Source organism: Lysinibacillus odysseyi 34hs-1 = NBRC 100172, assembly GCF_001591965.1.
Taxonomy (GTDB): domain Bacteria; phylum Bacillota; class Bacilli; order Bacillales_A; family Planococcaceae; genus Lysinibacillus_B; species Lysinibacillus_B odysseyi.
Genome location: NZ_BCVX01000013.1, coordinates 53247 through 110917, shown reverse-complemented (window position 1 = coordinate 110917; position 57671 = coordinate 53247). Strand labels below are relative to the sequence as shown.

Genomic DNA, 57671 nt, shown 5'->3' with positions numbered 1-57671 from the left:
CAGAAGAACATGCAGCATCATTATTAAAAATAAACGAAGCGGACTTTCATGACCCTTTTAAAATGCACGGCATGGAGCAGGCGGTCGAGCGGATTAACCGGGCGCTTGAGAAAGGCGAGAAAATACTAGTTTACGGCGATTATGACAGCGACGGTATTACAAGTACGACCGTTATGCTACATGTCCTGCTGGATTTAGGTGCGGATGTCGATTTCATGATTCCTAACCGCTTTACGCATGGCTATGGACCACATGAGGAGTTGTTTAGGCAGGCCTATGAAAGTGGGGTACAGCTTATTATAACGGTCGATAATGGCATAAGCGGAGTAGAGCCGATCCGAGTTGCAAAGGAGCTGGGAATGGATGTCATTGTGACAGATCACCATGAAGCAGGAGAAACATTGCCAAATGCCGATGTGATCCTTCATCCGCGTGTTCCGGAAGGCCACTATCCGTTCGGTGAGCTAGCAGGTGTCGGCGTTGCATTCAAGCTTGCACATGCGCTATATGGTGAAGTACCTGATCACCTATTCGAGTACGTGGCAATCGGCACTATTGCCGACCTAGTACCCTTAAAGGGGGAAAACCGTTATTTAGTAAAGCAGGGCATTAAAGCATTAAAAACATCTACAAGCCCATGGGTAAAGGCTCTTTGTGAGGCGGCGGGAACCAAGCAGAGGGAGATTAATGAGGAAACAATCGGTTTTTATTTTGGACCAAGGTTAAATGCTATCGGTCGTCTTGGTTCAGCGATGCCGGGTGTAGACTTTTTAATGAGTGAATCCAAGCAGCAGGCTGATCAATTGGCGGATGTACTGAATGAAAAAAATACTGAACGCAAGGACATTGTTAATACCATTACAGAAGAAGCAATTGCTATGATTGAATCGGATGAAACAATCAAAAACAGCCTTGTGCTTGTCGTTGCAAAAGAAGGATGGAATCCAGGAGTAGTCGGAATTGTTGCTTCACGTCTTGTAGGGGAATACTACAAACCAACCATTGTTTTATCGTTGGATCCGAAGAAGGAGACAGCAAAAGGTTCTGCCCGGAGTATTGAAGGCTTCCACCTTTATGACGAGCTTGCGAAAAACCGGGATATTATTCCGCATTTCGGCGGGCATCCAATGGCGGCGGGTATGACATTTTCGTTGGAATATGTGGATGAATTGCGAAGCCGTCTGCATCAGCAGGCGACACAAGTGCTCACAGAAGAGCAATTAGTACCAAAGCTGTATATTGATGTTCCAGTAGATTTAAGTGAAGTATCTGTAGAAGCGATTGAAGAAATCCGTAAGCTGGGTCCTTTTGGAACAGACTTTGCAAAACCCGTATTTGCACTCGAAAAGATGACCGTCTCCTCCATGCGCCGAATTGGCACTCAGGAGAATCACTTGAAAATGGAGCTGGAAGATACCTACGGGAAGATTGATGCTATTGGATTTGGAAAGGGATACTTATTTAATGAAATTTCTTACGGCATTGAGGTTTCTTTTGCAGGTGATCTGCAGATCAATGAATGGCAGGGGAAGAAGAAAGCCCAGTTTATGATTGAAGATGTGCAGGCCGAGGAATGGCAGCTATTCGATTACCGGGGAAAAAGCCAGACAGCCAACTGGTTATCAAAGCTGCCAATGGAGGAAACTGATTTTGCAGCTTTTCAGGGCAGGACGGTGGAGCAGTATTCAAAAATCATTGGACAGCCTATTAAGCTGATCGGTAATCGGGAAGATTATGAAAATCTGAAGACATTTGTCGTTCTGTTGGATATGCCGACGAATGTAATGCTGTTGGAAGAGATGCTGCAGAAGAAGCAATTCAAGCGTATTTATGCCCATTTTTATACACCGGACTCCCAATATTTCAATGGTATGCCAACACGCCAGCACTTCAGCTGGTATTACGCTTTCCTAAAGAAACGTCCGACATTTAACTTAAAAATGCATATTTCACAATTATCGCAACATATTGGACTAAATATTGACGTAATTAAGTTTATGACTAAGGTGTTTTTTGAGCTCGGATTTGTTAAAATAGAGAATGGTTTGACGACTGTTGTTGAAAATGCACCAAAACGTGCGTTAGAAGAGGCACCGTCATATAAAATGCGTGTAGCACAAATTGAATTAGAACAAAAACTCTTATATGCAACTTATACAGAACTCAAACAATGGTTTAATGAACGAATGAAGGGCTCTAGCTCTTAAGGAGGAAAACACATTGGATTTAAAGCAATACGTAACAACGGTGGAGAACTGGCCTAAAGAAGGCATCAGTTTCAAAGACATTACCACTATTATGGACAACGGTCCGGCCTACAAATATGCAACTGACCAAATCGTTGAATATGCAAAAGAAGTAGGAGCAGAAATCATCGTAGGTCCTGAAGCGCGCGGATTCATCATTGGTTGTCCAGTGGCTTATGCCCTTGAAATCGGTTTTGCTCCTGTACGTAAGCCTGGAAAGCTTCCACGTGAAGTGATCAGTGCAAATTATGGCCTGGAATACGGTCAAGATACACTGACAATGCATAATGATGCTGTGAAGCCTGGCCAAAAAGTGCTGATCTGTGATGACTTACTTGCTACCGGCGGTACAGTGGATGCAACAATCCGTCTGATCGAAAAGCTTGGAGGACAAGTAGTAGGCTGTGCGTTCCTGATTGAACTGACAGAATTAAAAGGCCGTGAAAAAATTGGAAATTACCCGGTCAAAACGTTAATCACATATTAATACATTTGATTGATCATTTAATTGAAACAACCGTGGATGAATGCAAACACTTGCTTTTGTCCGCGGTTTTTTTTCACAAAGTATTCAAATTTACCTATTGTATCCTACTAAAAACGAGTGTGTCTTTACAATGTATAGGAATTTTTTATACAATTAAGGTTATTACCATTCGAAGAGAAAATATTGATTACAAGGTGGACTAATTTTATGGCGAAAGAACAAATTTTAGCGCCCGAAGACGTCTTCGAGCTCGTTAAATCATATATGAATGATGAACATGTCGCTTTTGTCGTGAAAGCATACGAAGTGGCAAAGGAGGCACATAAAGAACAATTCCGCAGTTCTGGAGAGCCTTATATTATACATCCTGTGCAAGTAGCAGGCATTTTGGCAGATTTACAGATGGATCCGGAAACGGTTGCTGCCGGATTTCTGCATGATGTTGTAGAGGATACAGAGGTTTCCCGTGAGGATTTAGTACGGGAATTTAATGAAGAGGTTGCTATGCTTGTTGATGGCGTAACAAAGCTCGGAAAAATAAAATATCTGTCCAAAGAAGAACAGCAGGCGGAAAATCACCGCAAAATGTTCGTAGCGATGGCCCAGGATATACGTGTCATTTTAATTAAGCTTGCAGATCGTCTGCACAATATGCGTACATTGAAGCATTTACCTGCTGAAAAGCAACGCCGTATTTCAAAAGAAACGCTAGAAATTTTTGCACCACTCGCTCATCGTTTAGGAATTAACACCGTGAAATGGGAGCTAGAGGATACAGCACTGCGCTATTTAAACCCACAGCAATATTACCGGATTGTTAGTTTAATGAAGAAAAAGCGTGATGAGCGTGAACTGTATCTGGACAATGTCATAACAGAAATCCGGTCACAGCTGAAGGAGATGGAGATTGATGCTGACATATACGGTCGTCCGAAGCATATTTACTCCATCTACCGCAAAATGGCTATGCAAAAAAAGCAGTTTAATGAAATATATGATTTATTAGCGGTTCGTATTCTTGTTGATAGCATTAAGGATTGCTATGCTGTCATTGGAATTGTGCACACGCTATGGAAGCCGATGCCTGGCCGCTTTAAAGATTATATTGCCATGCCGAAGCAAAATCTATATCAGTCTCTTCATACGACTGTTATCGGTCCTTTCGGTGATCCGCTTGAAGTGCAAATCCGCACAAAGGAAATGCACAAAATTGCAGAGTACGGGATTGCTGCACACTGGGCTTATAAAGAAGGGAAAAACGTTGACAATAAACGAGAAAGCATCGATCAGAAATTAACATGGTTTAGAGAAATTTTAGAGTTCCAAAATGAATCATCGAACGCTGAGGAATTCATGGAGTCACTAAAATTTGACCTATTTTCTGATATGGTCTATGTTTTTACGCCAAAAGGAGATGTCGTGGAGCTCCCAGCAGGCTCCGTACCGATTGATTTTGCTTACCGTGTCCACTCGGAAGTCGGCAATAAAACAATCGGTGCTAAAGTGAACGGCAAAATGGTGCCGCTCGATACCCCGCTGAAAACCGGAGATATTATCGAGGTACTGACTTCTAAGCAATCATTTGGGCCAAGCCGTGATTGGATTAAAATTGCTCAAAGCTCGCAGGCAAAAAATAAAATAAAACAGTTCTTCAAGAAAAATCTGCGTGAAGAAAACATCGAAAAAGGCCGTGATATGGTCGAAAAAGAAATTAAAGCTCAGGAGTTTGATCTTAAAGAAGTATTAACATCTGAAAATATTAAGCGCGTCATTGAAAAATTCAATTATACACACGAGGAAGATCTCTATGCTGCTGTAGGAGTTGGCGGGATTACAGCGCAGCAGATTGTGAACCGCCTAGCCGAAAAAATGAGAAAAGAGCGTGAGCATGAGGAAGCTCTTGAAAAAATTGCGCGCGAAATGGCCAAGCCGGTAAATACGAAGCGTACAGAAACAGGCGTAGTAGTAAAGGGAATCGATAATTTGCTGATTCGTTTGTCCAGATGCTGTACCCCAGTGCCAGGAGATGAAATCGTAGGGTTCATTACAAAAGGCCGGGGAGTTTCTGTCCACCGTGCAGATTGTCCGAATATACAGGATGGGGAAACGTCAGAACGCCTTATTGAAGTAGAGTGGGAAAATGCTCCATCTCACCGTAAAGAGTACCCTGTGGATATTGAAATCTCTGCATTTGACCGTCCAGGAGTGTTAAATGATGTCATGATGGCTGTGAGTGAAACGAAAACAAATATTATGGCAGTGTCAGGGCGAGCAGACAGGGATAAAATTGCAACAATCCACCTGACTATTGCTATTACGAATATTTCAGGGCTCCATAAGGTAGTCGACCGGATTAAGCAACTGCCGGACATATACTCTGTGCAACGCGTTATTAATTAAAGAATAGAAGGTAGAGAAACATGAAGGTAGTGATTCAACGTTCAAAGCAAGCGTCCGTGACCGTAAATGGAGAAGTAACGGGTGCGATCGATAAAGGGTATGTATTATTGGTAGGAATTACACATACAGACACGGATGAGGATATTGCCTATTGTGCAAAAAAAGTTGCCGAACTTCGTCTTTGGGAAGATGCAGAAGGAAAAATGAACCACTCCATTCTAGAGGCAGGCGGCGATATTTTATCTGTATCACAATTTACTCTTTACGGGGAGACAAAGAAAGGAAGACGTCCCAGCTTTACAGGCGCTGCACGTCCTGAACAGGCAAAGCCACTATGGGAAGCGTTTAATGAAGCCCTGCGTGCGTATGGTCTGCGTGTAGAAACAGGTGTATTTGGAGCAATGATGGATGTCGCTCTTATAAATGATGGTCCGGTAACAATCATTATCGATTCTGCCAAGTAAACTTTTTTAATTCCACTTCATACAATAGGAGCGAGCGTGTACCTTGAAGGGGTGGAAAGTATGTCTATGCAAATATCGAATCCGTATTTATTTGAGACAGTAAAAGGCTTGGTCGGTCAGCAAATTGTCGTGCAAACCGGGAAAAATATTCAACAAGGGATTTTAACTTCTGTACTGCCTGATCACATTGTTCTGGAGATTTGTCAAACACCTTTCTTTATTCGAATGGATGAAATTGTTTGGATTACCCTAGCTAGAGTGTAGCTTTTTACAGGTAACACTGTCTCCTATTGGAGAAAGCGGGAGAAAACCTGATTGGATACATTTATTTATACGAGGAGACGGTTCGGACAAAGCTAATGTGATTCGCACTCTAGCTCATGTCTATCGATGACTATCTATGTCTTACAAATGAGGAAACAAAATCATATACGCCAAAGCGTAATAAAAAAGGATACGTAATAAGCATCTCTGTTATGTCATATGTTACAAAAGACAAAACGGAGGTGTTTTTATGTTTCAACGTGTCAATCGTCTGGCGATCGAGCTGCCCAATGTCGAATATGGCGATGCCAATGCGGCAAGTGCTGTACAGGAACTGCTGGGCGGGAAATTTGGCGAAATGTCGACACTGAATAATTATATGTATCAATCATTCAACTTCCGTGGGAAAAAAAAGCTAAAGCCATTCTATGACCTTGTTGCAAGTATTACAGCAGAGGAATTCGGCCATGTAGAGCTTGTTGCAACAACGATTAATCTTTTAAACAAAGGAAATTCTTTTACAGCACCACCTGATTTAAGCCCGCTGCAAAATGCCAAGAACTTGCGAAACACACAAAGCTTCATCGCAGCCGCTCAAGCTTCGATGCCTGTTGATTCAATGGGAAAACCGTGGAATGGAGAATTTGTAACATCAAGCGGCAATCTAGTGTTCGATCTTCTTCATAATTTTTTCTTGGAGTGCGGGGCAAGAACGCACAAAATGCGTGTGTATGAAATGACAGACCATCCGACAGCACGGGAAATGATCGGCTATTTACTAGTACGGGGCGGTACACATATCTTGGCCTATGCAAAGGCACTTGAAATGGTAACAGGCGTGGATGTAACAAGGATGCTGCCGATTCCCAATCTGGATAACCGGGTATTTGATACTGCCCGAAAATATGAGGACCGCGGGGATGGGCATGTTTTATTCACGTGGAATTATGTAGGGGACTATGAGGGCATCAAACAAATATGGAAAGGCCCGCATCCAACGACAAATGAGCCGCTTGTTGTAATAGAAGGGATGCCAAAGGGAGGCAAAGTACCGGAATTGGATGAGCTTCCGGAGGAATTTGCCCCTGGGATTGGCCCGGATGAATTCCAAATGATTGCGAAAAGGCTGATGGCAAATATGTAAAGGGCATGCTGACTTAGCATGCCCTTCAGAGTGGGGACAAAGTCTTTTTGCGACTTTGTCTTCATATGTTTTTAGATAATATGGCAAAAAGAAGATGTACCCAGCCTGTCCTTTTTTGTTTACAGCTGGGAATCGAAATAGTCGAGAATTCCCTCATAAATACCGAGTGTTGCCTGTTCACGGTAATAGTCTGTTGTGATGGACCGCTCTTCACTAGGGTTACTTAAAAAACCTAATTCTATTAAAATGGCTTTTTGGCGGTTTTCACGTAATACAAGATAATTCCCAGGCTGGACACCACGGTCACGAAGGGATACTTTCTTAGCGAGTTTCGCATGGACGTACTTTGCCAGCTCCTGCTGGTTACTATTTAAATAGTAAGTTGTAACCCCGGAAACTGCGCTATTTTCTGTGGCATCATAGTGAAGGCTGATAAAAGCATCTGCCTCTACTTGGTGAGAGATGGCAACCCGCTTCCGGAGATCCACATATACGTCAGATTCCCGTGTCATAATAACGTCAGCACCTGCTGCACGAAGTTTAGATTTCAGCATCTCAGCTGTTTTTAGTGTAATTCCTTTTTCATCTGTCCCTCTGCTGCCGGTCGTTCCATGGTCATTTCCACCGTGTCCCGCATCAATGACGATGGTTACGCCCTTGAGTGTACCGTTTTTTCTTTCGGCCGCTGTTCTTTTTACTGCTGGAGATTGCTGTTTAGTATCTGTTCCTGAAACAACCCAATTAGCAACATAAGCCGTTTTATTGCCGTTTACGGAAACTTTATACCAGTCACCCTGTTCTTCAAGTATGCGGTATGTTTCACCGGCATTTGCACGGTAAACAATAGCGGAGGATGTAGAAGCCTCCTGGCGAAGGTTTGTCCCTTCGTAAATAATCGTGACACTTTCGTCAGATGGCGAGGCTTTTGATGTGGATGATGGTGCTTGTTCGCCGAAAGAACCATAGAATTTGTAAATCCAGCCCTCAGTATTATTTTTGTATTGAATATGAACCCAGTTATTCGACTGTTCTAATACTTTGAACTGCTCCCCGCGGTAGGCTGAACCAACACGCTTGGATGTTAAATCTGCTTTCTTTCGTACATTCACCGCATCTACTGTTACAGTAAACATATTGCCTTCACTTGGTGCCTCAGCTATTTCCTCTGCGGCAGCTTTGGAAAGCTCCTTTACCGTCACATATTGGCTTGATACCCACCCTGTCGTTGTTCCATAATGAATTTGAATCCAGTCATTTTGTGACTTTATGTATGTGGCTTCATTACCTGAGGGTAACTGGGTCAGCACGGTTGAGGAAAGAGAAGGTTCTGCTCGTACATTTAAATGATCGACTTGAGAAATGATAACTTTTTGCGTCTGCTTACTTTCTGTCTGTACGTTTGCTTTCGTCATCCAACCAGCAATCCAGCCTTCTGTATTTCCGGCTTTGACATGGATCCAATCTCCCTCGTATTCAATTGTCGACACTGTATCCCCTTCTTTTAGCTTTAAGAGGATAGGGTAGGATAACCCTGGCCCTTCACGAAGGTTTAAAACTTCTGCAGCAACGACTAAATCGTCCCCTGCAGCATTGGAAGTGGTCGGCAATGCTATGGAAAAGATCAGCATACATACAATGATAATGTGGAATGCTTGTCTCATTATGCAGGCCTCCTTTCAACATAAATAAAGTATGTGTGTGTCGAAATAGGGTTACTACTACCATTGTAAAAGCAAGTATGTATTAAAATCTACAGTTATTTTAGCCAAAAAGAAATAATAGGAGATATTGTCTAAAGTAAAAGGAACCCGAATGCTCGATTTATGCCAAATGAGGTATTTATAATCAAAAAATAGTTGACAAGACAGGTATGCCACATTAAGATTATGTATAATCTAAAATGAAATGCTGATGATCAAGCAAGTAGTAAATACCAATGCTGATAAGAGAGGGAAAATCAAGGGCTGAAAGTTTTCCTGCAGTATGTATGATGCGAATAACACTTGGGAGGCTTTTTCCTGAAAAAACAAACGTTTAGTAGGGAAAGACGGAATCGGCCGTTATCCGATTACGAGGTGGATGCCATTGTGCATCAACTAGGGTGGAACCGCGGAAGTTACAGCTTTCGTCCCTTGCAATTAGCAGGGGGCGGGGGCTTTTTTTTATTTTTGCGATAGGAAAAAGCCTTGTCGGCAGGCACGACAACTGCCGGCAGTGTTACTTATCTAACAGCGCTCTCGTAACGAAACGCCATCTAAAACAAGAGAGGAAGTGTGATTCATGAGTTTTAAAGTACCTCGTGGAACGCAGGATATTTTACCTGATCAATCAGAGAAATGGCAGCAAGTAGAAAAGGTGCTGCGCGATCTTAGCCATGTGTATCGCTATAAGGAAATTCGTACGCCGATTTTTGAATCGACAGAATTATTTCAGCGCGGCGTAGGGGATACAACAGATATCGTTCAAAAGGAAATGTACACATTTACTGACCGTGGAGGCCGCTCGCTTACGTTGCGCCCAGAAGGCACAGCTGCAGCTGTACGTGCCTATGTAGAGCACAAAATGTTCGGCCAGCCAGATCAGCCTGTCAAGCTCTCCTATATCGGGCCGATGTTCCGTTACGAGCGGCAGCAGGCAGGACGCTACCGCCAATTCGTACAATTCGGTGTAGAAGCAATTGGTTCAGCAGACCCTGCCATTGATGCAGAGGTTATTTCATTTGCAATGGATATTTATAAAAAGGTCGGCTTGAAGGATTTAAAATTAGTAATTAATTCCTTAGGGGATAAAGAGACACGAGATGCTCACCGTACAGCGCTTATTAACCACTTTGAGCCGTCCATTGGTGAATTCTGTTCGGACTGCCAAAAACGTCTGGAGAAAAATCCGTTACGGATTTTAGACTGCAAGGTAGACCGTGAACATCCATTAATGGCAAACGCTCCTGCTTTAACGGACTATTTAACGGAGTATTCTGCTGAATACTTTACAAAGGTAAAGGATTATTTAGATCGTTTAGGTATCCCTTACGAAGTCGATCCAAACCTTGTACGCGGGCTTGATTATTACAACCATACAGCTTTTGAAATTATGTCTACCGCTTCCGGATTCGGTGCAATCACAACGCTTTGCGGCGGAGGCCGCTACAATGGTCTTGTGGAAGATATCGGCGGGCCGGATGCACCCGGGATTGGTTTTGCCCTTTCTATTGAGCGTCTTCTATTGGCTCTGGAGGCTGAAGGTGTTGCGCTGCAGGAAGATGATCAACTTGATATGTATGTCGTTGTCATGGGAGAAGCAGCAAAAGCAAAAGCAGTTGAACTAGTTAGCACATTCCGTGCAAACGGTATTTCTGCGGATATGGATTATGCGGATCGTAAAATGAAAGCTCAAATGAAAACGGCCGACCGTCAAGGAGCTAAATATGTCATCGTTCTAGGAGAGACAGAGCTTGAGGAGCAGGCGGTCAATGTGAAGGAAATGGAAACAGGTACACAGGAGAAGGTAGCCTTTGCTGAACTCGTGAATTTCGTATTACAAAAATAGATAGAATGAAGTTGGAGGAATTACAAGATGGCACAACGTACACATGCCTGTGGTGAGGTAACAGCTGCTCATCAGGGCGAGCAAGTCGTATTAAAAGGTTGGGTGCAAAAACGCCGTGATTTAGGTGGATTAATTTTCGTTGATATGCGCGACCGTACAGGAATTATTCAGGTGGTCTTCGGTGATCAGGCGAAAGATGCCCTGGAAGTAGCTGAAAAAATCCGTAGTGAATATGTTATCGAAGTAACAGGGAAAGTAGTCTTACGCGATGCTTCGCAAATCAACAACAATATTAAAACGGGTGAAATTGAAGTTTTAGCCGAAACTTTAACAATTATTAATGAAGCGAAAACTCCTCCATTTGCCATTGAGGATAAAGTGGAAGTATCAGAAGATTTACGTTTAAAATACCGCTATTTAGACCTGCGACGTCCTGTAATGTTCGATACATTTAAAATGCGCTCAGATGTAACGGTAACAATTCGAAACTTCCTGCAACAAGAAGGCTTCCTGGAAGTAGAGACACCAATTTTAACTAAGTCAACGCCAGAAGGAGCGCGTGATTATTTAGTACCATCCCGCGTACATGAAGGTGAATTTTATGCATTACCGCAGTCTCCGCAGTTATTCAAACAGCTGCTGATGGTATCTGGGTTTGAAAAATACTTCCAAATTGCACGCTGCTTCCGTGATGAAGACTTACGTGCAGACCGTCAGCCTGAATTTACACAGGTTGATATTGAGACATCTTTCATGTCGATGGATGAAATTATTGAAATGAACGAACGTCTGATCCAAGCCGTGATGAAAGAAGTAAAAGGCATTGAAGTGCAAGCACCATTCCAACGAATGAGCTACGAGGAAGCGATGGCCCGCTATGGATCGGATAAACCGGATGTGCGCTTCGGGTTAGAGCTTATCCAGCTTTCCGATATCGTCAAAGATTCAAGCTTCAAAGTATTCTCAGGTGCTATCGAGAACGGCGGGGAAGTAAAGGCAATCAACGTAAAAGGTGCTGCTTATAACTACTCTCGTAAAGACATTGATGCACTTGGTGAATTTGCAGCGATCTACAAGGCAAAAGGACTTGCATGGCTGAAAGTAACAGAAGAAGGATTGAACGGCCCGATTGCCAAATTCTTTGAAGGAGAAATGGCTGACAAGCTAATTGAGCGCACAGGTGCTGAAGCAGGCGACTTATTATTATTCGGTGCAGACCAATCAACTATCGTAGCAGATGCACTTGGTGCACTTCGTCTGAAGCTTGGAAAAGAACTGGGTTTAATCGATGAATCCAAGTTTGCATTCCTTTGGATTGTAGATTGGCCATTATTCGAATATGACGAAGAAGAAGGACGTTATTACGCAGCGCACCATCCATTTACTCGTCCATTTGATGAAGACATTGAGCTAATGGATACAAATCCTGCGGCAGTTCGTGCACAGGCTTATGATATTGTGTTAAATGGCTATGAGCTAGGCGGCGGATCATTGCGTATTTACGAGCCGGAATTACAAAACAAAATGTTTAAGCTGTTAGGCTTCACGGAAGAGGAAGCACATGAGCAATTCGGCTTCTTATTGGAGGCATTTGAATATGGTGTTCCTCCACATGGTGGTTTAGCGTTTGGTCTTGACCGTTTTGTTATGCTGCTGGCAGGACGTACAAACTTACGTGATACAATCGCCTTCCCGAAAACGGCAACAGCAAGCTGTCTGTTAACTTCGGCTCCATCAACAGTTGCAGATGCACAATTAGAGGAATTGAATTTAGCAGTTACAGCAGTGAAAAAAGATTAATTAGAAAAGTCGGGGGTTTTTATGCCCCTGATTTTTTTGTTTATCCTCTATATAAACGGGTAAACAATAAGTACTTCCCCAGTGGGGAATACTTCTATTTTTATGACAAGGGATTGCAGAGCATCATAGTGGAAGAATATCATTTCCATTAAAATTTAGTATTTTAATGGAATATGATTTGAAAATTCTGATTAATGGTGTTATGATAACTGTAATACGAATCCTGAAGTGTTCGTTAAAAAGTGTTATTTAACAGTTTTGACCGAACATTAAATCGTTGGGAGCCCGATATTTTTTCTGCGGCAAACATGCCCCATTGGAGCGGGACGTTTAATGCAGAAGTGAGGGCACCCCCCTGCTAGAGTGCGGGTTCAAAACGATGTGTAACATGACGGCACATTCGGGATTCGTCTTATTCCTTGTCTAATTCCCTTCTACAATCGGTAGAGGGGTTTTATTTTTGTTGCAGATGGAAATGTTAGTGTGTATAATTCCGGGTAGAATAATAATGATTGAGAGGTTGCTATATGTTACACCAATTTTCCCGAAACGAATTAGCGATCGGTAAAGAAGGGCTAGAAAAACTTCAAAATACAACAGTAGCTATTTTAGGTGTAGGCGGGGTAGGTTCGTTTGCGGCTGAAGCTTGTGCACGCAGCGGGGTAGGCCGTATTGTTTTAGTAGATAAAGATAACGTGGACATCACCAATATAAACCGCCAGCTTGTCGCTTATTTATCTACTGTCGGTAAATCCAAGTCAGCGGTAATGAAAGAGCGGATTGCCGATATTAATCCGGCATGCGAAGTGATTGATATGCATATGTTCTACACGGAAGAAACATATGAAGATTTCTTTGCACAGGGAATTGATTATGTAATTGATGCATCAGATACAGTGATGTATAAAATTCATATTATGAAGGAGTGCCTGAAAAGAGGTATTCCTATTATTTCTAGTATGGGTGCAGCAAATAAAATGGATCCAACCCGGTTTAAAATTGCGGATATTTCAAAAACACATACAGATCCATTAGCGAAAATCATTCGTACAAAGCTGAAAAAAGAAGGCATTAAGAAAGGTGTTACCGTTGTCTTCTCGGATGAATCACCTATTGTTGTTCGTCCAGACGTTGTGGAGACGGTTGGTAATCCGAATGCGGAAATACGCAAGGCGAAAATGCCGCCATCCTCGAATGCATTTGTACCATCAGTAGCGGGCTTAATTGCTGCAAGCTGGGTCATTAATCAAATAGTAAAAGATGTAAAAATTACACGCGTCCAAGACTAAGAAAATAAACATAAGCCCTGTAACAACCGGCAGCAATGCTGACTGTTACAGGGCTTTTATTAGTTCCCCTTGATATTTAATGCATTTTGGTAGGTTTCCTCGATATTGATAGTAATAAGCTGCTGTTCGGCATTCACCTTTTCCAGTACAGCGCCAAGCTGGTCGACTGCCTGTGAGCTCTCCTCAATAATAGCAGCAAATTCATTTGTACTCATCAGAATGGATTTGCTGTTATTTTCAATGGAATTTGTTGCCTTGGAGAATGCCGCTAAATCATTTTGCAGTTTTTTCAATGCTTCAAACAGCTCATGAAATGTATTGTTTGCCCGAACAGTAGCGGAAACTTGCATAGTAATATGGGCTACCCCATTTTGCAGCTTTTCTAATGCATCTTTATTATAGCCATTTACATTTTTTAAGTTCGTATCGATTTTTACTAAGGTCTGGTCTGTAATCTGAGCGAGCTTTCGTATTTCCTCTGCTACAACCGCAAATCCTTTTCCATGTTCGCCAGCTCGTGCTGCCTCAATGGAAGCGTTAAGCGCGAGAAGATTTGTCTGCTCTGTAATTTTTTTTATATCCGTAGCAAAATGGTTTGTTTCATCAATTTTCCCGGATAAGGCCATGAAAGTCGCATGTAATTCATCAAAGAAAGTTGTAAATACATCAATTTCCTGCTTCATATCATTCATTGCTCTCGCACCGTCAGAAGCACTCATGCTTGCTGACTCTGCCTCTGTTACAATTTGTTCCAGCTGCTGGACCATGTGGGCGATTTCATTTGTTGTTGCTTCAGTGCTTAGGACAATTTCATGGACATGATCTGCCTGGCGATGTGCTCCAACCCGTACTTCTTCTACAGAGTTCAACATATTTTGCTGGGCAACTGCTGCTATGTTTGTACTTTCTGTAATCTGTTCTAGCTTTGATGTAATATTTTGAACAGAAGTTTCAAGGTGGGAGTACAGCCTTTCTTCCCGTAATGCTTTTTCATGTGCATCCATCATCAATTCTTCGATGTTCGAAAGCATAAGTTTATTTTGCCGTACATGGAGCCCGATGGCTAGTGTCATTAAAATATGCACAACAAAAACATTTGCCGGATCTACGGCAAATCCTGTCGTATCTAACATGAAATTAAACAGTAATCCAAGTACGGAGCCGATAAAGCCTGCAGCAAGCACGATATATTTGCCGTGGATTGTACTCATAATTAGTATAAAGAAACTAAGAATGATCGTAGCCAACGTTACTTTATAAGAAACAATCGCTCCATATATTGTCACTGTACCTGCAAGAGAAACGATAAAGGGAAAATAAGGACGTACCCATTCGACCTTGCGCTGTAAAAGGTAAACTCCCAATGTGATAAGTGCAGGTATAAATAGAGACATGGCAAGTCCTATCGGCCGCCCAATAATGAATTGTGCCAATCCGCCTAGATTAGCAGCCAACCCATAGACAAGCATGAGAATCGAATTTTTTTGGAGTAGATCCTTCTTTTTTAAAAGCTGTATGTGCATCTTTTTCTCCTCCTACTTGTTACGTTATAATAATTTGGCAGAAAAATAAGTGGCTCGTATTTTCTCATTTATACACGAAATTGCTAACATTGTCATTAAAAATTCTCCGTCAAATTTCGGGAATTTGGTAAAAATGTTATAATGAAAAAGTAATTTTCTGAAAGGATTAGGGGAGAGAAAAATGCAGTTAAGTGAGATGGAATATAAGGGCTTAAATTTGATGGATGAAATAAGTACAGTAGAAATAGCGTTAGATGAGGAAAAGTCCATTATCCATATTTTTGATACGAACTATGTAATAGAGCCTATTTTTGATTTTGTGAGTAGGGAATATGTTTTAAGTGAAGGCTTTTATCAGTTCGCAGAAGTATTGAAATCAAAGTATTTTTTTGTAGAAAAAAGGCAAATGCCGATACACGACTGGATTGGAAGTTTTACATGGCAGTTTTATGGATCCAACCAGACAGTCAAGAGCTACCGGGACGGAAAGTTCTTTCTTACCCCATTGACTCTCTTAGCCGGTGAAACGGAAAAATCCTTACTTCTAAAAGAGTTGTATCCTAAATATGTAGATAAGTTAAATTGAAAATTATAAATCATTCTTTAAAGGTAGAATAGTTAATATTCAGAATAAAGACGTAGTTTTTCTGTGATTCGCGTCAGTTTTCACATAATTATCACATTTTTTTCGTCAATTATACGATTGCCATTTTCCTCATATAATTTTTGTTACACTAAGAGTACATGCTAAGGGATTTAAAGGAGGATGGAACAACTGATGACTAGTCAAGCAAAAACGAATGTTTTGAATTTGGAAGAATTACAAGAACAGCTAAATCATGTAGTGTTCGACCATATTGACACAGCCCTGAATTGGGAAAGGGCACAAAGTAAATTACAACCATTATACAGCCAGGCAGTTGCATATTTTAAAGAAACTGTTGAACAAAATGACGGCGCTATACCGAAGGAAAATTCCCATTGGATGTTGTTTATGCATATTGCTTCACGTCTAGTATATTTTGAAAATCTCATTAAACAGAATATGAGTGCTTCATTAGACGAGGCTTCTTTGGATCAAATTACTGAAGGCTATGTAGCAGCAGCGAAAATCCTGCCAAATTGCCAATCGGATTATAATGAAGAATATTTTAACGAAATAAACAAAAGCCTGCAGCAATTGACAGAAGGTAAAGCTGCTGTCGAAAAAGTCTCAGCACCTCTCTCAGAATGTTTACAGACATTTTACCGTTATATAAATTAAATAATCTTCACTCCAACTGTCCCTAGGGGCAGTTTTTTTATAAATATAATTGTGGAATAAGAATCTTATTATAGTTGAATTATGTTAGGAACTGACTGGCGAAACAATAAAGAGATAGGCAAGAAAATTAAAAAAGTAGTGGCCTGCTATGAGGAGGAGCAGGGCCTTCAACTTTTTGAGGATGAGGAACTGATAGTGGTAAAGGATTATATTTTGCACAATGTCCAAACACTGTTACATGGGAAAATCCACTAAATAGGGGGCTGCCTGTTTTCAGGCGCCCCCTGTATTTATTAATTCTTATTTTTAAAAGACTTCAGCCTCTCATAAATACCGGCCATACGCTTTTCCTCTCCGGCAATAACCGGCTGGTAAAATTCTGTACCTGCAAGCTCATCCGGTAAGTACTGCTGATCGACCCAGCCGCCGAACGTGCCTACCGGTGTGTCATGCGGATATAGATATCCTTTATGGCCAAGTGAGCTGGCTCCAGCATAATGTGCGTCTTTTAGGTGGTTCGGGATATCGCCTGTCTTACCTTCATTGATCATACGGATTGCCGCATCCAATGCTTTATAGGCGGAGTTTGATTTATCACTTAGACACATTTCTACGACTGCGGTTGCAAGCGGAATGCGGGCTTCGGGCATACCAAGACGTATAGCCGCATCGGTTGCAGCCGTTACATGGGCACCAACGGCCGGATTGGCCAGACCGATATCTTCATAGGCCATGACCAATAATCTTCTGCAGACAGCAACAAGATCCCCACTTTCAAGCAGATGGGCAAGGTAATAAAGAGCAGCATTGACATCACTGCCACGAACCGATTTTTGCAGGGCGGAAAGAAGGTTGTAAAAATGGGAACCCCCTTTATCTCCGTAGACCCCGATTCGTTTTGCCAGCGCGTCTATTGCCGTATCGCTGAAAACAGTCACACCGTCCACTTCATCTGAAGCATAATATACGGACTCGAGCAATGTCAGCGCCTTTCTTGCATCTCCGCCTGCAGCTTCTGCAATTCGGGTAAGCTGCTCGGTTGTTACTTGAATAGTATAGCTGCCGAGACCGCGCTCTTTATTGGTCAAGGCATTGTTTAGCAGTTCAATAATATCCTCGATTGTAAGCCTTGCCAGCTGGACGATTTCCCCACAGCGGGAACGGATGGCAGGGTTAACATCATGAAAAGGATTTTCTGTTGTGGCACCGAGAAGGACGATAGAGCCATTCTCGACATGAGGCAGCAGTGTATCCTGCTGCAGCTTATTGAATCGATGAATTTCATCCAAAAACAGGAGTACTTTTCCTGCCATCCGGGCTTCCATGACGATTTGCTCAATATCCTTTTTTCCCGCATGAGTAGCGTTTAAGGCAAAAAACGGCAGACTGCTTGTACCGGCGATGGCATTGGCAATAGATGTTTTTCCGATGCCAGGAGGGCCATATAATAGCATGGAAGGGACATGCCCTTTTTGAATCATATGGTAAAGCGGTGTATCAGGACCGATTACATGCTTTTGGCCGACGATTTCATCCAGATTTCGCGGCCTCATTTTATAAGCAAGAGGTTCATTATGCATGGAATCACTCCTCTTTTTAATAAATAGTTTATATATATTATAGAATTAGCGAGCACGAAAACCAACTCTTGTGAGAGGGGAAGTTAAAGTGGAGTATTTTTGATGAGAGTAGAGGGAAATGTGTTATACTTAAGAAATACATGAATGAGAATAATTGAGGTGTTAGTATGAAAATTTCAACAAAAGGCCGTTATGGTTTAACGATTATGATTGAATTGGCAAAACATTATGGTGAGGGTCCGATCCCTCTTCGCCAAATTGCAGCTGAAAAAGAATTGTCGGAGGCGTATTTGGAGCAGCTTGTATCTCCCCTCCGTAATGCGGGACTCGTAAAAAGTGTACGCGGAGCTTATGGTGGCTATATGCTGGCAAATATTCCAGCAGAAATTACAGCGGCTGATGTCATCCGCGTGTTGGAAGGTCCAATTCAGCCGGTAGAGGGAATTGAAAATGAGGAAGCACCGCAGCGTGAACTATGGGTACGCATCCGTGATGCAGTGAAAAACGTATTGGATACGACAACATTAGAAGACTTAGCCAAGTATACGGACAATACTGTCCATGATGGATATATGTTCTATATTTAAGGAACGGGTTAAAGGAGTTTTACTAAAAATGAATACAATTTATCTTGACCATGCGGCTACTACTCCAATGGCAAAAGAAGCCATTGTGCGTATGACAGGAGCGATGGAAGACCTGTACGGGAATGCTTCGAGTATCCATGCCACAGGTCGCGAGGCGCGAAAATATTTGGATGAGGCACGTGCTGCACTGGCACACTCCATTCATGCACAGGCAAATGAAATTATTATCACAAGCGGTGGGACAGAAGCTGACAATATGGCTATTTTCGGCACAGCTTATGCCCGAAAGACGGAAGGGAACCATATTATTACGACGCAGGTAGAACACCATGCAGTGCTGCACGCTTGTGAAAAGCTTGAGAAAGAAGGATTTAATGTTACGTATCTGCCTGTTGACGAAACCGGGCGTGTACGTGTAGAGGATGTCGCTGCTGCCCTTCAGGATGATACGATTCTCGTTACGATTATGTATGGAAACAACGAGGTAGGAACTATTCAGCCAATCGCAGAAATCGGTATGCTGCTAAAAGACCATCAGGCGACATTCCATACAGATGCTGTACAAGCCTATGGTATTGAATACCTTGATGTGGAATTATTGGGCGTCGATCTATTAAGTGTGACTGCTCATAAAATTAACGGTCCGAAAGGGATCGGCTTTTTATTTGCCCGCCAAGGAGTGAAACTGGAAAGCCTTTTATACGGCGGGTCACAAGAGAAGAAGCGCCGGGCAGGTACAGAAAATATTCCAGCTGTGATCGGCTTTGCAGCAGCAGTCCAGAAGGCGGCTGAAGCACGTGAAGCAAACCGCCGTAAATATAATGGGTTTAAGCGATTGCTGATCAAACAATTTGACGAAGCTGAAATTTCGTATAAAGTAAATGGTACACTGGACGAAACGCTGCCGCATGTACTGAATGTATCCTTTCCCGGCACAAATGTCGAATCGTTTTTAGTAAACTTGGATATGGAGGGGGTCCATGTTTCAAGCGGCTCGGCTTGTACTGCTGGTTCCATAGATCCTTCCCACGTACTCGTTGCCATGTTTGGCGATAGTGCTGAAGCAATTCGAAGCTCTATCCGCTTTAGCTTTGGGATAGGTTTGACGGAAGAAGACATAGTGGAAGCCGGTAAACGTACAGCTGCAATTGTCAAACGTCTAGTGAAAAATAAGTAAAATAAAGACTTCGCGCCTTTTACGCGGTTTGTCTAAACGAAAAGGTGAATAATGTATGGTAGAAACAAGAGATCCTTCACAAATTCGTGTCGTTGTCGGCATGTCGGGAGGCGTAGATTCATCTGTTGCTGCGTATTTACTAAAACAGCAGGGATATGATGTAATCGGAATTTTTATGAAAAACTGGGATGATACAGATGAAAATGGTGTATGTACAGCAACCGAAGATTATGAAGATGTAATAGCTGTATGTAACCAGATCGGCATCCCTTATTATGCGGTAAATTTTGAAAAGCAATATTGGGATAAAGTATTTACGTATTTCCTGGAAGAATATAAAGCAGGCCGTACACCGAATCCGGATGTCATGTGTAATAAAGAGATCAAATTTAAGGCATTCCTTGAGCATGCGATGAACCTTGGTGCAGATTATCTGGCAACAGGCCACTATGCACGTGTGGAAGAGCGTGACGGAGAGATCGTGATGCTGCGCGGTGTTGATAATAATAAGGATCAAACGTATTTCTTAAACCAGCTGTCACAGGAGCAATTGAAGCATGTCATGTTCCCAATCGGCAATATCGAAAAATCTAAAGTCCGTGAAATTGCGGCTGAAGCCGGCCTGGCAACAGCGAAGAAAAAGGACTCAACAGGGATTTGCTTCATTGGTGAGCGCAATTTCAAGGAATTTTTAAGTCAGTATTTACCCGCTCAGCCGGGAAATATGGAGACGTTCGATGGAGAAGTAAAAGGCCGTCATGATGGACTGATGTATTATACACTTGGCCAGCGTCATGGTCTTGGTATTGGAGGGGACGGGGAGCCTTGGTTTGTCCTTGGAAAAGATTTAGAGCGTAATGTTTTATATGTAGGACAAGGTTTCCACCACGAAAAATTATACTCAGATGCTTTGACAGCAGTAAAACTGGGCTTTACATCCAACGAACCGAAACCCCAAAAATTCAGCTGTACAGCCAAATTCCGTTACCGTCAAACAGATTCTCCTGTTGATGTGGAGATACGCGAGGATGGCACAGCACTTATTACATTTGCCGAACCGCAGCGTGCCATTACACCGGGTCAGGCTGTTGTCCTGTATGACGGAGACGTCTGCCTAGGCGGCGGCACAATTGATGAAGTCATTAAAAACAATGAAAAATTAACATATGTAGGATAATAGATGGGCGGCTCCGGTCGCCTTTCTTTTTGAGGTGAAACGACATGATAGTAGATTATAACGAAATGGGTATCAAGGCATTTCAGGAAAAAAGATACGAGGACGCTGCGCAAGCTTTTAATGATGCCATTGAACAAAATCCGGATGAAGCAGTAGGCTATATAAACTTTGGTAACCTGCTTGCGACGTTGAATGATGTGGAGAGAGCAGAACGCTTCTTCCAAAAGGCCCTTACAGTGGATGAAAAGGCGGCTACTGCCTATTACGGGCTGGCAAACCTTTATTATAATGCCGAACGTTTTGTGGAAGCAGCTAAGCTGTATCAAAAATCAATAGAACATGGGATTGAGGGAGCGGACGCCTACTTCATGCTAGCAAAGAGCTTTGAGCGGGAAGGTAACCAGTCATTGGCCCTTCCGTACATGCAGCGGGCAGCAGAGCTGGCACCAGAGGACTTGGAAATACGCTTATCATACGGCATTTTGCTTTGTACGCTTGAAATGTTTGAACACGCAAAGCCCGAGTTGGAGTATGTCATCGAGCATGATGTAAACAATGCAGATGCCCATTATAATCTTGGGGTGCTGTATGCCGTTTCTACTGATCGAATAGATGATGCCAAGTATCATTTAAAACAGGCTTATACCTTAGCACCGGAGTTTGATCAGGCGCGCTATATTTATGACATGCTTTGTCAACGGCAAAATTAATAAAAAGGAACTGTTTGTAGAAGGAGAGACTTATACAGACGCACAACTTACATTATTAATAAATAGTACAAGAAGATGTCTGGAAGCTTTTGTCTTTCAGTCATCTTTTTTATGAAAACCGCGTTTACAATTCCTTAACAATCAAATAGACGCAATAATCAGATAAATGTGTGGAGTGAAAGGGCCGCTGGAAATTAAATATTTATTCTATTAATGAAGAGTGCTGCCATATAAGGCCTGCAAGTCCTATAGCGGAAAGGGAAGGTCATCCTATTTGGTAAATCCCTTTACATACGATAAAATCCCGGCTTTCGGGCAGTGTTACATAATTGTAAAGATTGTCTCACAAGGGTTGAAAACCATCCCTTTTCTTTTAAGATATTGTTATGATAATTGCGATTGAAAAAAGCAATTACCTATATTTCTAAGTAGACGGAGGCAATTCCATGTTTAGTTCAAAAAAGCAAGATCCTTTCTTCTCAGCACTTTATAAAATCGCCGAAAATGTGCGTGAGGCAGTCCACTATGCCAACGATTCCCGCATTACGACAGTACCGGATTTAAAAGAAGTCAGCATCAAAATGAAAGAATATGAAACTGCCGGGGATAAATTAATACATGAACTAATCGTCATGTTAAATAAATCATTTATGACACCAATCGAACGGGAGGATATATTGGCACTTGCAATACGCATGGATGATATCCTGGATGGAACAGAAGGTTGTATTGCCCACTTCGAAATGGTCTCCCTACTGGAAGTCGATCAATCAATGCGTGATTTCCTAGGATATATTACAAAATCAACTGATGAAATTGTAAAAGCAATGGAGCTTTTAAACAAAAGGGATTTAGTCGGCATGCGCCAGCACGCAATTCTGGTGAAGGACTATGAACGGCAATGTGATGAAGTGCTGCGTTCATCCATCAAGCAGCTGTTCCTGAACGAGAAGGACCCTATTCGCTTAATTAAATTTAAAGATGTATACGAGCAATTAGAGGAAATTGCTGATTACTGTCAAAATGTCGCAAATACGATTGAAACAATCATTATGCGTAACGCCTAATTAGTAGGAGACTTGAATATGGATACAATATTACTCATTACCATTTTAGTTGTCATCTTTGCACTGGCATTCGACTTTATCAATGGATTTCATGATACGGCGAATGCAATTGCAACATCTGTATCAACACGCGCTTTAAAGCCGCGCGTAGCTGTTCTTATGGCAGCTGTCATGAATTTTATCGGAGCACTAACATTCGTAGGGGTAGCAAAAGCAATCGCGAGTGATATTGTTGACCCGTTTTCGTTGAACGCCTTTGAGGGAGATGTGACAGGCTCTGTGGTTATCCTGGCAGCACTTTGCTCGGCTATTACTTGGAACCTGCTGACATGGTATTATGGGATTCCTTCTAGTTCATCCCATACATTGATCGGTTCGATTGCAGGAGCGGCAATTGGAGCTGCAGGGTTTGGCATTTTAAATTACGAAGGGTTCCTAAAAATCTTGCAGGCGTTAATTATGTCGCCGTTTATTGCATTGGCCGTAGGGTTCTGTATGATGACACTCTTTAAATTTTTATTTAGGAATATGCCGCTTTATAAAACAAATACAGGCTTCCGTACGATGCAAGTTGGTACAGCGGCACTGCAGGCATTTACACATGGTACAAATGATGCCCAAAAAGCGATGGGAATTATTACGATGGCCTTAATCGCAGCAGGTATGCAGACAGGGGATGAAGTACAAGACTGGGTCCGTGTAGCCTGTGCATTGGCAATGGGGCTTGGTACATCAGTAGGGGGATACAAAATCATTAAAACAGTGGGCGGTAAAATTATGAAAATCCGTCCAATCAACGGCGCTGCTGCCGATTTATCCTCTGCTTCTGTTATTTTCGGTGCTACACTCATCTCGCTTCCTGTATCGACAACACACGTAATCTCCTCAGCGATTATGGGTGTTGGTGCTGCGCAGCGTGTGAAGGGCGTACGATGGGGCGTAGCACGTAAAATGGTACTTACATGGATTATTACCATTCCGATTTCCGCCTTAATGGCGGCAATCTTCTATACCATTTTAAATCTGTTTTTCTAACAGCCAAGTAGTATCTGGAAAGCGATTAAAACTAGAATCCCCATGGATTTAACTATCCAAGGGGATTCTGTATTTCAGCGTATGTCGCTTCTCTAGTAAGTAGAGAAAACATTAGAAAAACAGTAGATTATACTCATGTCAGTGCGCCAATCAAGCCATATGAACCTGCGCTTTTTTAGAAGTGAAAATGGTCTGCCATGAGATTAGCTGTTTGCAATAGCTTCCATTATTTTTTTCTCTAATGCCTTCTGCTCTGTTGCATGTCGAACCTTTTCATGTAAATCTTCCGCTATTCGAATAATATATTTCCCATTCAAAATGATATCCTTTAAATCACTCACCGTATTGCAGTCAGTCTCCAGCTCATTAATGATACAGCCGTATTGCAGCTGGTGATGTGTATCGCTTCCGCCGATCACTGGTTTGTTTAAGCTTTCAGCAAATTGATAGACCAATTGTGAATTTTCTTCAATCCCTATAGAATGAAGGTCCTTTCCGTTTAAATCGAAAGCGTCCAATTTGCTTAATAATGACCGGTCTAGTTCATATAAAGGAGTACTTTGGCGATAAGGATGGGCTCCTATTAGTAATAGGTCAAAGGGACTCAAGAGCTCAAGGAGTTCAGCGAAATGAATGAAACGATTTTTCGAAATATAGGGTTCTAGCTGTCCCCGTATTTCACGGATAACATCTCGGTCAGCCAAGATTAAAATATGCCCAATCTCCTGTATATCCACTTCCATGCCTGGAAAGACCTTTACCTGGTCTACTAAGTAGTAGCCGTTTTCGTATGGATACACTTCATCTAATGTATTATACACATCAAAGAAATTCCGCGTATTAAAATGTTCTGTCAGTGCAAAGCCATCAAGGCCATTTTCCTTTGCTGCTTTTACCATGTTTTTGAAATAATCCAACGAAAACTCTACTTTTTTAGAAAGCTTGCCATGAGTATGAAAATCAAAATTCATCTTTACTACACATCCTTTTTAATAGTAAATACTTAATGTAAAGCTGAGACCAATATAAAAAATAGAAAAGGCGATAAAAAAATAATCGTTTCGATGAAAGGAAAAGTAAGCTGTTTTAAGCTTTTTTACATCCTGATTATTTGTCGAATGGCTAAAACCCTTTGTTTCCAAAGCCTCCACCGTCGTTCTGGAACGCTTGGCTCCATTTAATATAAGCGGATAAAACGATAACACTAAAATTTTCATATAGTAAACGCCCATACGCCAATAAAGCAGTCCTGTTTTTTCAGGAGGTTTGCCTCGTAAACGATAGGACAAAATCACTTTATGAAACTCTTCTATTAAAGTAGGTAAAATACGATAGCCGTAGGATACGCTGAAAGAAACCTGTGCGGGAACGCCAAGGCGTAATAATGCATCGCTGAATTTTTCAGGGTCTAGGCTTGTAAATATAGCAACACTTGCCAAAGAGATGACAGCAAGCTTAATAGTAAGCCAAAATAGTGGGCCAATGGAGGCGAGGTCACCGCCAAAGAAGAGAGAGATAATGAACAATACCGTGATTTCACTAAGTAAACCAATGCACAAGATAAATAAAATAAGTCGACTAACACGTGCTAAATAAGTCATCATCAGCATAAAAAGCAAAAAACTGACTAGAATGATTTCGTTATGAATGAACCACGGTACAATGGCAAAAAACAAATACCAAAAAATAAGTGTCCTAGGATCCAGTCTGCCTAAAAATGTATCACCGCTGCCATAGGCTGTTTTTAAGAGCTCTCCTTTAACGTATTCAAGCGAAAACTTGTCTGATAAGCTCTTATACATATTCATAAGCTAGACCCTCACCTTCTACGCTATGAAAATAGGAGCAAAATTCCTCTATAGTATAGAGCGGTTTAGGTAACCCAAGTTTCAAGCTGAGCTCTATTATTTGAGGGATGATTAAACCGGCTTTTTGCAATAATAGTTCATCGCCGAAAATGTCATACCTATTGCCATCCGCAATGATTTCACCTTTATGCATCACAATAATACGTGTCGCCCATTCTGCCACAAGCTGCATATCATGTGTAGCGATAATAATAGTTTTTACGTGTTCTTTTAATGTTTCAAGCATATGGACAACATGTTTTTTTGTTGCTATATCCAAGTTAGCTGTCGGCTCATCCAGCAATATGATATGGGGCTGCATAGCGGCTGCAATGGCCAAAGAGACTCTTCTTTTTTGCCCTCCGCTTAATAGTCTTGCATCCTTGTCCTGCAACTCAGAAAGGGCAAAATCATATAATATAGTTTTTACCGTTTCTTCGAAATCTGGCACTTTTCTTGCTTTTAAGAAAAGCTCAATTTCTTTTTTTATAGAGTCTTCAATAAACATTTCTTCAGGATTTTGATATACGTAAGAGACGTATTTTCCTAATTTCTCAGGTGATGCTTTTGTTGCTGTATGGTTGAGAACTTTGACTTCTCCAGAGGTTGGTTTAACGATCCCTGCTATTAATTTGATTAATGAGGATTTTCCGGCTCCGTTATTACCAACAATGGCAATACGCTCTCCTTCATAAAAAGATGTATGGATATTGTGTAATACTTGCTTTCTTTGTCTTCGTAAATCTTGAAATTGTAAGGCTGTTTTTTCAAAACTAATAATAGGCTGCTCTTTAGTTGGCACTTTTTGTCTATCCTCCGTATAGGGAAACGGTATGACCTGTGGGAAATGACAAAAGTATTCAATTCCTTCTGCCAATGTAATAGGCAGCCCGTTGCAGTGATGACGGGTCGTTTGCATTCTATTTGCTGCTTGGGTAATCTGCGGGGGGTAAATACCGTGAAGAACTAATTCATCCACTTTTGATAAAGCAGTTTTCACAGGCTCCTTCCATAAAATACGACCTTGATCCATCAGTACAACAGAATGACAGTAGTCTGCAATGAATTCTGCATGATGTTCGATTACGATGATGGTCATGCCAAGCTCTTCATTTAGTTTTTTCAGTACTTTATATACTTCCTCCGCATGTTGTGGATCTAACTGCGCTACAGGCTCATCCACGATTAATACTTTCGGTTTCATAGAAAGTACTGCCGCAATGGCGAGTAAATGCTTTTGCCCGCCACTTAGCTGCCAAATAAATTCATTCGCAATCGTACTTATTCCTGTTACTTCCAGCGCCCATAATCCTCTTTCTTGATAATCTTTCAGGCCAAAATTCAAAGGCGCAAAGGAAGCATCATCTATAACAGTTGGGCGCATGATTTGATTCTCAAAATCCTGGTACACATAACCGATATCTTTTGACAATTCCGCGACCGAATATTTGGATGTTTCACGATCTCCCAGTTGAACCTCTCCTTCGAAATCGCCCACATAAAATTGAGGAATAAGACCATTGAATGTTTTGCATAGCGTTGATTTGCCCGACCCATTCCCGCCGATGATTGCTATAAATTCGCCTTCATCAATAGAAAGGTTGGCATGGTTCAATACTTTTTCTTCGGAACCGGGATAAGTGAAAGAAACATCTTTTACTTGTATGATCGGCTTAACCAAGGTTTTTTAGCTCCTTTACGTTACTTTTAGATTTAGAGCGCATTACTATTAGCATAATGACTGAGATAAGTGCTGCTGCTGAAATTGGCACCCATATAAACCAGCTGCCGATCGTTTCCAAAAATTCCGGCTCCCACTCACCAAACGCCCAATCAGACTCGGAGAGGAATTCAGATAGAAATGCCACAGTTGCTAGAACAACTGATATGACGACTAATTTAGGTGTAACAATTTGTCCTAAAGAATAGTGCACCTTATTATTTCTAGGTTTCATCCCTAATAAAGGTTCGATTTTTCCGTATAAACGAGGCACTAAATATAAAGTTGGTAGTAAAGCAAATAAAATACCAGAGAATAAAAGATCATTTAATAATGCGATACCTTCAATCACGATCACACTTTCGGCCAATCCCGAAATTGCTTCTAGCTCTTCAACACCAATCCACACTTTTCCGATATCCACAATAGTCCCTAATAAATGGTGGATCAGTAGACCCGCCAATACACCGAATGTTACTTGCTTTCGATTCAAAGGATTACGGACTAAAATGCCGGCAATAAACATACCCAACGAAAAAGTGATAAACTTCTCTACTTCTCCAATGCCTCCAAACTGACCAAGCATTAGTTCACCAAATATGATTTCCCCGAGTGCCGCTCCAACTGCAGCGTATAGCGGATGGAACAAAATACATAATGTTAAGGGAATAAAAGCAAAGTACTCTACCGATAGCTCAATAAATCCTAACTGGATGGAGGGGATGAGCTCGGTAAACATGTTTGATAATCCATAAAGTGACATGGAAAGGATAAAGACCATCATTTTTTGAGACTGGGTCAGTTGATACGATTTTTGAATTGACATCTTTTTTGCCTCCTTCGTTTGATAGCTACAGTATAGGCATATATTGTAAATGCTGTATGAATAAGTTGAAAAGAGAATGTAAATAATTTTTCTCTACATTCTATAATGAAAAATATTTTTCAAAAAAGGGGAAACGTGTTATAAATAAAATACAGATAGGAGGCGTAAAATGAATCCAAAACTTTTTAGTGATTACAACTTAACCCCGAATGAAAAGTCAATTGCGGATTATATTTCTAAAATAGGGGGAAGGGTATTAACCTATACGGAAGATGAAATTGCAAAAGCGCTAAAAATAAGCAATGCCACAGTTTCTAGATTTTGGCGGAAAATTGGCTTTAAAAACTTTAAAGATTATAAAAATACATATAAGAAGAATATGAATTTCACACCAGCAGATAAGCTGGAAAATATTATGGAACAAATCGATTCTTCAACAGTTTGGGCTCAGATGATGTCAACAAGTCTGAAGCACCTGGAAATAACGTCAGCTCATTTTAATGAAGATGTTTTTCTATCAGTCATCCAGTCTATGAGTAAGGCAAAAACCGTTTATATTTACAGTCCGGGCCCAGCGGAAGGGTTAGGAAATTTATTGAACTACCGTTTGTCGCGATTTGGACTGAATATAAAAATTCTGCCTAAAAGCGGACATGAGATTTATGAATCGTTAGTGCATTTTTCAAGTGAGGATGTATTATTCATGTTTGGATTTGTGAAGCTGCATCCAGAATCACGGGTGCTGCTGAATTATGCAAAAAAGCTGGAAATGACATCTATTGTATTGACTGATTGCCTAGTATCAGATTTTAATACGCAATGTGATTACTTATTGTTTGCAAGCCGAGGGGAGCTTTGGGAATTTCATTCCATGGTTGCCCCAACCTTTATCATAGAAAATATAATTATTGCTGTTGGAAAAGAGACTGCCGAACAATCGATGGAAAAGCTTGAAAGGCTGGATGCTATACGAAAAGAATACAAAGATCTGTTGCCAAGGTGACGTTTAAAAGGTTTTAGAGGGTAAATAGAATAGAAAAGCTGATGTAGCATTCTAATAGGAACATTTTATTGATAAACATTATGAGAAGACAGGCTAGGAGGATCAAGACTACTCAAAGTATTAAAGGTATTATTTTTTCTCATTGTTGGGAGCATAGAGTGGCTTAACTGGTAACTTAATATAGGATAAGATTTATGATGAAGTAGTTCCTGTTAAATGAACATTGAAGGGTATTTTGAATAAAAACCTTATCAAAAAGGCTTATTAAAGGTCCAGCTATTAAAAATGTAACATAAATATTTTGATAACCGTCTATCTAGAAGGAAAGTGTATATACATCCGCACATCTACCTGAAACAAAGAAAAAGGAGCCCGAACATTCAGGCTCCTTTTTCCCTTACCGAAGGATATATCTAAATGCTTCGGATAAAAGCTCTGGAAAATTCTGAGGGAAAAAGTGTCCCAGTCCTTCATTAACTATCAATTTACAGTCTATATGATTTGCCTGTAAGAGCTGAACGAGTTCAATACTATTCTTATAAAATGGATCTTGGTCACCAATAATAATAATTCCCTTTAGGCTAGAATGCTCATTCTCTTTTAGAAGAGCTTCTATCGCCGCTACATCTTTAATAGCTGGCATAACAGCTATAAATCCTGTGATCTCTTGTGATCTTTTGCGAAGGCAGAATTCAATTGATAATTTGCCGCCTTGAGAAGCACCTCCCATAATAACTGATTTGGTATGGAAAGTTTCTTTCAATTCTTTATATGCTTCTTCAATTTCTTTAATGGCGGTCTCTTGGTCATCCCAACAATACGTATTGTAACCAAAGATCTGAGAGGACTGAGGAAGTCCAAGTAAATAGGGATCTTCTCCTTTGTCATTCAGCCAATAAGGTGCAAAATCTTTTACGTTCGTTCCTCTTGCATGCAACGCCAAGAGGATAATGTCTGATTGGGAGTCACCATAAACGAATAATTCAGGTGTAGCGTTCTTTTTCTGACTGCTAAAAATTTTCCCACAAGTTTCCACAATTTTCTTGAATTCTTTATCTGTCTGTACATTCTGTAAATCCGGGTCTGTAGTTAGAATAGCCGGGTTCCACCATATTCCCTTTTTTAGCCCTTCCTCTAGAATAGCAACCGCTTCCTCGTTTTTTCTCTGGTTAGAATAAACACAAGCCTCCCAGAATAGGATTTTATCCAATCTCTCAGGAAACTCTATTTTTATATTATGGATGAAAGAGAGGGCATCATTCATATTGCCCTTTGCAAACAACGAAAATAGCTCCCCTTGTAGTTCTACAAACCTCGACTCTGACATACGTCCCCTCCTTTTTTTTCTAAATTGTACCATTTAATCTTTCCTTAAAATAGGGGAGATAACAAATCATCAGGCTTCAGCAGCTTTCAGAAATCCGAAAACGGGTACTACTTCAATTATACGTTAATGGTAGATAGTTTCTGTTGCTTCTTTTTGTATTTTAATAAAGAATACTCTTTTTGTTTTTCGTAGTAGAAGCCGTGCCCGAAAAAAACGCCGGTCGGAATGGAGAACAACACTTCATAAAAAACAAAAGGCAACCATGATGTAAAAAATCATGATTGCCCTTTATTATTCAGCAGGGGTTTAGCTCCAGTTTCTTTAGCGGTTGTAGAAACCTATGTTATTATTTAATATCCTTCGTCCACTCTTTTACTTTATCCTGGTTATCCTCTACCCATTTTTCAGCAGCCTCGTCAGGGGAAGCTCCTTCGTTGATATCAAGCATCACTTGCTCCATATCCTCTGTCGTCCAGTAGAAAGCATCTAGTACTTTATGAGCTTCTGGTTTCTCCTCTTTTAAGTCTTTCCGGGCAAATGTATTAATGGATTCTTCGCCACCAAACACACCTTCTGGATCATCCAAATATTTCAAGTCGTAAGTAGCGAATTTCCAGTGTGGAGACCAGCCGGTAACAACGATTTCTTCCTCATTCGCAATAGCCTGGCTTAAAGCGACCGTCATTGCACCAGAAGAAGAGGGAAGGAGTTCCCATTTTGCAAGGTTCGGGTACGTTTTCAGCGCTGTTTCCGTTGCACTCATAATGCCTGCGCCCGGCTCAATTCCTGTAATTGTGGAGGATGCTTCATCGCTCAAGTCGGCAATTGAAGAGACATCCATATATGCTGGTACGACAAGGCCGATTTTCGCACCATTCAAGTTTTCCCCTAAATGTTCCATTGCCGCTCCGTATTCATCAAATTGGGCACCATGCGTACGAGGCAGCCAGCCAGATACCATCGCATCTGCTTCTCCCTTTGCAACAGCTTCCCACATAATGGCATTATCCAGAGGAGTTAAAGTGACATCATATCCAATATCCTCTAACACTTTCCCGATTACATGAGTAGAGGCTACTTCTGAATCCCATTCAACGTAGGCAAGATTGATATCTCCTAAGTCTTTTTTACCGGATGACTCTTTATTATCATCTCCGCATGCACTTAATAAAAGGGCAGCACCTAATGCAGCTGTACCCAGTATATACTTTGATTTTTTAAACATAACTCCCACTCCTACCTATTTTGTTTATTAAAGCTTTGTGTTAAGCGATCGACGATGATCGCAAAAATAACTAAACTTAGGCCCGCAACAAAACCGTTACCGACCTGTGCCCGTTGCAGCGCAGAAAGTACTTCTCGGCCAAGGCCCGGCGCACCGATCATAGAGGCTATAACGACCATTGATAATGATAGTAATACCGTTTGATTGATCCCTGCCATAATAGTAGATTTAGCGATTGGCAATTCTACTTTGACTAGCTTTTGGGCTCCTGTGCTACCGTAAGAATCTGCTGCCTCGATTAAATCTTTTGGCACCTGACGAATGCCGAGGTTCGTAAAACGTACAGTAGGGGGCAGGGCGAAGATAACAGAGGCGAAAACCCCTGGTACAACTCCTATTCCGAAGAAGGCAACAGCCGGGATTAAATAGACAAATCCGGGCATCGTCTGCATGAAATCGAGAATAGGCTTGACGATATTTTCAACGGCTGTACTTTTGGACATTAGGATACCTATTGGAATGCCGAGGATGATGGCAATAATACTAGAGAATAGAACGAGGGTGAAAGTATTCATTAATTCGTCCCATAAGCCTTGATTGTAGATAAATAGTAATCCAATTAGAGAAAAAAGAGCTAATCCAAATTTTCTCCCAGTAACGAAGAATGCCAAAACAGCAATAATCAAAATAAAAAGGATTGGTGGAATAAATAATAAACCATCTGTAATGCCATCCATCATGTTTTTTCCACCGGACTGTATCAGTTTAAAGAGTCCTGAGAATGTATCTGTCAACCAGTCCATCCCATCTTCTACCCAGGATGAGACCCGCAGTTTCGGTATATTATCTAAAAAATTATTCATTTGTGTTTACCTCCTCTTGTGTTGAAGAGGAAAGCGCTTCAAGCACGACTCCACGTATTAAAATTCCTCGTAATCGATGGTCTTCCACTACGGCAATCGGTGTTGGACTGTCCGAAATGGTAGACAATAAATCTTGCAGTAAAGTAGCAGGTTCTACTGTCGGCATATCCGTACGAATATAAGAAGTAACAGAGGAAACTCCATCTTTTGCTGCCTTTAATGCATCATCTGCAGTAATATAGCCGAGGAATTGTTTTTGACGGTTTGTTGCCAATAGTACACTTACTTCCTCTTCACGCATCCGCTGAAGGGCTACTTTCGGTCCATCATGCTCTGTGTTGATCGTAATAGGACGCACCATGGCACTTTCAGCGGTTAATACTTTGGAACGATCCACATCTTCAAGGAACGTTTGGATATAATGATTGGCAGGGTTCGTGAGGATTTCTTCACCTGTCCCGATTTGCATAATTTGTCCGTCTTTCATAATGGCGATCCGATCACCAATACGCAGTGCTTCATTTAAATCGTGGGTAATGAAAACAATCGTCTTCTTGACGTTAGCCTGAAGCTCCAATAATTCATCTTGCATATCTTTACGAATAAGTGGATCAAGAGCGGAAAAAGCTTCATCCATTAGGAGAATTTCGGGGTCATTGGCCAGTGCTCGTGCTAATCCAACCCGTTGCTGCATACCTCCGGATAATTGGTGGGGGTATTGATCTTTATATACAAGGAGACCTGCGTTTTGCAAAGCCTGTTCTGCTTTTTCGATTCGCTGTTCCTTGGACATACCGCGGATTTCTAGTCCATACTCAGTATTCTCCAGAATCGTACGATGGGGAAATAGAGCGAAGTTTTGAAAAACCATACTCATTTTTTGCCGCCGAATCAGCTGTAATTCCTGTTTTTTTGCTTTAGTAATATCGATATTGTCAATATAGATATTCCCGCTTGTCGGTGTAATCAAACGGTTTAATAAACGAATCAGTGTGGATTTCCCACTTCCCGACAGCCCCATAATGACAAAAATTTCACCTTCATTCACTGTGAAATTAGCATCATATACACCAACCGTTGCGCCGGTTTCCTGTAAAATATCTGTTTTACTTTTTTGCTGTTCCACTAGTTTCAGCGCTTTTTGCTGATTGCGCCCGAAAATTTTAGTGACGTGCTCTACACGTATTTTTTCCTTCATTTTCTCACTTCCTCATTTAAATCAATTCATCTCTCTTTTGTTATATAGAAAAAGTAACAACTTAATGTTATCAAAGAGTTGTTACTTATGTCAAATGAAGCAGGCAGTTTTTCATGGGTAAAAATAGAAAAAAGCCTAAACAAAGCAGAAGAATCTGCTGTTTAGGCTTTAATTATGTTTAAAGTTTTAAAAATTGCCCGGCTTTAATAAGACAATCATCATCCCCGATAAAGTAGATAACATTGCCTGGATGCAAAGCAGCATAAGGGCCGGGTGACAAAAGGAGGTCACTGCCTTTACGAATGGCTATAATAGTCGCTCCTGTATGCTGCCAGAAGTTGATTTCACTAATCGTTTTATCAAGATAAGGACATGCTTCCGTAATTTCTAGCTGATAAGGGATAAAAGGGTTGATTGCCTTGAATCGGCTTGTTCTATTCACCAATTCGCTTACCAAGTCATGCAAGTTTGCAAGCTCTGCCTCCTGATGCTCCAGTATATCCTGGATATTAAGCTGAAGATCTCGTATCGACTGAACTCCTTCATTTTGATGAACAAATTTCACCGCATTTTCGTAGGAGGTGATGACAACTCCGCTTCCTTTCGTTGCTTCCACAATTTCCAGGTCTTGCAACATCGCAATCGCCCGTCTCGCCGTTTCTGCAGAAACACCATATTGAGAAGCGATGATTGAGCGAGCATATATTTTTTCGCCGATAACATATTTCTTTTCAACAATTTTAGCTGCGATATCCTCAGCGATAATTTGGTACTTTGGTTTCTTGATTTGCATAAAATCTCTCCGTTAATAAGTAGTAAAAGGTCGTTGGTTTTGCATCGGAACAAATAAGTACAGTAAGAATCGACACTTTCACCATACTTCTAGAAGCGGAACATTTCAAGTATTGCCTACGTAAAAAGTGATGGAGAAGGAGAAAAGGGACAAAAAAGGAGGGAATAAGGAAGCAAATTTCTTTAATAAACTGCGCTGTTTATCCATTTTGCGTGTGTCAATTTACATGTTATTTACCGCATAGCAGACAAGCTTTATAGAGGGTTGTAGTGAACAGTCTGCGCCATTAAATCGGGTTTGAGCTGATTTGTTATAGAAAAATAAAAAACCAGCGGAATGGTTTGATTCCACTGGTTTCATATCATTTTACCGCAATTGCATCCGCTGCCTCTGTACTTTCGAATTCTTTCTCCGATTTTGAGACGATGACACATGCAACGCCGTTTCCGATTAAGTTTGTTACGGCACGTGCTTCAGACATGAAGCGGTCTACACCAATTAATAGGGCAATCCCTTCGACCGGCACCATCGGGAATGCTGCGAGCGTTGCAGCCAAGGTGATAAAACCGGACCCTGTTACACCGGCAGCTCCTTTTGATGTAATCATTAGTACGCCGAGAAGAGTGATGATTTCAATCCAAGTTAAATCAACCCCATATGCCTGGGCGATAAATAATGCGGCCATAGACAAGTAGATGGAAGTGCCATCAAGGTTAAAGGAGTATCCTGTCGGTACAACAAGTCCCACAACTTGTTTTGAACAGCCTAAGCTTTCTAATTTGCGCATCATAGATGGTAATGCTGATTCTGATGAGGATGTACCGATTACAAGGAAAATTTCATCTTTAATGTAACCGATAAACTTTAGAATATTAAAGCCGAAGTAACGGGCAATTAACCCTAATACAATGACAATGAATAAGAACATTGTTAAATACACAGCAAACATTAGTAAACCTAATGACTTTAAAGAACCTAAGCCGAAGTTACCGATTGTGTAAGCCATCGCACCGAACGCTCCAATCGGGGAGACCTTCATAACGATTCCTACGATTTTAAAGAATATCTCGGAGACTTGTTCAAAGAATGTGATGACAGGCTTGGACTTATCACCTAGCATTGCTGCTGCTACCCCAAATAGAATAGCTGAGAATAAAATTGGCAGTAAGTCACCGTTCGCTAAAGAGCCGACAAAGTTTTCTGGGATAATATTATAAAGGAAGCCCATCAGACCCGCTTCAGAGTTTTCTTCAGCAGCTTGTGTATATTTGGAGATGTCTGCATCAGCAGCCGACGATGTGTCGATCCCGGAACCTGCATTTACTAATACTGCAACACCTATCCCGATTGCAAGGGCAATTGTCGAAACGATTTCAAAGTAAAGAAGTGCCTTGCCTCCGATTTTCCCAAGCTTTTTCATATCACCCATGCCGCCGATTCCAATGACAACAGTCAGGAAGATAATTGGACCGATCAGCATTTTGATTAATTTAATGAACATGTCGGCCAAGATTTTTAAGCTTGCTCCGAACTCCGGCCACACTGCCCCGACAATAATACCGAGAATAATAGCAAGTACTACTTGGACCGTTAAATTTTTAAGCCATTTCATATGCCTATACTCCTTTTCTGAATTTGTTTTGAATTTTCTATTTTGTTATCGCTTTCATGAAACTATCATAGCGTAAAGTTATCTGAATAAAAGATTTAGTTTTTAAAAATCATAACGTTTATTTTGTTCACTCATGTATAAATATCATAGAAAAGCAGATATATCAGCGTTTATTCTGTTATGTAACGCGTTTTGTCATTGGTGTTTTGTTATAATACACTTGTTTCTCTGTATAAAAAAACTACACTTTCCGACAAAAAGTGTAGTTTTGTTCATTTTGTTTAATTGCTTCTGTTCACTTCTTCTATTAATAATTTATAATATGAATCATTGATTTCCTTTTGGTATGTTTCATAAATCGGAGCAACCTTCTCTTTCCATGCCTTTTTTTGGACAGGTGAAAGAGGATAAAGCGAGACATCCGGCAAAGAGGAAAGCTCCTGCTGTCCAATTTGGTTCATCTCAATGCTCGTTTCAAACTGCCAATCGCTCATTTCCTGCAGAGCCTCTAGGATAGGCTGCTGGAGCTCGGCATCCAGACTGTCCCAGAAAGGTTTGTTTATCATAACGGCATACCCCATAATGCCATGATTGGAAAGGGTAATATGCTTTTCGTACTTATGGAAGCCTTTAGAATATAGATTGGAAATGGTATTTTCCTGGGCTTGTATATTTCTCTTTTCGATTTCGTAATACACATCATCAAATGTTGTCGTAATGGGTGTAGAGCCTAATAGTGAAAATTGCTTGCTGATCAGTTCGCTTGCCATGACACGGACACGGAGCAATTGGAAATCCTGTACATTTTGTACCGGATAATCATTTGAAGCAATTTGCTTGAAGCCGTTGCTCCAGAAATCCAGCCCTTTTATGTTCAGCCCGTCCAATTCAGCCAGCAGCTGCTCTTTTAAAGGTCCTGTTAATACTTCCTTTAGCTGCTCATCCGTTTCAATGATAAAAGGCAGATCAAGTACCTGCCAGGAAGGCAGATAGGATGTCACCTTAGAAAAGGTAGGGGCAATCATCTGAATTTCATTTTGCTGTAATGCCTCGAATTCGTTATCATCGCTGTATAAAATGCCGTTCGGATATACTTGGACAATAACGCGCCCATTCGTTTTTTCCTTGACTAATTCGGCGAATTTGATAGCAGCGAGCCCCTTTGGAGTATTTTCTGCTACTACATGGCTGAAGTGAATAATGATTTGATCTCCGAGTCCATGTTGTTCATCATCATACGGCAGGGATGCTATATCGCCAATATTTTGCTTATAGACGAAAAAGGATATGAGCAGAGCAAGGGTTAGAAAGGTACCAGTAAAAAAATATTTCATTGTATACCACCATATTTTCGATTTATTTATTAGAGTATAACGTGCATCGAGGTAGAAAAAAAGGAGAGAGACTGATGCGAAGATTAAAAATGAATACAAAAATACTTCTTATGACCTTCTTCATCATCGCTTTTTCTTTTTTCATCGGTGGCGTTTTTGTGATCGGCAATTTGCTGAGCGAACAGGAAGAGGATTTCGGACAGCGGGCGATGCTCGTTGCAAGAACTGTTTCCAATATGCCGGAACTGGAAAATCAGCTGATGAACGATGATCAACAGGAGGCAATTCAGACGATCAATCAGACTGTGGAGGAAATACGAATCATAAATAAAGCGGAATATATCGTTGTTCTTAATATGGATCGGGTTAAATATTCCCATCCATCACCTGCTGAATTAGGAAAAAGAAGTAATTCTGAAGATGTGAATGCAGCTTTTAGCGAACATTATTATATTTCAAAGGCACAAGGAGAGCTTGGCAGGATGATCCGGGCATTTGTCCCCGTTTTAAATAAAGACAAGAGGCAGATCGGTGTGGTAGTTGTCGGCTATCCTATGCCTACACTAGCTACTATCTTTCATGATTATGCTACGGAAATCATAGTTACGATTTTCTTTTCTATCTTATTTAGTATGTGGGGGGCTCTCATGTTAGGGCACCATATAAAAAAGCAGATGTTTGGGCTGGAACCAGAGGAAATTTCGCAAATGTACGTAGAAAGACAAGAGACGTTCAATGCGATGCATGAAGGAATTATCGCTGTTGATAATGAAATGAACATCACAATTTTTAATCAAAAGGCAGGCTTCATCCTAGGTGTAGAGGGGGATAATGCCCGATATATAGGAAAGAAAATCTATGAGGTACTCCCTGATACAAGGCTGCCTGAAATAGTAGAAAGCGGTAAACCAATCTATAATCAGGAGATTTATATTAATCGGCGCAGTATTATGAGTACACGGATTCCTATTCAAGTGAAGGGGAGAAATGTAGGAGCTGTTGCTATTTTTAAAGATCTAACAGAGGTCAAGCAGTTGGCAGAGGAATTAACAGGTGTACGGGCTTTTGTACAGGCGCTTCGTGTACAGACACACGAGCATAAAAATAAGCTTCATACAATTACTGGTCTCCTGCAGCTTGGGCATACAAGGCAGGCTCTAGAATATTTAAAAGAAGTGCAGGCGGATGAAGCATCGCTCATTCGGTTTTTAAATGAACGTTTTAAAAACGAGAATTTATCAGGGCTGCTGCTTAGTAAGGTAGGACGCGGCAAGGAACTCGGTATTATAATTGAAATAGACCAAGAAAGCCGTTTTACTCGTTTTCCGCCATTTTTAGATCAGCATGATTTTGTTATATTGTTCGGTAATTTAATTGAAAATGCCTTTGAAGCATTGCAAGGGGTTGCAAGAACTGAAAAAGTCATTACGATTTCAGTGGATGAGCACGATGGGGTGCTCGCTATTTTAGTAACAGACAACGGGTGCGGAATGAGCGAGGAAGTGAAGAAGCATATGTTTGAAAACGGCTTTTCCACAAAAGCGAAGGATAACAGGGGCATCGGACTGTATTTAATAGAGGAAATTGTGAAAAAGGGACACGGGACAATCGAAGTAACAAGTGAAGAAGGAAAAGGAACGAGTTTTTTAGTATTATTCGAAGTAGGAGATGAGCAAAATGGGAGTTATTAAAATACTGCTGATAGAAGATGATCCTATGGTCAGGGAGGTCAATCGGCAATTTATAGAGCGAATTGAAGGCTACCAGATTGTAGGAACAGCGGCAAACGGGGTAATTGGGTTTCAAAAAATTAAGGAGCTAAAGCCTGATGTTATCTTAATGGATATTTTTATGCCGGAGCAGGATGGGCTGGAGACATTACGCCAAATACGCGGGGAAATGGTAAATGTCGATGTTATCTCTGTTACAGCAGCGAATGACATGCCGACCATTCAAAATATCCTTCATTTAGGTGTCTATGATTATATTATGAAGCCATTTACGTTTGAGCGAATGCAGCAAACGCTGGAAAATTACCGCCAATATAAAAAGAAAACACAAAGTGTGGAAGATATAACCCAGCAGGAACTCGATGCTCTTATCCGGAAAGGGCTGGTAGAAGAGAAGGTCGAGGCAATGCCTGATCTGGAGCTGGAATTACCAAAGGGATTTAATCGTTCTACGCTCGATAAAGTGTTAGCTTATCTGAAAAAATCCCAAAACGGTGCATCGGCTGATGAAGTAGCGGCCTCTATCGGGGTGGCACGTGTTACCGCAAGACGCTATTTGGATTTCATGGAAAAGCGGCAGCTTATCAAAGTGGATGTGCAGTATGGCGGTGTAGGGCGTCCGGTAAATCAGTATTTTATCCCGCATTAATCCCTTTAGATAAGAAGCGAATGTTCAAGATAGAAATCATATGTAAATAAAATGAAGGATTGCCGGAGCATATAGCTCCAGCAATCCTTTTTTACTAATCATTTTTTGCAATAGGAAACGACATCACGATAGCATAGGTCGCCGCCAAAAATATCTAGTGCACTCCCGATCGTTACATGCAGCTTACCGTGCCCAAGCTGCTCGAATCTTTTTAAATCCTCAAGAGAACGGACGCCACCCGCATACGTGGTAGGAATAGTTGTCCAATTCGCCAAATCAGTGACCAGCGCTTCCTGCATTCCACTTCGCTTTCCTTCTACATCGACTGCATGGATCAGCAGCTCGTCGCAGTACTGCTCAATCATGCGGATAGAATCAGCATTTACTTCAAAATCACTGAATTTAGTCCATTTATCCGTTACTACAAACCATTTACCATTTCGTTTCCGGCAGCTTAAGTCAATGACAAGCTTCTTTTTCCCGACTGTCTGAACAAGCTTTTTAAGGCGTTCCATATCAAGTATCCCATCGTGGAAAATATAGGATGTTACAATTACATGGGATGCCCCCGCGTCTAGATAGCGACTGGCATTTTGAGCGGTAATGCCCCCGCCGATTTGTAAGCCTCCGGGGTATGTATGCAGGGCGGAGAGGGCAGCTTGCTCATTGCCGGGGCCAAGCATAATGACATGACCGCCCGTGAGTCCATCTTTTGAAAACATGGAGGCATAATAGGAGGCATCATGTACAGATGTAAAGTTTTCAACAACGGCTACATTTTCGTGCCCGAGTGTACTGCCGACGATTTGCTTGACCTTTCCTTCATGCAGGTCAATGCAAGGACGAAATTGCATGCTTTTCCACCTCTTTTGTCATATTATTCTGTTTCCATCATAGCACTCTTTAAATATAAGCAGTGAACAATTATCCGAAACGGCAAGAAACCTTCAAATTTCAAGGACACTATGCATGTCCTATGATAAAATAATTGTACGAATTGATGTAAAGGGGTGAAGTCGGGTGGCTGAAAACCTCGATTTATTTGAAGTGAATAAACTATTTATTCTGGGCCGGCCTATCGTGTCCATTTTCCATAATCCATCCAATATGTACTCGATTGTCCGGGTTCAAATCCAGGAAACAAATATTGAATATAAAGAAAAGGAAATCATTGTTGTCGGGTATTTGCCTCCATTAACGGAAGATGAAATATACCGTTTTACCGGATTATTGAAATCCCATCCAAAGTACGGCCTGCAGTTCCAAGTGGAAACTTTTCAAAAGGAGGTACCAGCTACTGAGACAGGTATCGTCCATTATTTATCAAGTGATCTGTTTCCGGGAATAGGACGTAAAACGGCAGAAGCAATTGTAGAAAAGCTGGGTATTCATGCTCTACAAAAGATTTTGGAAGATCCGGATGCACTGGATGCAGTCCCACGGCTTACGGCTGAGAAAAGAACACAAATCCGTGCAGCAGTAGAACAAAATCTTGGCTTGCAGCGTGTGATGATTCAACTGAATGAGTGGGGATTCGGACCTCAGCTCGGTATGAAAATCTACCAGGTTTACCGTGAGGAAACAATTCCGCTGCTGACGGAAAATCCATACCGCCTCATTGAAGATGTAGAAGGGGTTGGCTTTGCACGAGCGGATGAACTCGGCTCAAAGCTCGGCATTACCGGTAATCATCCAGACCGCATTAAGGCGGCGGTTCTTCATGTATTAACACATGCTGCCTTGTCTGACGGGCATGTTTATTTGGATGCAGAGCAAGTATTGCCGCATGTAAAGGATATGCTGGAGCAAAGTCAGCGAGTGGAAATTCCATATGAGGCTATCTCCGGCGCATGCATTGAAATGAGGGAAGAGAGTAAAATCTGCGGGGAGGAAACAAGGCTCTATCTACCGTCCCTTTATTTCAGTGAAGTAGGCATTGCTTCCAAAATCCTCGATTTAATAAAGGAAAACGATAAACGCGCCCATTTTTCAAAGGATGAAATCAGAAAAGCAATTGGTGAGGTGGAAGAGCGCTATGATGTTACATACGCCCCGACACAGGCACAAGCAATTGAAACTGCATTAAACTCCGCTGTGATGATTTTGACGGGCGGCCCCGGTACAGGGAAGACAACGGTTATTAAGGGGTTAGTAGAAGTATATGCAGAGCTGCATGGCCTTTCTTTAGATCCGAAGTATTATGCCCAAAAAGAGGAGCCGTTTCCTATTGTTCTTGCGGCTCCGACCGGCAGAGCAGCAAAGCGACTTGCAGAATCCACAGAGCTGCCAGCTATGACGATTCACCGCTTACTTGGTTTTACCGGCCAGGAGGATAAGGATGAGGAGACAGGACGCGAAATTACAGGAAAGCTCGTTATAATTGATGAAATGTCTATGGTTGATACGTGGCTTGCCCATCAATTGATGAAAAGCCTTCCGGAAGACGTCCAAATTGTCTTTGTAGGGGATCAGGATCAGCTGCCCCCAGTAGGACCTGGACAGGTTTTGAAGGATCTGCTTGCCTCTAAGCAGCTGCCGACCGTTGAGCTGACGGATGTATATAGACAGGCAGAGGGATCTACGATTATTGAGATTGCCCACCAAATTAAAAAAGGCATTGTTCCTGATACATTGACAGTAAAAACAAATGACCGCTCCTTTATTAAAGCAGGCGCCGATCAAGTGTCCAGCGTCGTAACCCAGATTGTCAAAAGCGCCGTAAGTAAAGGCCAGACAATTCGGGATGTTCAGGTGCTGGCGCCGATGTATAAAGGCCCCGCTGGAATAGATGCATTGAATAAGCAAATACAGGAGCTTGTAAATCCAAATGATGGAACAAGGAAAGAGCTAGTATTTGGGGATACCATTTTCCGTATTGGAGATAAGGTGCTCCAGCTTGTTAACCAGCCTGAAAGCAATGTGTTTAACGGCGATATGGGTGAGGTTATTTCTATTATTAAAGCAAAGGAAACAATTGAAAAGCAGGATTTGCTTATTGTCAACTTTGACGGCATTGAGGTTACGTATCAGCGGGCAGATCTTAATCAAATAACATTGGCGTATTGCTGTTCTATCCATAAATCTCAGGGATCAGAGTTTCAAACGGTAATCATGCCCGTGGTAAGAGGTTATACAAAAATGCTGCGACGCAACCTGCTTTATACGGGAATTACACGTGCAAAAAACTTTCTTATTTTATGCGGGGAGCCGGATGTTTTGGCGCAGGGGCTTTCAAAAACAGATGATTTAGCCCGCCTTACGAGCTTAAGAGCCCGGCTTAACCCATTGGAAATAGAAGAGAGTGAAATTTCTTCAGAAAAAAACGAAATAGAAAAAGACCTCCAATTGGAAAAAGCAAAACCGGAGCCAAATCTCCCTCAAGTTTTAAATAAGGAGACAGCCCCACATGTTCATCCGTTAATTGGTATGAAGGGGATTACACCTTATGATTTTATGGAAGAACAAGGATAGAAAAGTGGGACAATATACGATAACCCGGGACGTTTTATGTCCATGATAAAAGTTCACAAGTTGGACAAAAAATGTCCAATTTAAAGGAAAGTAAAAATTATTTTTAGACTTCTATTAATTCTATTTCTTCAATTTTATAGAAAAACTCCTTCAAGCGGCGGTGCCATTAGGCAGTGCCGTTTTCTCTTTTATACGAATAATTTATGACTACTGCAAAATATTTCTGAAATACAGGAGGAGAGACAAAAAAACTACGGTTAATAGAAGAAATCTAGAATATTCTATAATGATAAAAATTTTAGAATTCACTTTCAATTTACATGAAATTTATGATTTGTTAACATACGTTGTAAGTCGTCTGTTGTCCGTTGTCGTATGTCAATAGATGGAAATGAAAAGGTTTTCAAATATATAAGAGTAGGTGTAAATATGAATTTCATTTGGGGGATCATAGGTATTTTAGTCGTACTTGCTATCGGTGTTGCCTTTTCGGCAAACCGGAAAGCCATCCAGTGGCGTATCGTATTATCCGGATTAGCCGTTCAGCTTTTATTTGCATTTATTGTCCTGAAATGGGAATATGGGCGTGAAAAGCTCATGCAGCTGTCAGATGCAGTGCAAAATTTAGTTAACTATGCATTTGAAGGTGTCAACTTCGTATTTGGTGGATTAGCAAATGCTGATTCAGTTGGCTTTGTATTTGCGATAAGTGTATTGACAATCATTATTTTCTTCTCATCATTAATTTCTGTTCTTTATTATTTAGGTATTATGCAGATTATCATCAAAATCATCGGGGGCTTCTTATCGAAAGTGCTCGGAACAACACAAGCTGAATCTGTTAACGCTGCAGCGAACATCTTCGTAGGTCAGACAGAGGCGCCGCTTGTTATTCGTCCATTTTTGAATACGATGACAAGATCACAGCTGTTTGCTGTTATGACGGGTGGTCTGGCATCTGTTTCAGGCTCAGTTTTAGTAGGATATTCACTGCTTGGTGTACCGCTTGAGTATTTACTGGCAGCAAGCTTCATGGCTGCACCAGCTGGTTTGGTATTAGCGAAATTAATTATCCCGGAAACAGAAGAAGTGGACGAATCAAACTTTAAATTAGAAAAAGACCGTTCATCAGCAAACGTGATCGATGCTGCTGCAAACGGTGCAGCAGATGGTCTGAAACTTGCTGCAAATGTAGGTGCAATGCTAATTGCGTTTATTGCACTTATCGCCTTGCTCAATGGGATTCTGGGCGGAATCGGTGGCTGGTTTGGTCATGGTGGCATTACATTAGAAGGCATACTTGGCTATGTATTTGCACCGCTTGCCTTTGCGATTGGGGTGCCATGGGAAGAAGCTGTCCGAGCTGGCTCATTCATCGGGCAAAAATTAATTCTAAATGAATTCGTTGCCTTTTCGAACTTCGGTCCAAAAATTGGTGATTTCTCAGAAAAGACGGCAATCATCATTTCATTTGCACTTTGTGGCTTTGCGAACTTAAGCTCGATGGGTATTTTAATCGGCGGTTTAGGAAGCATGGCACCGGACAAGCGCTCTGTCATCGCTAAACTAGCATTCAAATCGGTTCTTGCAGGTACGCTTGCTTCATTATTATCTGCTGCCATTGCCGGAATGTTTTTATAATCAAAATTAAAAAGAGGTCATTCATGAAAAAATCATGAATGATCTTTTTTGTATAAATAAGGGTTTTTTCAGAGTAGTATTATCCATTTTACTGCCAGCCATTTTAAGAATATTTCGCTATAGTATGAGGTCGCTAGAAATGATAATTTTATGACTAAGGGTATATTTGAGAAAATGATAGCGAAAAGGAGAATTATATGAACTATTTCGAGAAATCACTAGCGTTTAAGGCTTTGACAGTTGGAGTGGCAGTAATGGTAGCACCGCTGGCAGGGCCCGCCTATGCAGAAGTGCCAAAAGAAGATAAAGTCCCTATTTATAAAGCGAATGAAGCAAAGTCACTTATTAGTCGTAAAATTGAAGTATCTGATTATAATCAGTATAAAATTGCTCTGAATCATTCTATGAGTTACCAAGCTCATAAACCAAATACGCTTAATGAGAGGCCGGCAACTAATCCAGGGAAAGGAAATAAAGGTGAGCACCCTGGCAAAGGTCCGAAGCCTGGCAAAGGGCAGGGCAAAGCGGTGGATGTATCGTTTCTTCATTTAAATGACACTCATGCCAATCTTGATCGGGTTGCAAAACGAGTTTCTGTTGTAAAAGAAAAGCGTGAGGAAAAACCTGACACAATTGTAGTAGATGCAGGAGATGTTTTTTCAGGTACACTTTATTTCAATGAATTTAAAGGACAAGCTGATGTGAAATTCATGAATTTGATGCAGGTAGATGTCATGACATTCGGCAACCATGAATTCGATTTGGGTTCTTCACAAGAGGGGCATCGGGCATTGGTAGACTTTATTAAAGCGGCCCATTTCCCCTTCGTTTCTTCAAATGTAGATTTTTCGAAGGATTCAGCTTTTAGAGGCTTATTTAATACAAAAATAAAAACAAATGCAAAAGACGGCCAAATATACACTGGTATCGTCAAAGAAGTAGATGGGCAGAAAATTGGGTTCTTCGGTTTGACGACGGAAGAAACTTCAATGATTTCTAATCCAGGTAGTATCGCCTTCCAAAATTATGTTGAGCAGGCCCGGAAAATGGTAGATGAATTTGAAAAGATGGGTATCAATAAAGTCGTAGCGCTAACTCATCTCGGTTTTGATGATAATGCCGCAATTGATAATGATCAGCAGCTGGCAAAATATGTAGATGGAATTGACGTCATCATTGGCGGTCACTCTCATACGAAGCTAGAAGAACCAGTGAAAATCGAAGAAGGGAAAGAGCCGACAGTTATTGTACAAGCATACCAATATGGAGAATATGTTGGGGCGCTTGATGTATCTTTCGATAAGAAAGGGGTTGTTACAAAATACAACGGAGAATTGATTGCTACAGCAGATTATAAGGATGATCCGGAGGCAGCTGCCCTGCTGAAACCTTATCAACAGAAAATAGCGGAACTTCAGCAGACTGAAATTGGTGTAATGTTAGATGAACCCCTTGAAAACCCGCGTACAGACGGTGATTTGACAAAGCCTAGTGTGCGTAAAAATGAAACCGTATTAGGAAATCTTATTACCGATGGAATGCTGGCAAAAGCACGGCAATATGATGAGGAAGTCGTCATGGCCTTCCAAAATGGCGGCGGCATCCGCAGTGGTATTAATGCAGGTCCTATTACGGTAGGAGAAATCATCAATGTGCTTCCGTTCGGTAATACGCTCTCCACAATTCGCCTGACAGGTGTGGAAATTAAAGAGGCATTTGAGCATAGCGTATCTGCATATCCAAATGAAAATGGTGGTTTTCTTCATGTAGCAGGCGCTAAAGTAGTATTTGACAGTACAAAGCCGGCTGGGGAGCGTATCGTTTCCATACAAGTACAGCAGCAAGGCAATTTTACAGAGATTGTCGATGACAAGACATATGCAGTTGCTACAAATGCATTTACCGCAAAAGGCGGGGATGGCTATGATATGTTTGCCAAAGCGTACCAGGAAGGTCGCGTGACAGATTTAGGATTATCTGACTGGGAGAATTTCCGTGATCATCTAGTTGGTCTGAATTCGATTCCTACAAAGATAGAAGGCAGGATCACGGATATGGCAGATATGCCGGAAAGCTCCAGTGATATTCTCATTTCAGAATATATTGAAGGAAGCAGCAATAATAAAGCAATCGAGCTTTATAATGGAACAGGTAAGGATGTTGATTTATCCGATTACCGATTAGAGCTATATACAAACGGCAAAACAACGGTACAAAATACACAGACATTTGAAGGCATGGTGCTTAAAGATGAAGAGACACTTATCCTTGTACATGCGCAGGCAAATGAAACATTACGGTCGAAGGGTGACATGACGTCTCCTGTAGTCAATTTTAATGGCGATGATGTTCTTTTACTGAAACGTGGTGAAGAGGTCATCGATTCATTTGGACAGCTGGGATTTGACCCTGGGGAAGCATGGACAGAAGGGGAAGTATCTTCTCAAAATAAAACACTCATACGGCTTTCTACATCTGGTGATAAAAATCCGGAAGACGCATTTGATATTGCTAATCAATGGAAGGCGCTCCCGATTGATACATTCGATTATTTAGGCAGTCATGATCCACTAGAAGAAGAACCGGGCGTTCCTTCAGAACAGTTATCCATTCAAGAGGCACGGAATGCTGGTATCGGCAAAGCAGTAAGCATTAAAGGGACAGTAACGGCGAAATTAAATAACACCTTTACAGTAGAAGATGAGACTGCAGCTATCACCATTTATGGAAAATTAGATGTAGCTGTCGGTGATGTCGTCACATTGACAGGGACGTTAGGAGAATATCGTAATCTTTTACAGATGCAAGATGTAACAGTTAATGGAAAAACACCAGGCACGCCTCTTGCTCCAACCGTTATTACCGGTGAGCAAATGAATGAAACGAATGAATCAAAGCTCGTAAAGTTGGAAAATGTACGAGTCGTAGCTGGCGGCCCGAATAATTTTACGATTGAAGTAGATGGGGTGCAAAAAGTGTTGCGTGATGAGAGCGGCTTATTAGGAATTGAAGCAGGAGCTGCCTATGAATCGATTACAGGAGTCATTCAGCAGTACAATAATGATTATCAACTTCTTCCTCGTTCAGCGGCTGATATCAAGCTTGATTCAAGCGTGCTGCGCCCCGTAACAGCTTCTCATACAGGCGGTGTTATTGTAGGTTCAATAGATGTGGAACTAACAACATCGACAGCCGGCGCAGCGATTTACTATACACTGGATGGCTCAGATCCAAGAGAAGATGGCCTGAAATACACAAAGCCGATTACAATAAACCAGGATACAGTATTAAAAGCCGTTGTTAAGGCAGCTGACGGAGCGTTTAGTGAAGTGAAGACATTTGAATACGAAGTAACGGATAAAATTAGAATCCATGATATACAAGGCGGAAATCATAAGACCTCTTTTGCTAATCAAATGGTTCAGGGCATAGAAGGCATTGTCACGTATATTTTCGAGCTGAAAGGGGCTCAGTACTTTACAATTCAAACACCTGATGAGGAGGTGGATAACAATCCGTTTACTTCAGAAGGTATTCACGTTTATGCAGGCTCTGCCGGCTATGATGTGAAGGTCGGGGATAAAGTAGCCGTAACAGGTACTGTGTCAGAATATGTATATGATGGTTATTCAGGGGATTTAACTACAACCCAAATAAATGCACGTAATGACCTGGGCGGCCAGGTATCCATCCTTTCAAGCGGGAATGAGCTGCCGCAAGCCTTTATCATTGATGAATCATCCTTTAATCCTTCTGTAATTGATAATGACAGCTTCTCAATATTTGATCCACAGGAAGATGCAATTGATTTCTGGGAAAGCAAAGAAGGAATGCGGGTATCTGTAACAGATGTGAAGGCGGTAGCGCCGCAGGAATACGGTGATATCGTGACAGTGCTGCAAACAGCCGCAACAGATACGAAGAATGGCGGAGTTGTCTTCACAGAGCAAGACACCAACCCGGAACGTATTCAATTCCGCCTGGAGCCAAATGCTGCAGGCGCGCGGAGCTTTAATGTCAATACAGGAGACACTTTCAATGGAACAATTACCGGAGTAGTAGGCAACTCGTATACGAATTATAAAATCCATGCTGATTTATCTGATGTCAAGGCCATTCACACGCCAGGCAACAGTCAGCCGGAAACGACTACAATTCAGTTTGCTGAAGATAAACTGACGGTTGCGTCCTATAACTTGGAGAATTTCTCGAATAATCGTTCAGAAACATCAGATGAAAAGGCAGATCGATTAGCAGAAGCAATCGGTAATGGAATGAATACACCGGATATTGTCGGATTAACAGAAGTACAGGACAACAATGGATCGGCGAATGACGGGACAGTGTCAGCCGCAGAAAGCTATCAGCGTTTGATTGATTTAATTAAAGCGAAGACGGGTGTGACGTATGCGTATGCGAATATAGACCCGGAAAATAATCAAGACGGCGGTGCTCCGGGTGCAAACATTCGTGTGGGCTTCCTATACAATCCTGCCCGTGTCGGACTAGAAGGCACACCGGGTAAAGCGAATGAAGCCACTTCCTATGAAAATGGCGTGTTAACCCGGAACCCGGGCCGCATTGACCCTACCAATGACGCATTTGCAAACAGCCGGAAACCGGTTGCTGCCCAGTTCACTTTTAACGGGGAAAGCGTTATCGTCATTGCGAACCACTGGAACTCTAAATCAGGTGACACAGGCTTGTTTGGTGATACACAGCCTGTTGTATTAGGCAGCGAGACGCAACGGAAAAAAATTGCCCGTGTCGTAGCGGATTTCATTACAGAAATTAAATTAAAGAATGAAAATGCCAACATTGTAGCACTTGGTGATTTCAACGATTATCAATTCTCTTCGGCATTGCGTATTTTAGAAACAGCGGGTATGCACAACAAGATCAAGGATTTGCCGCTGGGAGATCAGTATACGTATGTCTATCAAGGGAATTCTCAAGTACTTGATCACATTTTGGTAACTTCTAACTTGGCACGGCAGACGGATATCGATGTCCTGCATGTGAATGCCGATTTTACAGAGGCTTCTGGACGAGCATCCGACCATGACCCGCTTATGATTCAAATTGATTTCTCAGATGATGTATCTGCTGCTTCAATCGTGAACATTCAAGAACACCGCAATGAATAGATAATAGAGAAGGGCGCAGGGAACCGAATAATCGATTCCCTGTGCTTTTTTTATGAAGGAACGAGTCTTTTTGGTATAAAATAGGGGGAAGTGGCCTGTTAAGACAGTCAGATTATAGGGAAATTCCATTTTCCTATAGATTTATAGCTTGTCTATTTACTAAATAGAAATATTTGTAGAAATAATCAAGGGGGTAAAGAAATGCAATTAAAACGGGGACAAAAAGTAGATATAACAAAAAATAAAACTGTTCAGATGTTTAGGTTTCACATAAAATGGCAGTCAAAAAAAGAAATGGAGGTAGACATTTCAGCTTTTCTGCTTGACTCAGGTAATCAGTGTGTAAAGGATGAGCACTTTATTTTTTACGGGCAGCCGCAAGGCGTTGATGGATCAGTAAGTCATCACAGTATTAGCCATCATGAGGAAGCAATTGATATATCGTTCCAGAAAGTTCCGTCCTATATTGAAAAAATCGCCTTGGCTTCAACAATCCATGAAGGGGATGAACAGGATTTGCGTTTACGGGATATGGAAGAAGCAACCCTGTTTATTAAGGATACACAGACAAATGAGGTACTGTATGAATTTCCGTTTAAAGGGCAGCTCGATCAGGAGACAGCAGTCGTGATCGGAGAGCTGTACCGTCATAACGGTGAATGGAAATTCAATGCAGTAGGCAGCGGCTTTTTCGGCGGATTGACGGCGCTTTGTGAAAACTTTGGTATTCAGGTAGATAATGAGGCCACGCAGCAGGAAGTGCCCGTGCCGAATTCTTCTGTGGAAGAACCGCCGGTACCCGTACCGCCTGCCCAATTGCAGCAGACGGATGCTTCTCAGACAGGTTCCTCAAGTGTTTTATTAAAGAAGGGCCAGTCGATCCAAGTACAAAAATCCTCTCTTATGACGGCAACACTTGAATGGATAAATAAAAAGAAGGAGCTGGATTTTTACTGCTTCTATGTTCTGCAGACAGGAGAGGTTGGCAAAGTAAATGCCCGTCATCTAGGGAGCTCCTCCAGCGCTCCTTATATTACGTTGGATATTGATCGAAAGACAGCGGGAGAGAGACAAGTTGTCATCCATCAGCCATCAAAGCTGAAGTATGTTTTGTTTGCTTCCTATAAACCATTATCGAGCGGGGCATACGGCTATAAGAAAATTAAGGCAAAGGTAGTGCTCGATAACCAAATGGGTGAGCAAATCACAGCCTCCCTATATGAGAACAACAGGTATTCTTATTGGGCAGCCATCGCCCATATTGATTTTACAAAAACGAATGGACTGATCATCACTCAAGTAGAGCGATATTCCCGTCCTGGTTCGGAAAAAACTCCTGTGTTATATGAAGACGGATCTTTCCAGATGGATAAAGGTACGATTGAATTTAAGTAAACATCATGAATATTTTACAGTTCTATCATTGACACTAAAAGGCCCTTTTTATATAATCAAAAGCAGAATATGGATCAATACATTGATGGAAAGAGTAAGTTGATGATTTCGTGTGTAGAAAGAGGTTTCTAAAGGCTGAAAAAACCTCCGCGTCCTTCAACTGAAAGCTACTCCTGAGTGCAGCTAATCCCTGCCGTTCACTTACGTTACAAGTGCTAGAGAGGCAAATCGCTGGGTTGAAAGACCTATAAAGACAGATTTGTAAACTAGGGTGGTACCGCGTAGACAACAGTCCTCGTCCCTTATTTGGGATGGGGGCTTTTTATTTTGGGCTACATGGAAAGCAATGTGCCAGGGTACCTACTGCTTTTTCCCATTCATTATGTACTAATTAAAAGGAGGAACAAACATTATGAAAGCTTCAGAAATTCGCCGTCTATTTTTAGAATTCTTTAAAGAAAAAAATCACCATCAAGAACCGTCAGCTCCACTTGTACCAATTAATGACCCATCATTATTATGGATCAACTCAGGTGTTGCGACATTAAAGCCGTATTTTGATGGCCGCATTATCCCGGAGAACCCGCGGATTACAAATGCGCAAAAATCAATCCGGACAAACGATATTGAAAACGTAGGGAAAACAGCGCGTCATCATACATTCTTCGAGATGTTGGGGAATTTTTCTATCGGAGATTACTTTAAAAAAGAAGCAATTCATTTCGCTTGGGAGTTCCTTACAGATAAGCGCTGGATGGGCTTTGACCCGGAAAAATTGTCCGTCACAATTCATCCAGAAGACCAGGAAGCGTATGATATTTGGCATAAAGAAATCGGTCTGCCGGAAGAACGTTTAATCCGCTTGGAAGGGAATTTCTGGGATATTGGTGAAGGTCCATCCGGTCCAAACTCGGAAATCTTCTACGATCGCGGTGAGGAATACGAAGGAGATACACCGGAATCAGAAATGTACACTGGCGGGGAAAACGAACGGTATCTGGAAATTTGGAACCTTGTATTTTCACAATTCAACCATAATCCAGATGGTACGTACACACCGCTGCCAAAGCAAAATATCGATACAGGCATGGGTCTTGAACGGATTGTATCTGTTGTACAAAATGTGCCGACAAACTTTGATACAGATTTATTCATGCCGATTATTGAAAAAGTAGAGGAATTTGCAAACCGCAAGTATAAACGTCCACATGAAGTAGACCTAAAAGAAATTTTTGGTTCTACAGAAGATATTAATACGCCTTTTAAAGTAATTGCGGACCATATCCGTACAGTAGCATTTGCTATCGGGGACGGGGCACTTCCATCAAATGAAGGACGCGGTTATGTATTACGCCGCTTGCTTCGCCGTGCGGTTCGTTACGCAAAACAGATTGGTATCGAAAAGCCATTCATGTACAAGCTTGTACCGACAGTTGGAGAAATTATGAAAGACTTCTATCCAGAAGTAACACAAAAGAGTGAATTTATTCAGCGTGTTATTAAAAATGAAGAAGATCGTTTCCATGAAACGCTTGATGGCGGATTAGCAATCCTTTCTGACGTTATTGCGTCCCAAAAGGAAAAAGGTGAAACAGTTATTCCAGGTGCAGATGCGTTCCGCTTATATGATACATTCGGCTTCCCGGTGGAATTAACGGAAGAATATGCAGAAGAAGCAGGCATGACAGTTGACCACCAAGGCTTTGAAACAGCGATGGAAGAACAGCGTGAACGTGCTCGTAACGCACGTGCTGACGTAGATTCTATGCAGGTACAAAATGAAGTACTGGCAAACTTAACACAAGAGTCAACGTATATTTATGATGCTTTCGAAACACAAGGTGAAATCATGGCTATAGTCGTAGAGGGACAAAGTGCAGAAACGGCTTCAGAAGGGCAGGAAGCATTAGTTATCCTATCTGCTACACCTTTCTATGCAGAGATGGGCGGACAAATTGCCGATACAGGCGTGATTGAGTCTGATACATTTAAAGCGGTTGTAAAAGATGTGCAAAAAGCACCAAATGGTCAACCACTTCATACAGTTGTCATCGAGTCCGGTGAAATGCATGTAGGTGAACAAGTAAAAGCAACTGTAGATGCCGATAAACGTAAATTAATTTTAAAAAACCATACAGCAACGCATTTAATGCACCGTGCATTAAAAGATGTATTAGGTGATCATGTTGCACAAGCTGGTTCTTATGTAGGGCCTGACCGTCTTCGCTTTGACTTCTCACATTTTGGTGCAGCAACGAAAGAAGAGCTGGCACGGGTGGAACGGGAAGTAAACGAAAAAATTTGGGAGGATATCGAAGTAGTGATCCGCGAAATGCCGATTGATGAGGCTAAAGAAATGGGCGCGATGGCTCTATTCGGTGAAAAGTATGGCGATGTTGTACGTGTAGTTGCCGTATCTGATTACTCCATCGAGCTTTGTGGTGGTCTTCACGTTGCACGCTCTTCCGAAATTGGCTTCTTCAAAATCGTCTCAGAGAGCGGTATTGGTGCCGGTACGCGTCGTATTGAAGCTGTCACAGGTAAAGCGGCGTACGAGGCTGTAAAGGAAGAAGAAGCAATCTTGGCTGAAGCAGCAGCTCTTCTAAAAGCAAATCCAAAAGATGTAGCAACGCGTGTAGCAGGCCTTCAAGCAGATTACAAAGAATTACAGCGTGAAAATGAATCCCTTTCACAAAAAATTGCCAATGCACAAGCAGGCGCCGTATTGGATGCAGCACAAAAAATTGGCGATGTGACGGTACTGGCAACACGTGTGGAAGCAAAAGATAACAATCAGCTTCGTCAAATGATGGATGACCTAAAAGCAAAAATGGAGTCTGCAGTCATTGTACTTGGTGCAGCCGATGGGGATAAAGTTATGCTTTGTGCAGGTGTAACGAAGGATATTGTAGGCGGTGCTTATCATGCCGGTAACATCGTAAAGTCAGTCGCAGAGCAGTGCGGCGGTAAAGGCGGCGGCCGTCCAGATATGGCAATGGCTGGAGCAAAAGAAGTTGCAAAACTTGATGAAGCATTAAATTCTGTGTATGATTACGTTAAATCCATTTAATTAAGGGTAAAGTTCGGTTATAATGATAAGAAATGGAGATGGAGGAATCCATCTCCTTATTTCTGAAAGCGAGGTGCGGATTCTTGAGTTCTTTTGATCAAACGATGAAATTCAATTTCCCTGAAGAATCAATGGAAGAAGAAGTAAAGCAAGTCATGCTGAAGGTGTATGCAGCATTGGAGGAAAAAGGCTACAACCCTACGAACCAAATTGTAGGCTATCTTTTATCCGGTGACCCGGCCTACATCCCTCGCCACCAGGACGCACGTAATTTAATTCGCAAACTCGAGCGAGATGAAATTCTCGAGGAGCTCGTAAAATTTTATATTAAAAAGAATACTGAGGCGAACAAATGAGAATTATGGGGTTAGACGTCGGCACGAAAACGGTCGGCGTTGCAATTAGCGATGCTCTTGGCTGGACGGCGCAAGGAATCGAAACTGTGAAAATCGATGAGGAAGCAGGCGAATTCGGTATTGAACGAATTAAAGAGCTTGTAACGGAGTATGCTGTAACAGAATTTGTTGTCGGCTATCCAAAAAACATGAATAACACAGTTGGGCCACGTGGCGAAGCTTCCGAAAAGTATAAAAAGCTTTTGGAAGAAACGTTCGGCCTGCCCGTAAAGCTTTGGGACGAGCGTCTGACAACTATGGCTGCAGAGCGAATGCTGATTGAAGCGGATGTCAGTCGGAAAAAGCGGAAGCAGGTCATCGATAAAATGGCCGCTGTCATGATCCTTCAAGGTTATCTGGACAGCAAAAATTAAGTGCCCTTTTACAAAAATGAAAGCGGCAGCAGTAAAATTAACGGAAAAGAGGGTTTAATATGTCAGAACAAAACGAAGAACGCTATTTAACAATAATCAATGATAAAGGTGAAGAAGAACTGTGTGAAATTTTAGATACAGTATACTCTGAGCGCTTTGATAAAAACTATGTACTTTATTCACTTGTCGGCTCTGAGGATGAGAACGGCTATGTTGAAATACATGCTTATGCATTTGAGCCATCAGAAAACGGTGAAGATGGTGAGCTTTTACCGATTGAAACAGATGAAGAGTGGGAATTCATCGAAGATTTCCTTGCACAGCGTGAAGACGAGCTCGGAGAAGAAGAGGAAGACGAAGAGTAATTTCGTCTTACCATACTTGCAAAGTAGTTAAAGAATATAACAAATACTAAAAGAAAACAGAGTGGGCATGACGCTCGCTCTGTTTTCTACATATTAGGAGGTAGATAAAATGGATGAACAAATTTTTATTTTAAAAAATGATGCCGGAGAAGAGCAACGCTGCCAAGTAGTTTTTAACTTTGAAACAGATGACCATTCTTACGTATTATTTACCCTTATTAATGAAGAGGGAGAAAGCATTTCAGATGTGACAGCGCTTCGGTATGAGCTGGACGAAAATGGCGAAATGGCTGATTTTAAAGATTTGGAAACGGAAGAAGAATGGGCCATGGTAGAAGAGGTGATGAATACTGTCTTTGCAGAATTCGGTGAAGACCAGTTGAATTACTTTACTGTTTTGGGTGAAGACGGGGAAGAGACTGTCTGCCAAGTGCTATACCGCTTTGAAGAGGGTGGAAAGAATTATTTATTCTATGGCCTGGCCGACGATGAGGAAAAGGAAGAAGTGTTTGCAGCTGCCTATATTGCAGACGAGAACGGTGCTGTAGCTGACCTTCTGCCGATTGAAACAGATGAGGAATGGGCAATGGTAGAAAAAGTACTCGCTTCTTTATCAGCAGAACAATAAGTAAAAATTCCGTAAAATGCGGAACTATTTTGGGTGCCCCTTCACTCGCTTGAGGGGGCGCTTTTTAGGTTTTGTTTGTCTCCCTATTGAAAATCTTGTATCATATTGAGAGAGAAAAAGGGGGGGGAACCCGTGGATAAAGAATCAATGAAGCAGGAAATGTTGGAAAAAATGAAAGAGCGTAAAAGTGAGGTTAAAATCGTGCGTAAACTCGTAGCAATCATAGCCCTGGCATTTTTATTAATATTTGCAATTGGCGGCTTCGTAGCCTTCAGCTACATAAAATCAGCACTTCAACCAATGGACCCGGATTCAGAAAAGGAAGTGGCTGTTGAAATTCCGATGGGCTCAGGTGTGACAAGCATTTCCCAAATACTTGAGGAAAAAGGGATTGTCAAAAACGCACGGATTTTTAAATATTATGCAAAGTTTAAAAATGAATCATCGTTCCAAGCGGGAGATTATACGATGACCAAGGCAATGACACTTGACGAAATTATAGAAAGCCTTAAAACAGGAAAAGTATACCGTGAACCTTTATTTACACTTACTGTACCGGAAGGTTTAACACTTGATCAAATTGCTAAAGTCATTGAAAAGAAAACAAGCTATACAGCCGAAGAGTTTATGGCAAAGGTTAACGATAAAGCATTTATCGAATCGATGATGGGAGAATTCCCGCAATTATTGACAAATGATATCTTAGGCGAGAATATCCGCTATCCGTTAGAAGGCTATTTATATCCCGCTACATATCCATTTTACGTAGAGAAGCCGCCACTTGACGAAATAATCCATACGATGATTTCTTCAATGAACACTGTGGTGCTGGAGTATAAAGCCGGCTATGAAGAACGCGATATGACGGTACATCAATTTGTAACGTTTGCTTCCCTGCTGGAAGAGGAGGCGACAGCTTCTACAGATCGTGAAACAATTGCCAGCGTGTTCTATAACCGTTTGAAAGTTGATATGCCATTACAAACTGACCCGACCGTCCTTTATTCATTAGGTGAACATAAAGACCGTGTATTATATGAAGACTTAGAAGTCGACAACCCGTATAATACTTATAAAAATGCAGGGCTGACACCTGGTCCGATTGCTGCACCGGGAAAATCATCGCTTGAGGCAGCGATTAGTCCAAGCGATACGGACTATTTATACTTCCTTGCAGACAAAGATGGAAACAATCATTTTGCCAAGACTTACGAGGAACATTTGAGTAATGTAGACAAATATATTAAGTAATGCCAATGTCCAAATAGGAGGAATCGAGTAAAGATTATTCGCATTCC

46 protein-coding genes, 1 other RNA gene and 2 other annotated features (1 of these 49 only partly in view) are annotated in these 57671 nt (G+C 41.5%); of the genes, 32 read left to right on the top strand and 15 right to left on the bottom strand.

Translation table 11 applies throughout. The features are described from left to right. The 6 genes from recJ to BOD01S_RS19100 form a co-directional block, all read left to right on the top strand. A protein-coding gene (recJ, locus tag BOD01S_RS19125; protein ID WP_036156621.1) for a single-stranded-DNA-specific exonuclease RecJ crosses the window boundary here: on the top strand, positions 1 to 2207 show its 3' portion. 124 nt of this gene lie to the left of the window's left edge; the window shows 2207 of its 2331 coding nt (coding positions 125-2331); its start codon lies off the left edge, out of view; it ends in the stop codon at positions 2205 to 2207. Positions 2208 to 2220: 13 nt separating this feature from the next. Beyond that, on the top strand, positions 2221 to 2733 hold the full coding sequence (locus BOD01S_RS19120; protein ID WP_036156623.1) for an adenine phosphoribosyltransferase: 513 nt from the start codon (positions 2221 to 2223) through the stop codon (positions 2731 to 2733). Positions 2734 to 2940: 207 nt separating this feature from the next. Then, entirely contained in the window at positions 2941 to 5133 is a 2193-nt protein-coding gene (locus BOD01S_RS19115; protein WP_036156624.1) for a RelA/SpoT family protein, read from the top strand. A 20-nt stretch (positions 5134 to 5153) separates the two neighbouring features. Further along, positions 5154 to 5597: a D-aminoacyl-tRNA deacylase gene (dtd, locus tag BOD01S_RS19110; protein WP_036156625.1), complete on the top strand. Its 444-nt coding sequence runs from the start codon at positions 5154 to 5156 to the stop codon at positions 5595 to 5597. Between the two features lie 60 nt (positions 5598 to 5657). Beyond that, positions 5658 to 5861 (top strand): DUF2642 domain-containing protein, encoded by a 204-nt coding sequence (locus BOD01S_RS19105; RefSeq protein ID WP_036156627.1) that lies wholly within the window; start codon positions 5658 to 5660, stop codon positions 5859 to 5861. Between the two features lie 250 nt (positions 5862 to 6111). Beyond that, positions 6112 to 7005 carry a manganese catalase family protein gene (locus BOD01S_RS19100; protein WP_036156629.1) on the top strand — a complete coding sequence of 298 codons (894 nt, stop codon included), beginning with the start codon at positions 6112 to 6114 and terminating at the stop codon, positions 7003 to 7005. Positions 7006 to 7124: 119 nt separating this feature from the next. Here BOD01S_RS19100 and BOD01S_RS19095 read toward each other — a convergent pair whose 3' ends face one another. Next, positions 7125 to 8666, bottom strand: a complete 1542-nt coding sequence (locus tag BOD01S_RS19095) for an SH3 domain-containing protein (RefSeq protein WP_036156631.1) — start codon at positions 8664 to 8666, stop codon at positions 7125 to 7127. Between the two features lie 241 nt (positions 8667 to 8907). Then, positions 8908 to 9141, top strand: a binding site (T-box leader). Between the two features lie 144 nt (positions 9142 to 9285). Between BOD01S_RS19095 and hisS the strand changes: the two genes are divergently transcribed. The 4 genes from hisS (at position 9286) to BOD01S_RS19075 (ending at position 13640) form a co-directional block, all read left to right on the top strand. Continuing rightward, the gene (gene hisS, locus BOD01S_RS19090) at positions 9286 to 10551 is read left to right on the top strand and encodes a histidine--tRNA ligase (protein ID WP_036156634.1); all 1266 of its coding nucleotides are present in this window, start codon (positions 9286 to 9288) and stop codon (positions 10549 to 10551) included. Between the two features lie 27 nt (positions 10552 to 10578). Further along, positions 10579 to 12351 (top strand): aspartate--tRNA ligase, encoded by a 1773-nt coding sequence (gene aspS / locus BOD01S_RS19085; RefSeq protein ID WP_036156636.1) that lies wholly within the window; start codon positions 10579 to 10581, stop codon positions 12349 to 12351. A gap of 217 nt (positions 12352 to 12568) precedes the next feature. Further along, positions 12569 to 12762: non-coding RNA, 6S RNA (gene ssrS, locus BOD01S_RS19080), on the top strand. Positions 12763 to 12878: 116 nt separating this feature from the next. Beyond that, entirely contained in the window at positions 12879 to 13640 is a 762-nt protein-coding gene (locus tag BOD01S_RS19075; RefSeq protein WP_036156639.1) for a tRNA threonylcarbamoyladenosine dehydratase, read from the top strand. A 59-nt stretch (positions 13641 to 13699) separates the two neighbouring features. Here BOD01S_RS19075 and BOD01S_RS19070 read toward each other — a convergent pair whose 3' ends face one another. After that, positions 13700 to 15163 carry a methyl-accepting chemotaxis protein gene (locus tag BOD01S_RS19070; RefSeq protein ID WP_036156641.1) on the bottom strand — a complete coding sequence of 488 codons (1464 nt, stop codon included), beginning with the start codon at positions 15161 to 15163 and terminating at the stop codon, positions 13700 to 13702. A gap of 181 nt (positions 15164 to 15344) precedes the next feature. On the opposite strand from BOD01S_RS19070, the gene BOD01S_RS19065 reads away from it, so the two are divergent. The 3 genes from BOD01S_RS19065 to BOD01S_RS23425 all read left to right on the top strand — a co-directional run bounded on the left by BOD01S_RS19065 (position 15345) and on the right by BOD01S_RS23425 (position 16682). Further along, complete coding sequence (locus BOD01S_RS19065) at positions 15345 to 15749, top strand: hypothetical protein (RefSeq protein ID WP_052124926.1); 405 nt, start codon at positions 15345 to 15347, stop codon at positions 15747 to 15749. A gap of 192 nt (positions 15750 to 15941) precedes the next feature. Next, entirely contained in the window at positions 15942 to 16427 is a 486-nt protein-coding gene (locus BOD01S_RS19060; protein WP_036156643.1) for a hypothetical protein, read from the top strand. Positions 16428 to 16508: 81 nt separating this feature from the next. Then, entirely contained in the window at positions 16509 to 16682 is a 174-nt protein-coding gene (locus BOD01S_RS23425; RefSeq protein WP_156117048.1) for a hypothetical protein, read from the top strand. Positions 16683 to 16720: 38 nt separating this feature from the next. On the opposite strand, the gene BOD01S_RS19055 is transcribed toward BOD01S_RS23425, so the two are convergent. Next, positions 16721 to 18007 (bottom strand): replication-associated recombination protein A, encoded by a 1287-nt coding sequence (locus BOD01S_RS19055; RefSeq protein ID WP_036156645.1) that lies wholly within the window; start codon positions 18005 to 18007, stop codon positions 16721 to 16723. A gap of 167 nt (positions 18008 to 18174) precedes the next feature. Between BOD01S_RS19055 and cymR the strand changes: the two genes are divergently transcribed. The 6 genes from cymR to BOD01S_RS19025 all read left to right on the top strand — a co-directional run bounded on the left by cymR (position 18175) and on the right by BOD01S_RS19025 (position 23760). Next, entirely contained in the window at positions 18175 to 18594 is a 420-nt protein-coding gene (cymR, locus tag BOD01S_RS19050; RefSeq protein ID WP_036156646.1) for a cysteine metabolism transcriptional regulator CymR, read from the top strand. 28 nt (positions 18595 to 18622) lie between these two features. Then, complete coding sequence (locus BOD01S_RS19045; protein ID WP_036156648.1) at positions 18623 to 19771, top strand: cysteine desulfurase family protein; 1149 nt, start codon at positions 18623 to 18625, stop codon at positions 19769 to 19771. 55 nt (positions 19772 to 19826) lie between these two features. Then, positions 19827 to 20948, top strand: a complete 1122-nt coding sequence (gene mnmA, locus BOD01S_RS19040) for a tRNA 2-thiouridine(34) synthase MnmA (protein ID WP_036156650.1) — start codon at positions 19827 to 19829, stop codon at positions 20946 to 20948. Between the two features lie 44 nt (positions 20949 to 20992). Beyond that, positions 20993 to 21658, top strand: coding sequence for a tetratricopeptide repeat protein (locus BOD01S_RS19035; protein WP_036156652.1), 666 nt, complete (start codon positions 20993 to 20995; stop codon positions 21656 to 21658). Positions 21659 to 22104: 446 nt separating this feature from the next. Then, positions 22105 to 22725 carry a DUF47 domain-containing protein gene (locus BOD01S_RS19030; protein WP_036156654.1) on the top strand — a complete coding sequence of 207 codons (621 nt, stop codon included), beginning with the start codon at positions 22105 to 22107 and terminating at the stop codon, positions 22723 to 22725. 18 nt (positions 22726 to 22743) lie between these two features. Further along, the gene (locus tag BOD01S_RS19025; protein WP_036156655.1) at positions 22744 to 23760 is read left to right on the top strand and encodes an inorganic phosphate transporter; all 1017 of its coding nucleotides are present in this window, start codon (positions 22744 to 22746) and stop codon (positions 23758 to 23760) included. 203 nt (positions 23761 to 23963) lie between these two features. Here the strand turns inward: BOD01S_RS19025 and BOD01S_RS19020 are convergent, their stop codons facing one another. Genes BOD01S_RS19020 through BOD01S_RS19005 form a run of 4 tightly spaced genes read right to left on the bottom strand, consistent with a single transcriptional unit; the run spans position 23964 to position 28153 of the window. Then, on the bottom strand, positions 23964 to 24731 hold the full coding sequence (locus BOD01S_RS19020; protein ID WP_036156658.1) for a PHP domain-containing protein: 768 nt from the start codon (positions 24729 to 24731) through the stop codon (positions 23964 to 23966). Between the two features lie 18 nt (positions 24732 to 24749). After that, positions 24750 to 25562 (bottom strand): energy-coupling factor transporter transmembrane component T family protein, encoded by an 813-nt coding sequence (locus BOD01S_RS19015; protein ID WP_244887330.1) that lies wholly within the window; start codon positions 25560 to 25562, stop codon positions 24750 to 24752. Further along, positions 25555 to 27288: an ABC transporter ATP-binding protein gene (locus tag BOD01S_RS19010; protein ID WP_088321726.1), complete on the bottom strand. Its 1734-nt coding sequence runs from the start codon at positions 27286 to 27288 to the stop codon at positions 25555 to 25557. Before BOD01S_RS19010 ends, BOD01S_RS19015 begins: the two co-directional genes overlap by 8 nt. Continuing rightward, positions 27281 to 28153, bottom strand: a complete 873-nt coding sequence (locus BOD01S_RS19005; RefSeq protein ID WP_036156662.1) for a hypothetical protein — start codon at positions 28151 to 28153, stop codon at positions 27281 to 27283. Before BOD01S_RS19005 ends, BOD01S_RS19010 begins: the two co-directional genes overlap by 8 nt. Before the next feature lie 169 nt (positions 28154 to 28322). On the opposite strand from BOD01S_RS19005, the gene BOD01S_RS19000 reads away from it, so the two are divergent. After that, positions 28323 to 29156 carry a MurR/RpiR family transcriptional regulator gene (locus BOD01S_RS19000; protein WP_036156664.1) on the top strand — a complete coding sequence of 278 codons (834 nt, stop codon included), beginning with the start codon at positions 28323 to 28325 and terminating at the stop codon, positions 29154 to 29156. A 397-nt stretch (positions 29157 to 29553) separates the two neighbouring features. Here the strand turns inward: BOD01S_RS19000 and BOD01S_RS18995 are convergent, their stop codons facing one another. The 7 genes from BOD01S_RS18995 to BOD01S_RS18965 form a co-directional block, all read right to left on the bottom strand. Continuing rightward, positions 29554 to 30483: an alpha/beta hydrolase gene (locus BOD01S_RS18995; protein WP_036156666.1), complete on the bottom strand. Its 930-nt coding sequence runs from the start codon at positions 30481 to 30483 to the stop codon at positions 29554 to 29556. Positions 30484 to 30829: 346 nt separating this feature from the next. Then, positions 30830 to 31708: a glycine betaine ABC transporter substrate-binding protein gene (locus BOD01S_RS18990; RefSeq protein WP_036156668.1), complete on the bottom strand. Its 879-nt coding sequence runs from the start codon at positions 31706 to 31708 to the stop codon at positions 30830 to 30832. An 11-nt stretch (positions 31709 to 31719) separates the two neighbouring features. After that, a complete protein-coding gene (locus tag BOD01S_RS18985; RefSeq protein WP_036156670.1) occupies positions 31720 to 32571 on the bottom strand; it encodes an ABC transporter permease in 852 nt (283 codons plus the stop codon). Next, positions 32564 to 33769, bottom strand: coding sequence for a quaternary amine ABC transporter ATP-binding protein (locus tag BOD01S_RS18980; protein ID WP_036156673.1), 1206 nt, complete (start codon positions 33767 to 33769; stop codon positions 32564 to 32566). The genes BOD01S_RS18985 and BOD01S_RS18980 overlap by 8 nt, the downstream gene beginning before the upstream one ends. 178 nt (positions 33770 to 33947) lie before the next feature. After that, positions 33948 to 34562, bottom strand: a complete 615-nt coding sequence (locus tag BOD01S_RS18975; RefSeq protein ID WP_036156675.1) for a TrkA C-terminal domain-containing protein — start codon at positions 34560 to 34562, stop codon at positions 33948 to 33950. A gap of 361 nt (positions 34563 to 34923) precedes the next feature. Next, complete coding sequence (gene dctA, locus BOD01S_RS18970) at positions 34924 to 36174, bottom strand: C4-dicarboxylate transporter DctA (RefSeq protein ID WP_036156678.1); 1251 nt, start codon at positions 36172 to 36174, stop codon at positions 34924 to 34926. Positions 36175 to 36455: 281 nt separating this feature from the next. Further along, positions 36456 to 37508 (bottom strand): DctP family TRAP transporter solute-binding subunit, encoded by a 1053-nt coding sequence (locus BOD01S_RS18965; RefSeq protein WP_036156679.1) that lies wholly within the window; start codon positions 37506 to 37508, stop codon positions 36456 to 36458. A 74-nt stretch (positions 37509 to 37582) separates the two neighbouring features. Between BOD01S_RS18965 and BOD01S_RS18960 the strand changes: the two genes are divergently transcribed. Both BOD01S_RS18960 and BOD01S_RS18955 read left to right on the top strand, forming a co-directional pair. Next, a complete protein-coding gene (locus BOD01S_RS18960; RefSeq protein WP_036156681.1) occupies positions 37583 to 39199 on the top strand; it encodes an ATP-binding protein in 1617 nt (538 codons plus the stop codon). Beyond that, entirely contained in the window at positions 39186 to 39887 is a 702-nt protein-coding gene (locus BOD01S_RS18955; RefSeq protein ID WP_036156683.1) for a response regulator, read from the top strand. The genes BOD01S_RS18960 and BOD01S_RS18955 overlap by 14 nt, the downstream gene beginning before the upstream one ends. 98 nt (positions 39888 to 39985) lie before the next feature. Here BOD01S_RS18955 and hisA read toward each other — a convergent pair whose 3' ends face one another. Next, positions 39986 to 40741 carry a phosphoribosylformimino-5-aminoimidazole carboxamide ribotide isomerase gene (hisA, locus tag BOD01S_RS18950; protein ID WP_036156685.1) on the bottom strand — a complete coding sequence of 252 codons (756 nt, stop codon included), beginning with the start codon at positions 40739 to 40741 and terminating at the stop codon, positions 39986 to 39988. 166 nt (positions 40742 to 40907) lie between these two features. Between hisA and recD2 the strand changes: the two genes are divergently transcribed. The 10 genes from recD2 (at position 40908) to mltG (ending at position 57624) form a co-directional block, all read left to right on the top strand. After that, the gene (gene recD2 / locus BOD01S_RS18945; RefSeq protein WP_036156687.1) at positions 40908 to 43358 is read left to right on the top strand and encodes an SF1B family DNA helicase RecD2; all 2451 of its coding nucleotides are present in this window, start codon (positions 40908 to 40910) and stop codon (positions 43356 to 43358) included. Between the two features lie 429 nt (positions 43359 to 43787). Next, a complete protein-coding gene (locus tag BOD01S_RS18940; RefSeq protein WP_036156689.1) occupies positions 43788 to 44999 on the top strand; it encodes a NupC/NupG family nucleoside CNT transporter in 1212 nt (403 codons plus the stop codon). Between the two features lie 197 nt (positions 45000 to 45196). Then, positions 45197 to 50146, top strand: coding sequence for a 5'-nucleotidase C-terminal domain-containing protein (locus tag BOD01S_RS18935; protein WP_052124927.1), 4950 nt, complete (start codon positions 45197 to 45199; stop codon positions 50144 to 50146). A gap of 201 nt (positions 50147 to 50347) precedes the next feature. Continuing rightward, on the top strand, positions 50348 to 51541 hold the full coding sequence (locus tag BOD01S_RS18930) for a TerD family protein (protein ID WP_036156691.1): 1194 nt from the start codon (positions 50348 to 50350) through the stop codon (positions 51539 to 51541). A gap of 73 nt (positions 51542 to 51614) precedes the next feature. Further along, positions 51615 to 51847, top strand: a binding site (T-box leader). Positions 51848 to 51953: 106 nt separating this feature from the next. Beyond that, on the top strand, positions 51954 to 54611 hold the full coding sequence (alaS, locus tag BOD01S_RS18925) for an alanine--tRNA ligase (RefSeq protein ID WP_036156693.1): 2658 nt from the start codon (positions 51954 to 51956) through the stop codon (positions 54609 to 54611). Positions 54612 to 54694: 83 nt separating this feature from the next. Beyond that, positions 54695 to 54967: an IreB family regulatory phosphoprotein gene (locus BOD01S_RS18920; RefSeq protein WP_036156695.1), complete on the top strand. Its 273-nt coding sequence runs from the start codon at positions 54695 to 54697 to the stop codon at positions 54965 to 54967. After that, positions 54964 to 55380, top strand: coding sequence for a Holliday junction resolvase RuvX (ruvX, locus tag BOD01S_RS18915; protein ID WP_036156697.1), 417 nt, complete (start codon positions 54964 to 54966; stop codon positions 55378 to 55380). The genes BOD01S_RS18920 and ruvX overlap by 4 nt, the downstream gene beginning before the upstream one ends. A gap of 59 nt (positions 55381 to 55439) precedes the next feature. Beyond that, positions 55440 to 55745 carry a DUF1292 domain-containing protein gene (locus tag BOD01S_RS18910; protein ID WP_036156699.1) on the top strand — a complete coding sequence of 102 codons (306 nt, stop codon included), beginning with the start codon at positions 55440 to 55442 and terminating at the stop codon, positions 55743 to 55745. A gap of 109 nt (positions 55746 to 55854) precedes the next feature. After that, the gene (locus BOD01S_RS18905) at positions 55855 to 56373 is read left to right on the top strand and encodes a DUF1292 domain-containing protein (protein ID WP_036156701.1); all 519 of its coding nucleotides are present in this window, start codon (positions 55855 to 55857) and stop codon (positions 56371 to 56373) included. A gap of 132 nt (positions 56374 to 56505) precedes the next feature. After that, positions 56506 to 57624: an endolytic transglycosylase MltG gene (gene mltG, locus BOD01S_RS18900; protein ID WP_088321727.1), complete on the top strand. Its 1119-nt coding sequence runs from the start codon at positions 56506 to 56508 to the stop codon at positions 57622 to 57624. Positions 57625 to 57671: the final 47 nt, after the last annotated feature.

Bases quoted from the DNA above. Each gene is read 5' to 3' on its own strand.
- BOD01S_RS19035 (WP_036156652.1), top strand. From the start codon at position 20,993: ATGATAGTAGATTATAACGAAATGGGTATCAAGGCATTTCAGGAAAAA.
- BOD01S_RS19095 (WP_036156631.1), bottom strand. From the start codon at position 8,666: ATGAGACAAGCATTCCACATTATCATTGTATGTATGCTGATCTTTTCC.
- ruvX (WP_036156697.1), top strand. From the start codon at position 54,964: ATGAGAATTATGGGGTTAGACGTCGGCACGAAAACGGTCGGCGTTGCA.
- BOD01S_RS19030 (WP_036156654.1), top strand. From the start codon at position 22,105: ATGTTTAGTTCAAAAAAGCAAGATCCTTTCTTCTCAGCACTTTATAAA.
- BOD01S_RS18980 (WP_036156673.1), bottom strand. From the start codon at position 33,769: ATGAAGGAAAAAATACGTGTAGAGCACGTCACTAAAATTTTCGGGCGC.
- aspS (WP_036156636.1), top strand. From the start codon at position 10,579: ATGGCACAACGTACACATGCCTGTGGTGAGGTAACAGCTGCTCATCAG.
- BOD01S_RS19045 (WP_036156648.1), top strand. From the start codon at position 18,623: ATGAATACAATTTATCTTGACCATGCGGCTACTACTCCAATGGCAAAA.
- dctA (WP_036156678.1), bottom strand. From the start codon at position 36,174: ATGAAATGGCTTAAAAATTTAACGGTCCAAGTAGTACTTGCTATTATT.
- mnmA (WP_036156650.1), top strand. From the start codon at position 19,827: ATGGTAGAAACAAGAGATCCTTCACAAATTCGTGTCGTTGTCGGCATG.
- BOD01S_RS19015 (WP_244887330.1), bottom strand. From the start codon at position 25,562: ATGTATAAGAGCTTATCAGACAAGTTTTCGCTTGAATACGTTAAAGGA.
- BOD01S_RS18985 (WP_036156670.1), bottom strand. From the start codon at position 32,571: ATGAATAATTTTTTAGATAATATACCGAAACTGCGGGTCTCATCCTGG.
- BOD01S_RS18960 (WP_036156681.1), top strand. From the start codon at position 37,583: ATGCGAAGATTAAAAATGAATACAAAAATACTTCTTATGACCTTCTTC.
- BOD01S_RS23425 (WP_156117048.1), top strand. From the start codon at position 16,509: ATGTTAGGAACTGACTGGCGAAACAATAAAGAGATAGGCAAGAAAATT.
- BOD01S_RS19075 (WP_036156639.1), top strand. From the start codon at position 12,879: ATGTTACACCAATTTTCCCGAAACGAATTAGCGATCGGTAAAGAAGGG.
- BOD01S_RS19105 (WP_036156627.1), top strand. From the start codon at position 5,658: ATGTCTATGCAAATATCGAATCCGTATTTATTTGAGACAGTAAAAGGC.
- BOD01S_RS19070 (WP_036156641.1), bottom strand. From the start codon at position 15,163: ATGCACATACAGCTTTTAAAAAAGAAGGATCTACTCCAAAAAAATTCG.
- BOD01S_RS18965 (WP_036156679.1), bottom strand. From the start codon at position 37,508: ATGAAATATTTTTTTACTGGTACCTTTCTAACCCTTGCTCTGCTCATA.
- BOD01S_RS19115 (WP_036156624.1), top strand. From the start codon at position 2,941: ATGGCGAAAGAACAAATTTTAGCGCCCGAAGACGTCTTCGAGCTCGTT.
- BOD01S_RS18930 (WP_036156691.1), top strand. From the start codon at position 50,348: ATGCAATTAAAACGGGGACAAAAAGTAGATATAACAAAAAATAAAACT.
- BOD01S_RS18955 (WP_036156683.1), top strand. From the start codon at position 39,186: ATGGGAGTTATTAAAATACTGCTGATAGAAGATGATCCTATGGTCAGG.
- alaS (WP_036156693.1), top strand. From the start codon at position 51,954: ATGAAAGCTTCAGAAATTCGCCGTCTATTTTTAGAATTCTTTAAAGAA.
- cymR (WP_036156646.1), top strand. From the start codon at position 18,175: ATGAAAATTTCAACAAAAGGCCGTTATGGTTTAACGATTATGATTGAA.
- BOD01S_RS18990 (WP_036156668.1), bottom strand. From the start codon at position 31,708: ATGTTTAAAAAATCAAAGTATATACTGGGTACAGCTGCATTAGGTGCT.
- hisA (WP_036156685.1), bottom strand. From the start codon at position 40,741: ATGCAATTTCGTCCTTGCATTGACCTGCATGAAGGAAAGGTCAAGCAA.
- BOD01S_RS18995 (WP_036156666.1), bottom strand. From the start codon at position 30,483: ATGTCAGAGTCGAGGTTTGTAGAACTACAAGGGGAGCTATTTTCGTTG.
- BOD01S_RS19000 (WP_036156664.1), top strand. From the start codon at position 28,323: ATGAATCCAAAACTTTTTAGTGATTACAACTTAACCCCGAATGAAAAG.
- BOD01S_RS19025 (WP_036156655.1), top strand. From the start codon at position 22,744: ATGGATACAATATTACTCATTACCATTTTAGTTGTCATCTTTGCACTG.
- BOD01S_RS19100 (WP_036156629.1), top strand. From the start codon at position 6,112: ATGTTTCAACGTGTCAATCGTCTGGCGATCGAGCTGCCCAATGTCGAA.
- BOD01S_RS18975 (WP_036156675.1), bottom strand. From the start codon at position 34,562: ATGCAAATCAAGAAACCAAAGTACCAAATTATCGCTGAGGATATCGCA.
- BOD01S_RS18940 (WP_036156689.1), top strand. From the start codon at position 43,788: ATGAATTTCATTTGGGGGATCATAGGTATTTTAGTCGTACTTGCTATC.
- BOD01S_RS18910 (WP_036156699.1), top strand. From the start codon at position 55,440: ATGTCAGAACAAAACGAAGAACGCTATTTAACAATAATCAATGATAAA.
- BOD01S_RS19055 (WP_036156645.1), bottom strand. From the start codon at position 18,007: ATGCATAATGAACCTCTTGCTTATAAAATGAGGCCGCGAAATCTGGAT.
- BOD01S_RS19005 (WP_036156662.1), bottom strand. From the start codon at position 28,153: ATGTCAATTCAAAAATCGTATCAACTGACCCAGTCTCAAAAAATGATG.
- BOD01S_RS19020 (WP_036156658.1), bottom strand. From the start codon at position 24,731: ATGAATTTTGATTTTCATACTCATGGCAAGCTTTCTAAAAAAGTAGAG.
- BOD01S_RS18905 (WP_036156701.1), top strand. From the start codon at position 55,855: ATGGATGAACAAATTTTTATTTTAAAAAATGATGCCGGAGAAGAGCAA.
- dtd (WP_036156625.1), top strand. From the start codon at position 5,154: ATGAAGGTAGTGATTCAACGTTCAAAGCAAGCGTCCGTGACCGTAAAT.
- BOD01S_RS19060 (WP_036156643.1), top strand. From the start codon at position 15,942: ATGACTAGTCAAGCAAAAACGAATGTTTTGAATTTGGAAGAATTACAA.
- hisS (WP_036156634.1), top strand. From the start codon at position 9,286: ATGAGTTTTAAAGTACCTCGTGGAACGCAGGATATTTTACCTGATCAA.
- BOD01S_RS18935 (WP_052124927.1), top strand. From the start codon at position 45,197: ATGAACTATTTCGAGAAATCACTAGCGTTTAAGGCTTTGACAGTTGGA.
- BOD01S_RS19065 (WP_052124926.1), top strand. From the start codon at position 15,345: ATGCAGTTAAGTGAGATGGAATATAAGGGCTTAAATTTGATGGATGAA.